Genomic DNA, 57,671 nt, shown 5'->3' with positions numbered 1-57,671 from the left:
GTATAGATAGATAATTAAATAGATAAAAACCTCCGTATATACGGAGGTTTTTTTATACGCACTTATTTATAAGGGTATGTTCATAAGCCCCTATTGCTAAGCGCCTACTGATAAAAGATTAACAGCTCAGTCTACTCGACAGTTCGAACCAAAAAGTGATCTAAAAGTATCTTCTCGCCCGTCGGTTCTAACGGCTTAAATTCAATCACCATCTGATCACCCTTTTGCTCAAAAGCATTCACTTTAAAGAATAAGCTCTCCTTATCCGCCTTAATGTTATGAGCAACCTGACGACCATTTACAAACACATCAAAAGCGGGCGCTTTTGGGTTTGCAGGAATGACAGTTTCAAAAGTGTACGTTTCACCTTCTTGCGCATAAGCGGTGTTGTAAATGCCGCCATCCTTCGTCCAATAAGTACCATTAAAGTCCATGCTTCCAGCTTTCCAGTAGCTGTAAAAGGCGTGAAGATCTTCGATACTATTCTGGGTCGATGGCGTCCATCGTACGTCACCAAGATTTACTGGCTTCGTGTAACTAAACCCATGCTCCCTCATATCCTTGTTTAAGGAATCTAATCTCCCCAAAACATCATCAAAGGTATCTTGCCAACCAAGCTCGCCATAATATTGAAGGCCTATCTCCCCAATAATGTAAAACTCGTCGTCTCGTTCAATCGTAATGCCTGAACCTGAGTCTCCATGGATGATCAACCACTGCAAATCACTTTGAGGCATGATCACCGGGTTATATTTATATTCAGCTAACCATTTCTTATCTGTGTCATTGTACTTAACAAATTTCTTCCCGCCATTACGGCCGTTATAGTTACCAAAGCCAACGCTATTTACTTCATAAAACTCTGAATGATCGAACATCCCTTTCTCTGGTAACTTCGCAGGCTTAATACCGGTTATTGGCGTGTCTAAACGCACCAGAGCGAAATCATAAATGCCATCGGTAAATTCATACTCCCCCCACTCACCATCAGGGTCAGTTGTCGCACGTGATGTATGAATAACGTTGAACTTACCGTTCTCATCTTTTTCATAAGAAGAACAAGTGACTGCATTTTCATACCCTTCACTTTTAGAGCCTGATACGTGATTTGCCGTTATCACCCAGTAAGGGTCAATTAAGGTCGCGGAACCCGCATTCATATGACAGGCAAAATCGAACTGAGTTTGTAGTGCGAACGTTTTGTGTTGAGTGACCGAACGATCCATTTTCCCGAGACCTGAGTGAGCAGAAAAAGTCGCTACAATAGCTGATGCTAGAATGATTCTTTTCATGTTACTCAACCTCTCTCAACTGGATAGCCTCAATAGCGTGATAGCCTTGTCTCGATTCAAAATCAAACTGCCTATATTGGCGTGAATATGAGATTTCTACGATGTCATCTGGCGATTGAGACTCGAAAACAATCGTATTTTTGACACTGGTCATGTGAAATGAAATGTCATTTTTAATTGTGATGCATTGCTTGTTAATACATGCCGTCACATCAGCAGAAGACAGCCAATTATGTGTATAAAGCTCTACAGAAAATCGCCCTTCTTTACTCGGCTGAACGTCAAAAGAGAAACCACTAGAACCAACAAGCAAACCTGAAAAAGCCAGCTCTTGGTTATAATCCGTAGAGTCGCCGTCTTGCCAGTAGTAACGATTGCCAACTGCATTTTTAGTCTCTGAATTAGCAACTTGTTTTAAATCACCAATAACCTTCACATCACCAATTAAGGCACTGTTGGGTTTATCTTTTCTTTGATGCTCTCCATAAAGAAAAGCCCAATCTAAGCCGTTTAAGTCAACCTCTCTTGCGTAACGATACTTTCCCTCATCAAGCTCATAGCCGATAAATTCACTGGTAATAGACAGTCTATTAGTACCAACTTCCGAAAAATTACTTAGTCGATTCAAATCAACATGGAGTTCGCTTGCTGAAGCATTGGTGGCTAACAAAGCCAATATGCACAGGTTTGTTTTTGTATATTTCATATCTCATAATCCCGCATCTCAATTAGTCATAACCAATTGTAATAAATGGGAAATTTAAACCTGTAAGGTACTGTAAGCCTTTACTCTGGTCACTTTTATCGCATAGCGACCAATAATTGGCGTGAATATATAACGGCGAAAGGTAGGCTCTGGTTATTTCCTAGCACAACCAATAAGCCAAGTTTTTGACTAAAGGTGATGCATATTCCAAATAATCACCATTTCTCGCTTACACAGACTTACAAAGCCTGTGGCATTAAAGTATGAGATAGCCTTCAGAGCTCAGGTTTAATGCCATCATTCAAAAGTTCAGGTCATTTAAAACGAAAAAGCCCTGCCAAATTCTGGCAGGGCTTAAAATAATTCGACTGGATAATCGGCTTAATCGACATCTTGGTCGATAGCGTATTTTATCGCGAGACCGCAGATTGCCATCATAACGAACGGGATAGCCGCTGTTGTATATTCAGCCCAAACCATATCAGCGAAGGCTTTTGCCAGCAATACGTGGCCGAGAATAAGCAGAAGCGCACACACAATCGCGACGATAATCAGCTTAACTTCATTTCCCATAGTCATTTTCAACATAACGGTATCTCCAATATTTGGTCTAACTGTATTGAATCACAACTCTTTGTTGTACAAGGCGTACAGTTGCACCAGAAACAATCCGTACAGTTGAAATCATGGTCTGTTTTATGAGTGACTTAAGATTTTACGAATGCGTAAGTTGATGTGCCAGTTTGCCAAGCAAGATTAGTGCTTGTTCTTTCTCTTCTGTGAGTTCATAAGAGAAGTTCAATCTGATCGCGTTATCTACTCTGCCCTGCTCACTAAACAGATCGCCTGAAGCGACGCTGATCCCCTGAGCAATCGCTAGTTGGTAAAATTGTTGACTGTCGAATTTGGCGGAAAGGCGAATCCATATGAAGTAGCCACCAGCCGGTTCTTCAATCTCGACGGAATGCGGGAAGTACTGCTTGATGACCTCAATGAATCGTTCTTTTCTCACTAGAAGATTTTTACGTAATTTACGAAGGTGATTGTCGTAGCTTTCATGTGTTAAGAAGTGTGCGACGCCAAGTTGCACAGGCGCACTACTCGACAGTGTAGAAAGAAGCTGCAGCTTTTGAATGGCATCATTGAAACGCGCGCTCACAACCCAGCCGACCCGATAACCCGGACACAGACTTTTTGAGTACGAACCACAAAGCAGAACAGAATCGGTCTTATCGAAGGCTTTTAGTGGCTTGGGTTTATGCCCTTCGAAGTAGAGGTCACCATATACGTCATCTTCAATAATGTAGGTTTCGTGTTGTTCTGCAATCTGAACTACACGGCGCTTCGCTTCTTCAGACAAACTTGTCCCTGTCGGGTTTTGAAACGTCGTCATCAGCCAACACGCTTTTACATCTTGGTTTTGTAGTACGCTTTCAAACTGCTCAATGTTCAATCCATTGATTGGACAAACATCCACTTCGATAGGATTGAGTCCTAATCTTTCTACGGCCTGTAAAGCACCATAGAAAGCGGGAGATTCAATCACAACATTATCACCCGACTTAGTAACCGTTTGCAGGCTTAAGTTAAGCGCTTCCATTGCGCCAGAGGTAATCACGATATCTTGATGGTTAACCGTAATGCCTTGTTGCAGGTAACGCTGCGCGATTTGTCTTCTTAAGGACTCACTGCCCGGTGGCAGATTATTGATCACACTAGCACCTGTCATCTTTCTACCAGCACTGGCAAGGTTTCGAGTCAAGGTAGGTAATGGGAAAAGGTCAGGATCGGGGAATGCTGAGCCAAAAGGAATCACACCCTCTGCTGAACTCGATTTCAAAAAGTCGAATAAGCGATCATTAATGGCTTTCTTTTTGTGTACTAACGGCAGTTCATAATCAACGCCGTCCACACGTGGTGCAACAAAGTAGCCCGACTGAGGCTTAGCGATGATCCACCCTTCGCTTTCTAACAATTGGTAGGCTTGTAAGACAGTACTATTGCTGACGTTGTAATTTCGACAACTCATGCGTACCGAAGGGATCTTCTCTCCGGATCGCCAAGTGTTATTAGCGATCTGAGTTCGAATATCCTTTGCAAGCTCTTCATAACGCGCCATCTAATTGTACTACCTAGATAAATTCTAATAAGCCGGGGATTTTATCACTAACGTTAACAACTATTGCCGCTATCCATATGATTGGACCTAATTTCTATAATAGTGTGAATTGGTTCACAGATAACTTTGTATGCTTTGCTAAGTTTGTAACCAAGGCGGGAGCCAAGTTCGTTCTACGCCTCTATAATTTGATGTAACCCAAAAAACATGCGAGATAACAATGAAAAAAATAGAAGCAGACCAATTAAGTTATAAAGGAGAGTCAAACGGTGTTCATAGTTGGACAACACCGAGTGGCCAGCCATATTACTGGCACCCAGATTGGCTACATATCGCTGAAGATGCAACAGGCTCACATCCAAAGCAGAAGATCGACGTCGATCAAGACCAAGCACCAACTGAGAAACACGCGGTGTCTGCTATTCTGAAACACCTTAACCAATGGGCATCAGACAAACTAGCGTCTCACCCTGAGATTGAAACAGGTTCTATCGAAGCTGAAATCAACCTGAAAAAGTAATTGTTTTAAAGTAGATAGCGAACTCAATCACTCGCGATTCCACTCAAGTATACCGACTGAATAGCCTCTAATCTCAACGAGGCTATTCAATTATCTTCATAGTAATGCTGCAATAACCCCCACCTAGCTAACAAATCACTAACACAAACCAGTTTCTTGTATCATTCAACGAAAGCTATCGATAGAATTTCCGGTCTTATTCACGTCAGCTATGCTAACCATACAAATTTCCAATATCGTGAATCAATGTGAAAATCGTAAATCAATGTGAAAATCGCGTATTCGTAAACTTAGGATTAGTTACGAAACCCTAAGATGAAAATCAACAAAGGCTTATCGATGGATACTTCAAATTACAATCAATCGCTAACGACTAAATTATATGTCATCGCTGGCGTGCTGTTTGGTACCTACGGCAGTCGGGTGTGCCCAATGCTCGAAAGCTTAACGACGTTAGAGATTTTCACACAAGTCAGTATTGTGTTTGTCTTATTATGGCTCGCGCGTCGTTACTTATTAGCGCAACACTCCTTAGTCAAACAAGGTCGATTCGCGCAGCTCGATACCCTGTTATTTTTTGCTGCAAGTGTGCCTTTCGCGCTCTACTACAACTTAAGCTATGAATTCACCATAGACAGTAATTTGAAAGTACTGTTTGGCATGAGCCTATTCGGCTTCTTTACCGGTACCATTCTTCAATTAAGCGCCCAACTCAACCAAATGGATAAAATGGAGGCGACTGGGCAATTTGACTTCCAACTGATTGGCGAAAGGAGTTCGCTGGTTAAGCAAATGATTGGTTTGGTTATCGTGCTTCTGGTAACACTAACCACCATGCTAACTATGATCGCCGTCAAAGACATCTTTTGGCTAGAACATAACCCTGACCGCTTATTAGATGGAACAGGCAAGATCAGCGTGATCAAAGAGTTCATTTATTTGGCAGTGGTGCTGGGTGGCTACGCAATCATCATCATGACACTTTGGAGCAAACTGATTAAACGCATTTTGCTTAGCCAAGAGTGTGCATTGAGCAAGGTCACCAATGGCGAACAAGGCGTTCGTTTACCTATTTTCGGTTACAACGAGCTTGGCTCAATGGCATCAATGACCAACACCATGCTTGATAGCCTCGAAACGGCACAAAACGAAGTCAAAACTACCCGTGACGTTGCGATCGTAAGTTTGTCTGCGTTGGCAGAATCTCGAGACAATGAAACCGGTGCTCACATTCTGAGAACCCAAGAATACGTAAAGGTACTCGCACAAGAGCTCAGTAAGTCGGAAATCCACGCAAACTTGTTAACACCAAACTACATAGAGCTGCTTTACAAATCTGCCCCACTTCATGACGTAGGCAAAGTAGGCGTTCCTGATAACGTGTTATTAAAGCCGGGCAAATTAACTGACGAAGAGTTTGAGATAATGAAAGGTCACCCCGCAATTGGTGCTGAAGCGTTATCTATTGCAGAAAAGCAGTTAGGAAGCAGCTCTTTCCTGAGAGTCGCGAAAGAGATATCTCTGACCCACCACGAAAAATGGAACGGCAGCGGTTATCCAAATCAGCTGTCTGGTGAGGACATTCCATTATCCGGTCGCTTGATGGCATTAGCCGATGTTTATGACGCGTTAATATCAAAACGAGTCTACAAGCCAGCCTTTACTCATGAACAAGCTAAGCAGATTATCTTGGAGGGCAATGGGACGCATTTTGATCCGCAAGTTGTCCAAGCTTTTCTGGCTGTCGAACAAGAGTTTGTTTCGATTGCCGCGACCTACAAAGATGGCAAAAATGTACCAAGTGAACTCGAGCGTGAAAGCTTTATTGCTCAACCAGCCTAATCTATATAAAAACCACTAACTTCTTGCACCCTATAGGTTAATCCGTAGGGTGTTTTGTTATCAAATACCCTCTTTAGTCAATAAATCTGATTGAAATGGATTTTTTTTGGCCTTTCTGTTCACTTCGTATTGTCTTAAAAATTCCATACAGGTATAACTACCCATAGATACTATCCCCTCTCAATTGACATGGATGAAGATTATGTTTGAAAAAGTGTTAGCTGCTCCCGCCGATCCTATCCTCGGCCTTACTGAAGAGTTTAAAAAAGACTCTCGTGCAGAGAAAATCAACCTTGGTGTTGGCATCTACAAAAATGAAGCTGGCCAAACGCCTGTACTTAAAACAGTAAAGAAAGCAGAAGCTGCACTTCTTGAAAGCGAAAAAACCAAATCTTACCTGACAATTGAAGGTACAGCTGAGTACGGCCTAGCGGTTCAGAAGCTTCTTTTCGGTTCAGACGCAGAGATCGTAACGTCTCAACGCGCGAAAACTGCACAAGCTCCTGGTGGTACTGGTGCACTTCGCGTTGCTGGCGAATTCATCAAGCGCCAACTAGGCGATGCTAAAATCTGGATCAGTAACCCAACTTGGGCAAACCACAACGGCGTTTTCGCTGCTGCGGGTATCGAGACAGCTCAATACAGCTACTACAACGCTGAAACAAAAGACAAAGACTTCGCAGGCATGGTTGCTGACCTAGAGAAAGCTTCTGAAGGCGATATCGTTCTTCTTCACGGCTGCTGTCACAACCCAACAGGTATCGACCCAACAACTGACGAGTGGGAAGTGCTGGCTAAACTGGTTGCTGAGAAGAAACTGCTTCCTTTATTCGATTTTGCTTACCAAGGTTTTGCAAAAGGCGTTGAAGAAGATGCAGCTGGTCTACGTATTTTTGCTCAATACAATAAAGAGATCCTTGTTGCTAGCTCATTCTCTAAGAACTTCGGCTTGTACAACGAGCGTGTGGGCGCATTCACTCTAGTTGCAGAATCTGCAGACGTCGCAACGACAGCGTTCTCTCAAGTTAAGAGCATCATCCGCTCTATCTACTCTAACCCACCAGCGCACGGTAGTGCTGTAGTAACTCACATCCTTGGTGATGCTGATCTACGTGCTGAATGGGAAGCGGAAGTGGCAGAAATGCGTGACCGTATCCAAGAGATGCGTGAGCTATTCGTAACAACACTGAAATCTGAAGGTGTTGATGCAGACTTCACATTCATCGAGCGCCAAAACGGCATGTTCTCTTTCTCTGGCCTAAGCAAAGAGCAAGTAACTCGCCTGAAAGACGAATTCGCTATCTACATTGTTGGTTCTGGCCGTATCAGTGTTGCTGGCATGACTAAGTCAAACATGGGTCCTCTATGTAAAGGTCTTGCTGCGGTTCTTTAATCGAAAAGCGAAACCTGTATCTGTCGACCTATAGATAGACAAAAGCCAGCGATTAAGCTGGCTTTTTTGTGTCTGTCTCTTTGTATATAAGAGCTATGTATATAAGAGCTATTAAGGCACTTAGCCTTTTCGTTACTAACACTTAGTCTCTGCGTAATAACGCTTAGCCTCTGCGTTGCTGGTTAATACTCTAGGAAAAATTCCACACCTAGCTCATTCGTCCTCTCGCTTCCACCTTTACTACCCTCACCATCTCTGTGTTGATAAGAGCCACCAATCGCAAACTTATTGGTCACGAGATAGCGCAAACCCACGTGGTAAATTTCTTCATCAAACAGGTCACTTAGGTTCACTTGCACACTGCCGTTAGCAATCCAACGTTTTGCAAAACCATAGTTGAGTTCGGCTTTTACACCTTGGACAAATTCAGTATCCGATTCGATGGTTTCGTTGCTGCCATTAAGCTCTACCTCACCTTTAGTAATGCCCAGCAAGTAAGAAGCGACAATATCCAAATCTTTCTTGATGCTGTAACGATACCCAGCCCCTGCCATTAAGGTATCAATTCGAGTGGTACTTTCATCTGGATGAATGAAGCGCGCACTATAGTCACCTAACAACAACCAATCATCGGTCATCGCGTAACTGACGCCTAATCCATACGACGAGGCATTGTTATTACTGCCCGCATCTTCATTTAAACTGCCCGAATGCGCGGTGGCATATATATGGTCATAATCAAGAATATCCACCGCGTTAGTGTCCGCCCACAAACTTGGAGAAAACATAAAAACCGCAGGTACCAAACTAAGCTTCCACTTCGACATTCCTATCATCCTTCCACTGTCACTCCATTAACTGAAAGATTAGTCTATCCATAAGACTTTAAAAAGGTTTTAGCTCACAGATTGATTTGTGCCGGAAAATTATTATCAAATGTTGTACCATGAAATCATACAAACCAATGGATGATCATTATGGATGCTGAGTTATTAGAGATTCAAAACTTTCTGGCACAATACCCCCCTTTCTCTGAACTTCCTGAAGAGATATTGGTGAAAGTGACCAGTAGTGTGGAAATTTCTTATTACCGCCAAGATACCCCTATCATTCACTTTGGTGATCAAATTCATGACCTCTATATCGTTCGAAGTGGCGAGGTTGAAGTCTATCGTCGTAAGGGCGAACTCTATAATCGCCTTGACGAAGGGCATGTGTTTGGACAAATGGGGTTGCTGACCAACAACAAAGTTCGCTTCCCAGTTAAAGCGACCGAAGATACCCTTCTCTATTGCATCCCTGAGCCGATTTTCCAAGAGCTCTACGACAACTATGATTCATTCGCCGACTTTGTCGAGGTAGAAGATAACGCGCGACTTCGCCAAGCAAACTCAGACAGCAACGACGCCAACGATTTATCGACATCTAAGGTCAAAACGCTATTGACCAGCGAAGCGCCGATGATCGAGAAAACGCGCACCATCCAACAAGCCGCAACCATGATGGCAGAAGACAATGTCTCTTCTCTACTGATCATCGACCCTGATATTGTTGAAGATGATGAAGACGATTCAACACCTGTTATCGGCATCATTACCGACCGAGACTTATGTACTCGCGTTCTAGCCGAAGGCCTTGACCCGTCGGATGAAGTATCCAGTGTGATGACACCAGAGGTTATCTCACTCGACCACAATGCCTATGTATATGAAGCAATGATGACCATGCTTCGCTACAACGTACACCACTTGCCAGTGCTTAAAGATAAGAAACCTATCGGTATTATCGAAGCGACCGATATTGTTCGCTACGAGTCTCAAAACTCGCTGTTATTGGTAAGCAGCATCTTCCAACAACAAAGCATTGAAGATCTCAAAGTACTTTCTGAACAAGTAAAAGACAGCTTTGTGCGCTTGGTTAACGAAGATGCCAACGCACACATGGTGGGTACCGCAATGTCGGTAATCGGCCGTAGCTTTAAGCAACGTATTATCGAGCTAGGCGAAGAGAAATTAGGTAAAGCGCCCATTCCTTATTGTTTCCTTGCACTCGGCTCGATGGGTCGTGATGAGCAGCTGCTCGTTACTGACCAAGATAATGCCATTATTCTTGATGACACCTACGACGAGAAAAAACACGGTAAATACTTTGAAGAGCTATCGACCTTCATTTGTGATGGCTTAGATCAGTGTGGCTATGTGTACTGTACCGGTGACATCATGGCCACTAATCCAACGTGGCGCATGACTCGTCGCCAATGGGAAGAGTGCTTTGCCGATTGGATTGATGATCCAAACCCGAAAGCGCTATTGAACGCTTCTATCTTCTTTGATTTAGACGGTGTCTACGGTCGCTTAAAATGGGCGGAACAACTGAACAGCTTTATTGTTCGCCGTGCACGTAAGAACAACCGTTTCTTAGCATGTCTTGCTCGTAATGCGCTTAACCGCACACCGCCACTCGGGTTCTTCAAAGATTTCGTTATGGAAAAAGATGGTCGTCACAACAACTCGATCAACCTTAAGCGTCGTGGTACCGCACCACTTGCCGATCTAATTCGTGTTCACTCGTTGGCGGTAGCCTCTCGTTCTAAGAACTCATTCGAACGTTTAGATGACATTATCGACGCAGGTATTCTGCCAAAAGGCCGAGCTCAAGATTTGAAAGATGCGATGGAGTTTATATCTCTGGTTCGTATTCGCCACCAAGCACACGATGTCGACAACAACATAGAACCGGATAACAACATTGAGCCAGAGAACCTATCTGACTTCGAGCGACGCAACTTAAAGGACGCATTCCAAATATTAAGTAATGCGCAGAACTTCCTTAAGTTCCGTTATCAAGCCAGCAATAAGTTTAAGTAGGGCCTATGAACAAACTATTCAGATCACCTGCGGTCGATTGGCCATTTAAGTTTGCTCAAAAGCTGGAACGAGCGAGAGACGAACGCTTAAAGCAATTTTATAGCCAACCTCTTCCTGCGCCTGATACGCCATTATCAGAAGTAACCTTCTTAGCTGTCGACTTTGAGACTACGGGTTTAAACCCAAACAAAGATGGCATCATTACCATTGGCCTGGTCCCGTTTACGCTAAATCGTATTTACTTACGACAAGCCAAACACTGGACACTGAGACCAAAGCAGAAATTAGAAGAAGACTCTGTGGTTATTCATGGTATCACTCACAACGACATCATTGACGCGCCAGACCTTAGCGAGGTGTTAGATGAGATATTAGAATCACTGGCGGGTCACATCCCAGTGGTTCATTACCGTCGTATCGAGCGTGATTTCTTGGATAACGCACTGAAAGTGAGATTAGGTGAAGGGATCGAATTTCCAGTCCTCGACACGCTCGATATTGAATCTCAAATCCAGAACAAACTGGCTGGCGGCCTATGGAATAAGCTCAAAGGCAAGAAGCCTGCGTCAGTGAGATTAGGGCAGAGCCGCCGTCGATATCACTTGCCTGACTACACGCCGCATCATGCATTAACGGATGCAATTGCAACCGCAGAGTTACTACAAGCGCAGATTGCACATCATTTTAGCCCTGACATGCCGGTTAAAGATTTCTGGTTATAGCTAGATTTAAATACTGTTTAAATCGTACGTGAAGCGACTAGCCGTTAGCCGTTTGACACCTTAATACTCATAACGCTCACATTATCTAAATAGTGAGCGTTTTGTTTTTGCGTATTAGGAAAAGCTTACTCCGCTGTCGGACCAACTAATCGCATTTCCCAATCTTCGACTTTGCCAGTTTCAAGGCGACGCTCTATGAGTGCTCCCCAAGATTCGACTAAAGGTAGCTCCGCCAGTTCTTTAAGCTCTTGTTTATCCAAACAACCTGTGAACACCGCTCCCATGATGCGAGTTAACGGCCATTCTGGATAAGGTCTTTCACATAGAATGATCTCATCTCCAGCACCGATATCCCCCTCTTCCAATACACGGAAATACCAGCCAGTTCTTAGCGTATCTTGCAGCCTTCTTGCCATATCATTTTGATCGAATCTCACGTTCAGCTTCCAGCACGGCATACGACCTTGCGAGACTTCCAACAATGTTGAACCAATACGAATCTTATCTTTCAAGCAAATGGAGTGCTCCGTGATGCCGCTTGAGCTTAGGTTCTCGCCAAATGCGCCTGCAGATTGAAAGATGATTTTGTCACCTAACTCTTCCTGCCAAACTGGGTAGTGCTCGCTTGGGTAGATATGAAGGGCTTTTTGAATACCACCGTGAAAGCGAGGGTCGCCTTGTTCGTCATTGGTAAAACCAAGTTCTGTGGCATGCTGACGCTCAGGTAAAACCTGCTTGTTGATGGCACTGTTTGCACCGTGTGCAAAGGCAACAGTTTTGCCTACCAATACGCTATTTACTAAGCCTAACTTCTTCATATCTCTTCCTTCTTACCTGAAACTTATTTGCTGTTTTATACGAGCTAAAGCCAACTTATTGCTCGCCCAGTGATTTAAATACCGGAACCGCTGCTAATACTTCAATGTGGTTTTCTGTGCTCTTTAGGTAACGCGTTTCGCTGTTCGAAAGCAATAGATGGCGCTGATAACCTTCTGTTTTCGGAAACTTAGCCAAGACCGTTTCGAGCGATGTTTCACACTTATTTTGGTTAATACCTTCAATATCAACTTTGAATAGTAGTTGGTTTTCTTTCGATATTTCAACTTGATATCGCATACGCGTGCCCTCTCTACTTCATTCACTCTGCCGGGCATGATAGCCTAGTCTCGCCACGTCAGAATAGGGACATAGAGCCAGTTAACCATGCCAACCCGCCAAATAGATTCTCACTCCGGAATCATCACCTCAAATGAGATGATGGTCGCCAATCCTAATTCACCAGCGTTAGTGAAGACCATCGATATGCCCAAGGGCTACGTCGATGCAATGCACCAACATACGTGGCATCAAGTGATCTTCCCACTCAAAGGCCTATTGCAAACGAAAACCGAGCACTTCCAGCATCTTGTGCCCCATACTTCTGCTTTGTTTGTGCCTGCAGGTATTCAACACGAATCTATCGCATTGAGCCATACAACATTTGTCGGCATCTACCTTAATCCTACATTTGGAAATGAATATAAGCCTCAAGTACGAACCATTACCCTTACACCGTTTTTAAATGAGTTATTACAGGAAATTCGCAGACAGTGCGAAGGATTTGTGAGTGATGAAGAGGTATCGCGATTGCTTTCGGTATTGCACGATCAGATCATGAAAGACAACGTTCAGACCTATCAATTGTTGCTACCCGAAGACAGGCGCTTGAAGCTTATATTTGAAGCGCTGACAGAAACGCCAACGTTGGATTTGTCGCTAAAGAGATGGGGAGAGAAAGTCGGTGCATCAGAGCGAACCTTGTCGCGCTTATTCTCAAAAGAGTTCAACACATCATTTCAGTTGTGGCGACAACAAATCCGGATGATTTATTCGCTGTCTTTGTTGGATGAAGAACTCTCAATCCAAAGCATTGCCGACCAAATCGGTTATCAAAACGACTCGTCCTACATCAAAGCATTCAAGGCTTCCTTCAATGTCACCCCGCAGCAGTTTCGCTTAAATGGTCGAAGAAGGTAGTAAGAGCCTATCTTTAGGCCCTGATTCTAATTTACAAGGTGACTTACGCTATTTTGCTACTTCAGCTAGATCTTGATAATAACGACGCTTTTGGCGGTACATATCTTCATCCGCTTGAGAAAACAGTAGCTCGACTTCTGTCGATTCCGTTGACGCGACGCCAATCGAGAATCTAACCGGTATGCTAACGCCGACTTGCGTTTCGATAGCCTGATCGATTTGATCCGCATACAGCTGTTCAGCGAGTTGGTGAGGGTCTTGCGCGTGTTGCTCAGCAGACTTCAAAGTAAGAATAGCAAACTCATCACCACCTAATCGATACAGATTACTGGTATGGCTTAACCGATTGCGAATCACATCCGTACAGCCTTTGATCAACTCATCACCAACCGCATGTCCATACTGATCGTTAGCGGTCTTTAGTCCATTAATATCAATGATCAGCAAAGACAAACTGTCTTTATACTCTGTAGCACGCTGCTTAGAGAAATCCAGATCTTCATCGAAGGCTTTACGGTTGTAGCACCCTGTTGGCATGTTGATACGAGTAATGTTCTCAAGCTCTATCCAACCAGCTAACTGTTTTTGGTATAGGTCGAAAATCAATAAGTCTTCCTCGCTCAGCAAACCAAAACCCTGAGACGAGAAGTAACCAATCGTGGTGCCTTTTGAATCTTTTAAATCTTTGTTGCGACTAGTCATATCGCTATCAGCAATGTCGCCATCAGAAACAGAGTTAAAGCTGAATTGGATTAAGCTATCAGGAAGCAACGATTCCAGTTGTTGATCCACCAGCTCAGGAATCAAGCGATACTCGACACTTTGTCTCATAGAAGCAAACTTAACGATCTTAAGAATACGGTTTTTCTGTGACTCTTCGCGGGCTAATGAATGCGTTAATTTACTCGTTTTCTCTTCAACCGTTTGCTCTAGCTGTGTGTTAAAACTTTCAAGCTTGTGGTTGTTCTCTTTTATCTGTTGATAGGCGGATCTCAACTGATTATTACGTATCGTCAGTTCACTCAATTGACTCTGTATTCGAGACCACATCTTTTCCAATAAACGGCTGAATACAGTGAACTCAGTAAAACGATGCTTATCTGGATTGTGCTCAGGGGGCTGGTTGTTTGAGTAGGACTCCACCGAACCTGTGAGCAAATTAAGTTGTCTCGAAAAGGCGCGATTCAATACTAACGCAAAGACAATTGCGACGGCTAATGTCGCAAATAATATTCGAACAAACACTACCTGAGATTGCTGCATCTCTTCTAAACGAGCACTGTCCGATACATGGTGTTTCACCGCTAATGTTAATGCTTCTGAAAACAACTTATTGTCGTTAGAGATTAACTGGGTGCCTGTTTGTTCAGTTTTATCGCTAACCGAAGCCAAGTAATCAAACTCCACTGACTCATTGTCATACAGGAAAGGCGCCATTTTAGACTCTAATCGGCCGTAACCCATCAGCACGACGAGATAGCCTTGCGGCGTATAACTTGAGCCCTCTATCAACCGATACGGCAAAATTGGCGCGACAAAAACGATACCTGAATCCGCGTTATCTGCGATCTCTGGCTCTATAAACTCAGCGTGAAACAACTTGCCTTGCTTGTACGCAGACTGAGGAAGCTTCAAATCCTCAAGTAACTGACTTTGTTCAAAATGATACAAGCTACCTTTGCTGTCATAAATGGGCTTCCAGTTACTATCCAATATATAGGTTGCGGACACGCTATCGGCTAGTGCGTTAAAGCTCTCCATCTTGTCCCACACAACGCTAGAGAAAAAGATATTCCCACCCGCTTTAATCAATGAACGATCTTGCGAATACCACTGCGTGAGACTGGCTGTAAGGTTTAGTTGCTCTTGCACCGTTTGATGAATACCTACCGTTGAGTTGGCTAGCTTGATCTCTTTTTGTTCAAGAGAGCTTTCATTCTGCTTATTCAGTATCAGTTGACCGGCTAGATAAACTGGGAATAACGAACACGCCAACAACACCAAACCCATGGAGTATTTCAATGAAAGTTTCAATCGCCAGCCCCCATGTTCGCTGAGTAGTAGCTTACAAAGTCATCGTAAAACTTGTTCAGCTCTGGCTTCGGCATTCCCGACTTATATCGCTCATACGCTCGTGCTGAAGCTTCCCATACGATCGCCATTTTATAGTCGCTCGACATCATTTGCGAAGATTGAAATTCATCGTACATGTTAGAGAAAGTCTTGTTTCCTTCTTCAACACGGCGTTGGTTCACCTCACGAAATGGCGAGATCATCGCGTTTGAATGCGCTAAATAAGTAAAACTGTTCGATTGTAAGTACTGAACAACTTCTTTTAATGCTTCTCTTTTCTCCGGGTTGTTCATCCCTTTCTTTGTGATCGCAAAAATCTTGGCACCACTAAATGAAGACATCGCCTTGTCGCGATAGGTAGGTAAAGAGTTCACATGTAAGTGCTCGCCATACGCCTGATCTAGTTCGCTAAAAGCCCAATCACCATCAATCAAAAACTCGACTTCACCAGCAATGAAACGTTGCCTCGCACATGTCTCATTGCAAGACGCTTCAATGGTTTTGGCTTTCTCAAGCTTATCGACGAACTCAAAAATTGACACCAAACCTTCCCCATCAATGTTTATCGATGAAAGCATATCTTGAGAAAACAGTTGGAAAAAAGCCAAATAGAAGTACATGTTTGGATTTGGGAACAAAATAGTGGCACGGTTCGAATCAGATGAGCGTTGAATCAACTCTTCCCAAGTAATGGCATGGTCTTGCGGCTTGTTCGAATACAGAACTAATTGGTTACCGATTCCTACTGGTAACGCCTTAAGTTCATCATTAATCACTACGGCATCAAGAGCTTTTTTCTCATAGCGTGAAGTATCGACCCAAGCGGAAGGTAACGTTGAGAGCTCAATATACTCAGTAAGCCCCAAGAAATCAGAAGGCACCCAAATAACATCAGGAAAGGTATTGTCTCGAGGATCTGCGACAAGCAGCTCTGATCGGATACTGTTGATATCAAATGGTCGTATTTCAACACGATGATCAGTCATCGATTCGATGTGTTCTTTAACGTAGTCAGCGGTTTCATAATTGATACCTGCCCATATTTCGAGCGTAGAGGCGCAAGTAACCACGGGGAACAACGCCGCTAATATACTCAAAAATCTCACACCTAATTCCTCATGGCGAAAAGTATCATGTCTCGAATGGCACCAGAAATCATCAAGAATGGTGATGACATGGGCTGTTGGGGTTTGTCGTTATTTTGGGGCAAGACGTTATATAGAAAAAGGTCAGTAATAAACAGAAAAACCAAGCTATCTGTTCATTTTTTCGATCGATACAAGTTGCTCTCCCCCGATAACAACCAAACCTTTTTGTTCAACTTAACTCTGAACAAAAAGTGCAACATATCATACCCTTTATGCTTTTTTAGGCAAAAAAAAATGCCGCAAAAGCGGCATTCATCTCGTTTAGTACATCTGACACAATCAAAAGCAAGGATGCTATTTATTGTTCAAGCTTCTGTTATTGATTAAGCGTATTTCTCTTCAAAATCTTTCATGAAGCTGACTAATACTTGCACGCCTTCCAAAGACATCGCGTTGTAAAGTGAAGCTCTCATTCCGCCTACCGCTCTGTGGCCTTTGAGTGATTTCAGACCTGCAGTATCAGCCAGCTCTAAGAACTTGCTGTCTAGCTCAGGTTTTGCCAATTGGAAAGGTACGTTCATTCTTGAACGGTTTGCGGTGTGAACATCGTTTTTGTAGAAAGCAGAGCTATCAATCGCATTATATAGCAACGCCGCTTTCTCTTTGTTCACAAGCTCCATCGCTTCAACGCCACCTTGAGCTTTCAGCCACTTGAATACAAGGCCTGATAGGTACCAAGCGTACGTTGGTGGTGTGTTGAACATTGAGTCTTTTTCAGCAAGTACTTTGTAGTTAAGAATACTCGGCAATACTTCGTTTGCTAGTTCTAGTAGATCATCACGTACGATAGCAATGCAGATACCAGCTGGGCCGATATTCTTTTGAGCACCCGCGTAGATAACACCATACTGAGAAACATCGATCTTACGAGACAGAATGTTAGATGACATATCCGCGACGATTGGCTTATCCGTTTGAGGAAGCTCACTGATTTCAATGCCATCTATGGTTTCGTTTGGACAGAAATGTACGTACGCCGCTTCTGGATCGATTTTCCAATCTTTAGCCGGAACAACCGCCGCTTTGCCATCAATAGATGTCTTCGCGTTAAATACATCGATTTCGCAATATTTGCTCGCTTCAGTCACTGCGCTTTCTGCCCAGTAACCCGCATCAATGTAAGTTGCTTTCGTCGCGTCACCTAGAAGGTTTAGAGGAACAGCAGCGAATTGAGCACGAGCGCCCCCCTGACAGAAAAGAACTTTATAGTTGTCTGGGATGTTCAGAAGATCACGTAGGTCTTGCTCAGACTCATCGGCAACTTGAATAAATTCTTTGCTGCGATGGCTGATTTCCATAACGGAAGTGCCTAAACCATTCCAATCAATGAAGTCTGCTTGCGCTTGTTTCATTACCGGTTTAGGCAGTGCCGCTGGGCCAGCACTAAAGTTGAATACGTTATCTAATGTAAGTTCCATGGGGATAATTGCTCCTGCTAAATAATAACTATGCAAGTAATACCATGTTTTACCCAACATAAAAACAACAAAAGAGGTCTTAAGACCTCTTTTGTTTCGTACCGTACAAAATGTTTAACTTAACCCGTTAGATCGCCCTATCAGTATTAAGCCCGACTCTTTTTATTGAACAAAAGCCGGCATAAGCAGTGCAATTAATGGAATTTCTTGTCCATTTTCAAACACTAGATTTCCATTCTCTAGGTCAGCCGTGATTTCATAACCACTTTCTGTTTGCTTGATCATTTCCATCACGATCAATTCATCTATACCTTCACGGATAAAAGGGTATTCTTCAACAAGCTCATTTGAGAAGCTAGATTGAACATTACCTGTTAATGCAGGAACAATCATTGAAGGGTTACTGCTGATGTTTTCTGTGCCTTCCGGTACGCTCACCAACCATTTAGATTCAAACTGCCCTTTACCTAATTCTAACGACATATTGTTCATTGAAAGGTCGAAGCCTTTAGCAAACAATACGTCGATGAACGGAATGATCTCAGCTACATCTTCTTGTGTCAGAACAGGATTCGCCTGGTAAATTTCAAAGATTTTCTCAAACGATTGGCTGTCCAGTTTCGACATTTCAAAATCGACGTTTAGATTGTTCAACTGGCCTTCGTTGGTCTCAATGTTGGCGATATCCAACTTAAGACTGCTGCTCAAGCGCTTAGTCGCTTCATCTAGATGCGATTCAAAATCGTACTTAGAGTTTTCGATGGTCATGAAAGGCTGCATTGCAGAATCTGAAATCAAGAAGCTATCAATAGTAAAATTCTGCGTGCCTAACCAGTAACCTTTCGCTTGCTGGCCTGAGCCAATGCCTTTTAGGTTAGAGAGTGTGACCTCTTCACCCGTTTCAAAATCAATTTGAACCGATGGGATAGAAAGCTGGTAATCAACCTGCCCTAATACAGTGGCATGGCCAGACAGATTCGACTTCGTGATAGATACCGAGGTACCATTTTCTTCTGAGCCTTGGTGATTGAACTGGCTTAACTCGAAGTTGAAATCCGTGTTGCCGTTTAGCTCAGTGCTGGTAGTCAGAGTAAGAGGCAGAATGTCAGTGTTCTCAAACGTCGACAGCGCGTTTAAGCTCACTAAGCCATGGCTCACCGCACTATTAATGACAAACTCACTCGGTAAGCCATCGAGCGCGAGTTGCTCTTTCAAGCTCTCATCCGTCACAGTTACGCGAGTGGTTACAGTAGAAGAAAGATAACCTCTATCGTATTCCACGATCTCAGCTTGAATGCTTGAATTGTTAAGCTTTGCAACGCCATCAGTAATCGCATTTTGTCCAATTTGCCCAACCGCTAATGGCCAACAAAGTGCCAATGAGATTGCTCCGCCAATTGCACCAATTTTTCTTAACTGTTCCATGAGTTCTCTTTCTACACTAGTCTGTTTTTTTTAGTCTAACCCATCAGTAGCAAACAAGAAACATTGAGTTAAATCAGTCTATTGCTCGATACTTCGATTGCCTCAATAAATTAACGGCTAGCTCTCATCCTTATTCAGCGGTTCTTGCTAGGCTAGAGACGTCGCTACTATTAAGGTTGAGCTGTGAATCAATACGCTGTTATCTGTTTGGACAATAATCCGGTTAGCATTGAAAGAATACGTTCGGAGCTGGCTCCGTTAGCATCTGTATTCGATATTTATACTGCCGAGAACATAGAAGACGCGCATCACGCATTAGAAGATATCCATGATCACCACCAAACCGTTGCTTTAGTGATCACTCATCATCATTCTGGATTTAATGGTGTGCAATTTCTTATTGAACTGGAACAGCTGCCCCATAGTAATACCGCAAGAACGATATTAGTCAGCGCTTCGTCAGACATTCAATCCATTCTGACCGCGGTGAATGAAGGCCGGCTCAATCACTGCCTAACCAAACCCGTTCAAGATCAAGTTCTATTCAAATCGGCGCAAAAAGAGCTGACCTCTTTTGTTATCCAATACGACTCAGAAAACCTGTTATCTTACAGTGATGCGTTGGATCAACAGCGCTTATTCAGAGCACACATCGAGCAAAAGATTCATTCTTTTCAATCGGGTTTCATTCACGACTACCACCAGCTTTCTGACAATGCCCTTGCAGAGCGTGTCGTCAGTGCATTACAAGATGTGTTTTCAAAAGATGACAAAACCAAGGCCATTCGAGACTACTCACCCGAACATCTCCTCACTGTAGAAGGTGAAGACAATCGCTTTTTATGGCTGATCATTGAGGGTGAAGCCGCGCTCTATAAAAAAGATGAGTTGGGACAACAGCGGGAAGTGGTACGACACTCTAAGGGCAATATTGTCGGCGGGATGTCATTTGTGACGGGTGAACCTTCATTCTCAACCGCGATAACCCTAACGCAAACACGAGTCATCAAGCTGGATAAAGATAGCTTTGCTCAAGTGATGCACTCAAACAATACCCTGCTGCCGTTATTCACCAATCTATTGCTCCGTCACTTTAACCGCCGCTTGCAAAGAAGTATCACTAATAAAATCAAGCTGCAACAAACGTTGGAGTCACTAGAGTCTGCACATCAACAATTGATCGAGAAAGAGAAGATGGCGATGCTTGGGCAACTTGTCGCGGGCGTTGCTCATGAGTTGAACAACCCTATTGCCGCGATCTTACGAAGTATTGAAACCTTGTCTGAACATCTCGACCAGATACTCGAAAACTCGTCATTCCCAGAATCGAATAAAGGGACTGACGTGCTGGCGCATTCAAAGTTAGCCAAGCCACTATCAACGGCTCAAGAAAGACAACTCGTAAAGCATCTTACGTCGACTATCGATGATCGTGCGCTAGCCAAGAAAGCTGTGAGACTAAACCTAAGCCAAGACTCGGCGGTTCTAGACACCTTGAAAGACTCACCTGTCGCAGGCAAAGAGCTGCTCAATGACTTAGAGCATTACCACTATGTTGGAAACTCTATCCGCTCAATTCAAGTATGCAGCAAGCGTATTGCCGATATGGTTAAAAGCCTAAAAAGCTATGCCCGAGAAGATGAAGAGGTTCGCCACTACGCAGACATTCACGAAGGGCTTGAAGATACCTTAGTGATCTTTGAAAACAGACTCAAACATCACCAACTCGTAAAGCATTACGACACTGACTTACCACCTTTATTGTGCCAGTCGCTCTCGTTGCAACAAGTGTGGACCAACCTGATCTCTAACGCACTCGATGCCCTTTCTGAACGAGGAAAAGTGTCAATCACTACCTCTCAACAGACGCAAGGTGACGACACGTTTTTAGTAGTGGAAATTTCCGACACTGGCCATGGCATTGCGAAAGAAGACATCAGCACCATTTTCAACCCAAATTTCACGACCAAAAAAGAAGGTAACTTTGGTTTAGGAATTGGTTTATCTATTTCTCAACAAATCGTTTCGGCTCATCAAGGGTTTATTTTGGTGAAGTCTGAGGTAGGCAGCCATACACACATGCAAGTGTGGCTTCCATTCAAACAAGAAGGAGCACCTCATGAATAAGTACCTAATTTTATGTGTCGATGATGAGCCTGAAGTTCTTAACAGTGTCCTTCAGGACTTGGCGATATTTGAAGAGAACTTTCTGGTTGAAGGTGCTGAGTCTGTCGATGAAGCCAAACAAGTAATAAAAGAAATGGGACAAGATGGTATAAAGCTCGCGTTAATCTTGTGCGACCACATCATGCCTGACAAAACCGGTATCGACTTTCTCATAGAACTCAATCAGAACGATTACACTAAGCCGACACGCAAACTACTGCTCACAGGGCAAGCTGGCCTGGAAGATACGGTTACCGCGATTAATAACGCAGCGCTTGATTTCTATATTTCTAAGCCTTGGCAAGGTGATCAGCTCAAAGACACAATTACTCAACAACTGACCGACTATGTGATTGCAAACGACAAGCAATTGCTAAACTGGACTTCCATTTTAGATACCGAGCGCATCCTCACGTCAATGGCAAACAAGCGAACAAGCTTTGGTGAATAAGCTAATGCATTGTAAATCGACCTTAAGTTTTGGTGAATCGAACTTAGATTTTGGTGAATAGCCCCATAAACATGAGATCTCAGTTGCAGAGCAGCGCTTAAATTGTATATTTTTTAGCTAAATGGCAAAGGATTGGCATTTTTATGGATTACTTTTCCACGAGTTAGATTAAACTGTCTCAATGTTTATGGTTTGCCTGATTTTTCTCAAGCCAAAGGAATTAACACTAAATAAAGGTTTATGGTCGTTATGCGCAAAATTCTACTTACTACCGCTATGCTATTGGCTTCTGGCCAAGCACTAGCTGTTGATGAACAACCACAAGTAATGAGCAACTTTAACTACGATTACTTTGAAGCACGTATCGGTGCTAGCCCAGTAACATTTGGTGGCGCGTTCAGTAAGTCAATTCACCCGAATGCTCACGCTATAGCACGTATCGATTCAGAATTTGAAGGCGATTACGACTCAGCTGTAGGTCTTGGTTTCCACGCTCCATTAAACAACTGGGCAGACCTAACAGGTGAAATGCTAGCTCGTATCGTTCAGCCTGAAAACTCAAGCTCTACTGATATCGGTATGGAAATCAACGTTGGTGTTCGCCAATGGCTTGGTCCACAACTAGAAGTTGGTGGTAAAGGTGGTTACGTTTCTATCGATGACAACGATGATTGGACGGGTTCTGTTTACGCGCGTTTCCACTCTACAGAGCTTTTCTCTTTAGGTGCTGAAGCTCGTATTAACGACTTCTACGGTGACCAGCTAATGTTCACGGCTCGTTTCAAGTACTAATACTTAACGCTCAAGCCCTAACAAATAAGCTCTCCATGAGCACTTAGCCTTTTGATACTTAGTCTTTTAAGAAGTCCGGCTAGACAGAAACAAAAAAACCGAGGACATTCCTCGGTTTTTATTTATTAGTAATAATCTTAAGCATATAAGGCAAACTTCTTTAGTGGCAGCCCTTTAATAATTGCTGCTTGCGTGGCTCTTGTAATAGTTTCCAGTGAATACCATCAATTGCACCCGCAAATTTCCAAAGTAGTTTTAGGTCAACATCGTTTCCGTACGCTTTGCGAACCTTATTAAACACTTCAGGCGCGCCCAACTGCATAAACATTGAAACATCGTCCACACCCGCCTTTTTAACCATGCGCTCTAACGTAAGTTGCATGTTTGGTAGATCTCTCAATCGACGGCTAGCGGATGATTTCTTAAAGCTACGTTGCTGAATTGAATTATCGATTGAAGTACGAATAATACTATCCAATTCAGGATGTTCGCATGTAAACAGGTCAGTAATATCGTAATAATTTACGGTAGCTGTTGTCTGTTTTTTTACATGACGATACTTTTCACAGTCAAGATCCGTCAGTTTTTTATCTAATGACTTTCCACCTCTGATGAATAAACAACCTTCACTCAATAAAGCGAACATAGCGTCATTTTGAAAGAGGCCGATACCTCCAAACATAGAACGTTTTTGATGCTCACCAAATTGATTCACGTAATTAATAAATGCTGTCTCGGTCATGTCCGTTGATCCTTAATCAAATTACCCCGATTAGGTTCATTACCAGACAAGCAGCTTTTTATGCGAAAAATTTTTAATCTATTTTTTATTCTTTAGGTGAATATTATGATTTCGTTTTCCACCTTTAAATAAATGATACTTCGAAAAGAAAAATAAGTCTGGACTTAGTTCACATCAATCAATTGAGTATTATGATTTTTCATGATTGATATCACAGTAAACTATCAAACCATGCTTAAATTTCGACATCCAGTGATACACCCGTTCAAATTATTCAAGGTTATGTCGTCGGATGAGTATTGCTTCACAGCATCGCGGCTTGTAAAATGGCGGAACATACATGTTGTTACTTTTTTTATGAATCATTTATCGTTTTTCTGGCTACCACAAAATAAGGCTCTTCTCTTAAAGGGTCTAGAATCAGAGTTTGCCCAACTTGTTGGCCATTCTATTTCAGCGGGAAAAATAACACTTCCTCCTATCCCTAACGTTGTGCTGAAAATTCAAAAGCTTTGCACCCTCGAATCAACCGGGATTGCCGAAGTTGCCGAATGCTTACTTGAAGACCCAGGCCTCACTGCTGTCGTCATTCGAGTGGCTAACTCTGTCGTATTCAACAGACGCAACATTACTTGTGTCGATATGATGACGGCTGTGTCGCGCCTTGGCATATTAAGAGTGCGTGATATCGTTACGGCTCAGGCTATTGAACAACTCAAGCATTCAGTCAACCTGAGCAAAGAGTGTAATGAGTTACTGGTTCAGAGCGCTTCTGTCTCCAAAGAACTCGGCGCCACTATGGTATTGGTGACCAACGGCTTCAAAGAACTATCCCCTATTGAATACCGCTACCTTGAACATGAAAAATCACTGCTTGTCGGATTACTGGCTGACATTGGTTTGTTCTGTTTGGTTAGCGAATACCACCTCTACCTCGAAAATGGCAATTACCTAGACCACGATATCGCCCTACAAATATTCCAAGGCCAATGTTCTGCAACCAGTAAACTGGTGCTTAATCGTTGGGGCTTCGACAGCGACTTTATTGATGTGTGCAGTAATACCATTAATAGCCACGAAGAACGCGAAGTGTCTTACTTGGATATTGCACGAATCGCTAATCACCTGCTGATGTTCAGAAACAAGGATGAGAACATCGATGATCACGAAGTTGAACTTAACGTGACAGGTGCAGAGGTGCTTTATAAATTAAGCAACTTGAGCAAACATGATTTTAATGCAAAGCTAAGCGACGTGATCAATACTAGTGGCTTCTAAGTCACTGTTAAGTGACAAGTAAATGTAATATGAAGTAAATGCAGTGGGGAAAGCATGTTTACAGGGATGATCTTTATATTTGCACCACTCGTCGTGGGGTATCTTTTTTCTATTTCGAACGATCAGACGCTAGAATTTATCAACCGCTCGACATCGCGGTTGATCTACGTGATTCTCGCGTTAATGGGGCTAAGCTTAGCCGCCCTCGATAACCTAGGCAGTAATCTGCAGACAATCCTTCTTTACACCGTCACTTTCTTTGTCTGCTTAAGTGTTTGTAACCTAATGGCACTGCCCGCTATTGATAAGTTATTGCCACTCAAAACCGATAGTAGCAAGAAGAAGCTTCCCCTCTCTTCGATGGCAATGGAGTCTGCCAAACTGATCCTAGTTGTGGGTTCAGGCCTTATCGCTGGCTTAGTCTTGCCTATCAGTCTTGATTGGGTTGATACCGCCAGTGAATGGATTTTGTTTGTACTTCTCTTCTTTATTGGCATTCAACTGCGTAATAGCGGTTTAACACTTCGACAAATCTTGCTGAACAAACACGGCATGGTCATCGCAATCACGATTATCGTCACCTCAATGCTAGGTGGCGTTATCGCGGCTTACATTCTGGATATCCCTCTGTTCAAAGCCTTGGCTATGTCTTCTGGATTTGGTTGGTATTCTCTGGCTGGTATCTTGATGGGTGACGCCTTTGGCCCTGTTTATGGCGGTGCTTCTTTCATGCTTGAGCTGTTAAGAGAGTTAGTTGCCTTAGTACTGATTCCAGTGCTGATTCGCAGCTATCCGTGTGCCTCTATAGGCTATGCAGGTGCTACGGCGATGGACTTCACTCTACCTGTCATTCAAACAACAGGCGGTGTTCGATGTGTGCCTATCGCTATCGTCAGTGGCTTTATCCTAAGCTTGCTTGTCCCGATTTTGATGTTGTTCTTTGTATCTCTTGCTAACTAGATCGCAGGAATAGCGTTTGTTTTAGATTAGAATGCAACTCGAATACCTATGCCCAAGACACCGATACAGTTACCGAAATAAAAAGACACTAAGTGTCATTGCTCAACAAATAACGATCACGGTAACCTGTAACGACAAAGTTATAAAAAGAATAAACTTACAAAAGGAACCACTATGAAACGCCTTTGCGTCGCATTACTGCTAGCTTCAACTTCTACTTTCTCTTTTGCAGCAGATTCAATGTCTGAAACAAACCAGTGCCAAGCAAAAAAATATGATGCGTACATCGACGCCTCTTTGAATTGGTATGCCGACCTTGCTGCATTGACCTCTGAGCAATACCCAGAGCTAACAGAAGTCAGTGAGTGGTTCCTAGAAGGTCGTAAGCACCACTTTGAGCTTAATCGTGCTGCAGTAAACTACTACCTTGTGAATGACTCTAGCAAAGTGGCTACAGAACAACCTGTCGAAGGTTGGCTACAACTAGAGCAACACGACATTAAAACGCTATCAACACGTGATGATGAGCTAGGTAAAATCGCGAAAACAACGTTCGACGACCGCCAATCAACGCCTCATGCTCAAAACTACGAGCTACGTTCAGCGTTTGCAGAATTGCTTAGCCACCCTAAGCAAATCGATACGGCACTGCAACGCTACAACCAGTCAATTACTAAACTTGAAGCGATTAAGTGTAAATAACCCCTCATTTAATATGCTTTTTTGAGAAGTTGGATTTCATAATTAAGACGGGACATTGTTCCCGTTTTCGTTTAGATTGTCCCGCTCGCGTCAATATAAAAAAAAATAAATCGCTTGCTATGGTTACGGAACAAAAAACAGCAGATGTTAGCTTCGACAGTCTTTTACGTATCTTCACGGTACCTGAAGGCCCAGATTCAACACTCACTCAAATTGAAGACAAACTTTCACGAAACCTGAATCAATTCTTACGTGAACACATTGTGGCTGAAGAAAAGCCGCTGCGTGAAATTGAGAAAGATTTTTCAAATGCTCATATCCCTGAGCAGCCTGAGTTTGTTTCTGAACATACTGAGCATCTCCTCGATTCTCTCGTGTCTCACTCGGTTCATACGTCTTCGCCAAGTTTTATTGGCCACATGACGTCTGCTCTGCCGTACTTTCTGATGCCGCTTTCTAAGATCATGATTGCGTTGAATCAGAATCTAGTAAAAATTGAGACCTCCAAAGCTTTCACGCCCCTAGAGCGTCAAGTTCTGGGTATGCTACATCGCTTGATCTACCAAGATGACGATCAGTTTTATTCACGCTGGATGCACAGTGCGAACCACTCTTTGGGTGCGTTTTGTTCTGGTGGTACCATCGCGAACATTACTGCGCTTTGGGTTGCGCGCAACAATGCGTTGAAGGCACAAGGCTCGTTCAAAGGTGTAGAAAAAGAAGGCTTGTTTAAAGCCATGAAGCACTACGACTACGAAGGCCTAGCCATCTTAGTTTCTGAACGTGGTCACTACTCTCTGAAAAAAGCCGCAGATGTCCTTGGTATTGGTCAAGAAGGTCTAGTGTCTGTTAAGACGGATAACGACAACCGCATTTGCACTGACGATCTAAGACTCAAGATCGAGCAACTTAAGCAGAACAAGATCAAACCTTTCGCCGTCATTGGTGTGGCTGGTACAACCGAAACTGGTAATATCGACCCGCTAAGAGACATTGCTGAGGTATGTGCCGAAACAGATTGTCACTTCCACGTAGATGCAGCTTGGGGAGGTGCGACTCTGATGTCGAACAATCATCGTCACCTGCTTGATGGCATCGAGCTAGCAGATTCAGTCACGATTGACGCACATAAACAGCTTTATATCCCTATGGGTGCGGGTATGGTGCTGTTTAAGAAACCAGATGCGATGACAGCGATCGAACATCATGCTCAATACATATTGCGTAAGGGTTCGAAAGATCTTGGTAGTCATACGTTAGAAGGCTCTCGTTCCGGTATGGCAATGCTTGTTTATGCGTCGATGCACATCATCAGCCGACCTGGCTATGAACTGCTAATCGACCAAAGCATCAACAAAGCGCGCTACTTTGCCGACCTGATTAAAGATCAAAGCGATTTCGAACTGGTTTCAGAGCCTGAGCTGTGCCTACTGACTTACCGCTATGTGCCTGAGCCAGTTAAAGCGGCGCTGCTTAAAGCTGACGCAATAAAACGCGTTGAACTGAATGAGCTACTGAATGAACTGACCAAGTTTATTCAAAAGAAGCAGCGTGAAACAGGTAAGTCTTTCGTATCGCGAACGCGCTTAAATCCCGAAGCATGGGCGCATCAACCAATCATCGTTTTCCGGGTGGTGTTAGCAAATCCACTGACAGGTAATGATATTCTTTCTTCAGTGCTTGAAGAACAGCGTGAAATCTCTAAACTAGCACCTAACTTGATGAGTAAAATCACTAAACTGGTTACGCAAATCAACGCATAGTCATTCAATTTTAGTTGCATCAAATTGAAAATTTCTTTCTTTTTGATGTAACTAAGCTGTCAGTTCATACTCAATTTGCATTCTTTTTGCTCAAACTCTCTTCCAATTCTGTAGTTTTCTAAAATTTTGTTGAGGTTTGTCATATTCTTAAGCATTCATGCCGTGTTTTTGTATTAGTAAATAGTATGTTGGGTTTATACTGACTCTATGGTGCTAGTTAGCTTGATATCTATTTGATGCATCAGTATTTACAATACCGAATATAGTTTTGGCTTTGTGCTTACTGATATTTGCTTCAGCCATACCCCCTGGTAAAAGATATTAACTAGCAAGTTGTTCTCTATACCCTTGTGAACACTATGAATACATTAGAAAAAATACAAAAAAACCTGGAAAATTTCAGCAAGTCTGAGCGTAAGGTAGCCGAAGTAATCATGGCTTCCCCTCAAACTGCAATTCATTCTAGCATTGCTACCTTAGCTAAAATGGCTGACGTGAGTGAGCCTACAGTTAACCGCTTCTGTCGTCGTTTAGACACAAAGGGCTTTCCTGACTTCAAACTTCACCTAGCTCAAAGCTTGGCGAACGGTACACCTTACGTGAACCGTAATGTTGAAGAAGATGATGGCCCAGATGCTTACACGCATAAGATTTTCGAATCAACTATGGCTTGTCTAGACGTTGCTAAAAACAGTCTAGACGCGATGCAAGTTAACCGTGCGGTTGACCTGCTGACTCAAGCAAAACGCATTTCATTCTTCGGACTGGGTGCCTCTTCTGCTGTAGCCAAAGATGCTCAAAACAAGTTCATTCGTTTCAATATCCCAATCACTTGTTTCGAAGACATCGTGATGCAACGCATGAGCTGCATTAACTGCAGTGACAACGACGTTATTGTTCTTATCTCTCACACTGGCCGCACAAAAAGCCAAGTTGAGATTGCGAACTTAGCTCGCGAGAACGGCGCAACCGTTATCGCTATCACAGCGAAAGACTCTCCATTAGATAAAGCGAGCTCGCTGTCTATCTCATTGGATGTACCGGAAGACACTGACGTTTACATGCCAATGGCAAGTCGCGTTGTTCAGATGACGGTTATCGATGTGCTAGCAACAGGCTTTACACTTCGTCGTGGCTCTGGTTTCAGAGAGAACCTAAAGCGCGTGAAAGAGTCACTTCGTGATTCACGTTACGAGAAGTATTCTCAGTTCTAATCTGTTAAGGCATGACCTGAAAACACATGAACTGAGAACAAGTTGAATTAAAAAACGGAGCCTAGTGCTCCGTTTTTATTTATCTGTTTACAATGGTTTATGTAGTGAACTGTTCGAAGAACGTTAGATCGTCCAGCTATTGCCTTTCTCTACAACATTATTCTCAGACGCATAAGAGTTAATAATGGTAAAACTCGACTCGGCAGCCTGTTCTGGGGCAAGTTGATTAGCCTGATTCATTGAGGCTGTCTCATGATACCCCTTTCCACAACTGCACTCCTCGCAAACCTGCTTCAGAATATGTACAAGCCTCTCTTGATTCAACGGTAAAGGGTTTCCTTTAATCGCCACTGATTTGAGCGCATCGGCAGACACCTCATCAAACTGAGCTTCGCAGACACCAAATTCAAGTAAGCTTGGTAGCTTGAGTGTATCCAACACTTCAGATAACCAAGCAATCGCCTCTTCTTCTTTTGCTTCTACGTTACCCGTCACTATCTGAGCGATTCGCTGATAACGCGCTAATATGTCGTTTCTTTGCTGCTCTTTCGCTACTGCTATGTTTTCTAACATCACAAATGGTGCCAAGCGCGCTGTAATCACACTGTGCGGCGCAGAAATCTTACCTCCTAACGCAGAAGCTAGCCCGTGCGCAGCGCCGAGCTTAGCATTGGTTATCGCCATTCCTCCGAGCATAGAAGCGAAGGCAAGAGCAGAACGCGCTTGAGGTTCATCATAGATACACGCCTGAATGACAGAACAACTCAGCTTACGCAATCCTTCTTCACAGATCATATCGGTTAACGGATTCGGTTCACCACACACATAGGCTTCCATTAAATGGGTAAATGCATCCATAGCACCGCGGCCAGATAAATACGGATTAGTGCCATGGGTTAATGCAGGGTCAACAATCGCGACGTCAGCTAGCATGTCTGGGCTTCTAAGGCTTATCTTGACTTGGTCTTGGCCTGATTTAAGTACCGCATTTTTAGTGACCTCAGCGCCGGTACTCGCTGTGGTTGGAATAGCGATAAACGGAAGCGGTTTAGTTTTAAGAGGAACATTACGCCCAACCACTTCAACATAGTCGTATAAATTACCTTGATTAGGTAAAACCGCAGCTAACGCTTTTCCCATATCAATGGCACTGCCGCCACCCATTGCCACCACCATATCAGGTTTAAACCGCCGAGCAGACGTGGCAGCCTCTTCAACCATTTTGATATTGGGTTCACCCGAAACGGCAATGTGCTGGTAACGCATACTCTGCGCATCTAGATAGTCAGTAACAAGTGAGGTGCGTTCTAATGTATTACCAGTAACCAATAACACGCTATAGCCGTATTGATTAAAGAGAGACAATGAAGCGGGAAGTGCCCCATCACCAAAGATGATCTTTGTAGATGTCATAAATTGAAACATGGAGCCTCCTGCGCCTATGACGAAACAAAACTACGAACTCTTGGTTTTTTTGAAATTCTTGGTTTTTGGCATTTAATCTTCGGAATACAACCTTCGAAATGTAACCTTTGTACTTACAACACAATGCCTGCACCTTAAATACAAGCACACTAAAATGGGGTTACATCTGGCTGCTTACCGAATATGGTTCCATACCCAATAATAAGATGCCTCGTTCTGTGTTTGATTTTTTTGACGAGGTGCAACTTGTCACACTAAAGATGGATTAAAGTCGCAATCTTAGGGGTAATTCACACTCTAATATTGAGGGTACTTAACAATGGTAGAGGCCAGTGAACGCGACCCTGCGTTTTTATGATTAATATTTGCGCTGATAGGCAAAACCTATCGTATTAAGAGGCAATTCCATCTTTATTTCCCCATGGCATTGAGGCATAGTTGGTTTTAAGAAATTTTGAGTGGCATTCATTAAAGAATAGTTAACATAATTGAGTTAACGAGCCTCATCCCGTATTTAGGAGAAATTAAATGTTTGTAGTTATTTTTGGTCGCCCTGCTTGCCCATTCTGTGTTCGTGCAAAAGAGCATGCTGAAACTCTTAAAGCTAAACGCGATGACTTCAACTACCGTTACGTTGACATCCACGCTGAAGGCATCAGCAAAGCTGACCTAGAGAAGACTGTTGGTAAGCCTGTAGACACAGTGCCACAAATCTTCATCGACCAAGACCACATCGGCGGCTGCACAGAATTTGAAGCATACGCAAAAGAAAACCTAGGTCTTTTCGACTAAGCTAGGATTTCTCATACGAGAATCGAGGCTACGGCCTTAAACAGCTGACTAATTTAAGCGTTAGACTGTACGATTTATATCAAGCCCGCTCACTGTAGCGGGCTTTTTTATGACCAGTTTTCGTACGGAATAATAATAAAGTCAAAATCAAGTAAAATAGCAAAATATCGCTTATATTTTATTTATATTTAGATACAATTCACCTCTCAAACTTACCCTGTGTTTCACGCCAATTATTGAGCGACCACTGTGAATATCGACGTTGTTTTTCTGTTAGAGCAAAACCCCATCCTCCTCATCTTTGTTGTTTTATCGATTGGATTAGCCATTGGTAAAATTCGTTTCGGTAGCCTCCAACTCGGCAATTCAATCGGTGTTCTGATTACTTCCCTTATCATGGGACATCTTGGTTTTTCATTTAACGCTGATGCGCTCACGATTGGCTTCATGCTTTTCATCTACTGTGTTGGTATTGAAGCTGGACCGAACTTCTTCGGTATCTTCTTCAGAGACGGTAAGCATTATCTCATTCTGAGCCTTGTGGTTCTCTCTACCGCAATTGCTTTAACGTATTTCAGTAGCCACTACCTTGGGTTAGGCTTTGGTTTATCCGCAGGCATGATGGCGGGGGCCTTAACAGCAACGCCTATATTAGTAGGTGCTCAAGATGCTCTGAATTCTGGGCTTGCAGAATTACCAAGAAACATGGATATAGGCCTGATCATCGAAAACCTCTCCGTTGGTTATGCGATGGCTTACCTAGTTGGCTTAATCAGTATGATTATGTTTGCTCGCCTTATTCCAAAGCTTCAGAAAGTTAACCTACACGATTCAGCTGAGCAAATCGCCCAAGAGCGTGGCTTAGGTGCTTCAGGGCAACGTAAGGTTTACCTTCCAATCATACGAGCTTACCGCGTAGGACAAGAGCTTATATCTTGGACAGACGGTAAGAACCTTCGTGAACTGGGTATCTATCGCCAAACGGGCTGTTACATCGAGCGTATTCGCCGTAATGGTATTCTTGCCCATCCAGATGGTGATGCGATCCTGCAAGAAGGTGATGAAATCGCATTGGTAGGCTTCCCTGATAGCCACGCGCGTCTCGACCCAAGCTTCCGTAATGGTAAAGAGGTTTTCGACCGTAACCTTCTCGATCTACGTATCGTGGAAGAAGAGATTGTCGTTAAAAGTGACAGCATCGCAGGTAAGCGCCTGTCAGACTTAAACCTGTCTGAATACGGTTGTTTCCTTAACCGCGTAGTACGTGCTCAAATTGAAATGCCGATGGACTTAAACATCGTGCTTTCTAAAGGCGATGTCCTGCAGGTCAGTGGTGAAAAGAGTCGCGTTCACGGTCTAGCTGAGAAAATTGGTTTCATCTCGATCCACAGCCAAATGGCGGATTTGATGGCCTTCTGTAGCTTCTTCATTCTGGGAATTTTGTTTGGTTTGATCACCATGACATTCGGTCAGGTTTCATTTGGCTTAGGTAATGCGGTTGGCCTACTTCTATCGGGCATCATGCTTGGCTTCTTACGAGCGAACCACCCTACCTTTGGTTACGTGCCTCAAGGGGCGTTAAACATGGTCAAAGACCTAGGTTTGATGTTCTTCATGGTTGGTATCGGCTTAAGCGCCGGCGGTAAGATGTTTGAACACTTAACGCAAGTAGGCCCTCAGGTCATCGGTATTGCTCTAGTAGTGAGTGTGCTACCGGTATTCTTCGCTTACTTGGTGGGTGCTTACGTATTGAAGATGAACCGAGCTCTACTATTTGGAGCCATCATTGGCGCGCGAACCTGTGCTCCGGCGATGGACATCGTAAATGACCACGCTCGCTCAACTATCCCTGCACTGGGTTACGCGGGTACGTACGCGATTGCCAATATATTGATGACCTTAGCGGGTACTTTCATCATCATAATTAGCTAGCGTCTGCTACTTTAAAAGCAGCCAAGCTTAGATATTTCGAATGCACTAATTCATCTTTGGGTTAGTGCATTTTTATTACTTCTTCTCAGCTTTTAGCGCATCCCAATTCTGCTCTTAGAGCTTTTGCATCCTGCTATTCGCATCTGCTCTTAAATCTTTTCGCATCTCGCCACTCGTATCCCGCATCTGCTTTTATTTTTCCATGTCTGCTTTTAATCTCTTTCCTCAAACGACAGACAAAAAAATAGGCGCTCAATGAGCGCCTATTTCGTTTTGATTCGATTGTTTGAATTAGATGTCAGCTACATCAAATTCAACAGCAGTATCAACGTCAGCTTCGTAATCAACGCCTTCAACACCAAAACCGAACAGCTTCAAGAACTCTTCTTTGTACTCAACGTAGTCAGTCAGTTCTTTCAGGTTTTCAGTTGTGATTTGAGGCCATAGGTTACGACAATGCTCTTGAATGTCGTCACGAAGTTCTAGGTCGTCTAGACGTAGACGGTTCACTTCATCAACTTCTGCTGCGCTGCCATCTGCTTTGTATAGACGTTGGCTGAACATGCGGAAGATCTGTTCCATACAACCTTCGTGAATACCTTCTTCACGCATCTTCTTGAACACCATCGCGATGTAAAGAGGCATAACAGGAATCGCAGAGCTTGCTTGAGTCACAACAGACTTAAGAACAGCAACGTTTGCAGTACCGCCAGTTTGGCCTAGTTTTTCGTTTAGCGCTGATGCTGCACGATCAAGATCCATCTTAGCTTTACCTAGCGCGCCATCCCAGTAGATTGGCCACGTTAATTCAGTACCGATGTAGCTGTAAGCAACAGTCTTACAACCGTCAGCTAGAACACCCGCTTCAGAAAGTGCGTTGATCCAAAGTTCCCAATCTTCACCGCCCATTACAGTAACAGTGTCTTTGATCTCTTCTTCAGTAGCAGGCTCAACGCTTGCTTCGATGATCGCATCTTTGTTCGTATCTACCGCTGTAGATGTGTACGTTTCGCCGATAGGCTTAAGAGCTGAACGAATTACTTCGCCAGTCTCAGGCATTTTACGCACTGGAGACGCCAGTGAGTACACAACCATATCGATTTGGCCTAGATCTTCTTTGATCAGGTCAATTGTTTTCTGTTTCGCTTCGTTAGAGAAAGCATCGCCGTTAAGGCTTTTTGAATACAGGCCTTCTTCTTTAGCTAACTTGTCGAACGCTGCTGAGTTGTAAAAGCCAGCTGTGCCCGGCTTTTTCTCAGTACCGGCTTTCTCGAAGAAAACACCGATAGTTGAAGCACCGCCACCAAATGCAGCCGCAATACGTGAAGACAAGCCGTAGCCACTTGAAGAGCCAACAACGAGTACACGTTTAGGTGCGTTTGCGATTGGGCCTTGAGCTTTTGTGTAAGCAATTTGTTCTTTTACATTAGCTTCACAACCGACTGGATGTGTTGTAGTACAGATGAATCCGCGAATTCGAGGTTTGATGATCATATTCAACTTCCTTAAAAAATCAGGGTAAGGATAAAAGTTTCGTACGCAAATGGCATCTAATTTCTGTAAAAATGTGGTGAAAATGCAAGTGGTTGGAGCACTCAGCGGATATTTGCTGACTAAGTCACCATTTGTTAACGCATCTATTGCGACTTCTACGACAAAAACAAAAAAAGGCACCTTATTAGGTGCCTTTTATCATTTCTTTATCTAAGCAACGCTATTTAGCTTAGGTTTTAACTCTTTTCGCGTCAAAGTTTCACTAAAGTCATGACTGAAGTGGTCAACTTGAATCGCTGTGTAGCGTAGTTTATCAGCAGCAACAATTTGGTCGACTTCTTCTTGTGTCAGAACATCAGCTGCAAGTGCTTGAGCCAGTTTATCCGAAAGCAAGCCTTTACGAGCCACTTTGCCCTCTTTCACTGCTTTGAAGATCTTACGCTCCAGAGGCTTGATGCTGTACATCGCATTGAAAGCATTCTCCATAAGGCCAACACTATCATCTTCCTCTTTGCCAATGTAACAAAGGTGCGTCAGACGTTCACGGTGTGCTCCCGGAGTCATCAAGCTTTCTGCTAGTTGAACGGTTAGGTTATCACTCGGTTTTTCGAAGTGGTTACCAACAGGGAAAACTAGACCTTTAAGTACTTTACCCACCATCTTGTTCGGGAAGTTTCTGTACGCTTCCTGCAGCGACTTAGCCGCATTGTGGAAACAGTGTTGAACCGCGTAATGTACGTAGTCTAGGTCAGCTTGTTGACGACCTTCGTCTTCATACTTCTTAAGCGCAGCCGACGCCATGTATAGGTAACTTAGACCATCACCCAAACGTGCAGAGATAAGCTCTTTACGTTTCAGTTCGCCACCTAGCGTCAGCATTGCGAAATCCGCACTGACTGCAAGCGCACGGCTCAAACGAGTCAAATCTTGGTAGTAAGGCTTAGTTGGACCGCTCATGTCGGCTTTAATGAACTTAGAACCAGTCAGTGCTGCACCAAATGCGCCAAACGTGTTTTTAGTTGCGTGTGAGATGTGCTTGAACAACAAGCTATCAAAGTCTTTTGCACCTTGCTTCTCATCTGGGTTCGCTGCCGCTTCCATTTCGCTCAATACGTATGGGTGACAACGTGTCGCACCTTGACCGAAGATCATCAGGTTACGAGTTAGGATGTTCGCACCTTCTACTGTGATAGCAACTGGAATACCTAGGTAAGGCGCAGCCAAGTAGTTCATTGGGCCATCTTGAATTGCACGACCTGAATGGATATCCATTGAGTCATTCAGAATAGTACGTGCCATCTCTGTCATGTGATACTTCGCAATAGCCGTTACGATACCCGGCTTCTCTTTCATATCAAGTGAAGTAGTTGTCAGTGTACGAGTCGCTTCTAGTAGATACGTTAAACCACCAATACGGCCTAAGCTCTCAGCAACACCTTCAAATTTACCGATCGACATGCCGAACTGCTTACGAACGTAAGCGTACGCACCAGTGGTTTTCGCCGTTAGGTGGCCCATCGCCGTGCCAAGTGCCGGTAACGAGATACCACGACCTGCAGACAGACATTCCACCAACATACGCCAGCCTTTACCTGCGTAATCTGCTCCACCGATTAGCCATTCCATTGGAATAAACACATCGTGACCGCGTGTTGGGCCGTTCATAAACGCAAGACCAAGTGGATCATGACGCTCACCAATCACAACACCTTCGTGGTCTGCCGGGATAAGCGCACACGTGATGCCAATGTCTTCTTTGTCACCCAGTAGCTTTTCTGGATCGTGCAATTTGAAAGCCAGACCAAGTACCGTCGCCACTGGTGCTAGCGTAATGTAGCGCTTGTTCCAGTTAAGCTTGATGCCTAGTGTCTCTTTGCCTTCGTGCATGCCCATACAAACGGTACCGACATCAGGGATACCACCCGCATCAGAACCTGCTTCAGGGCCTGTTAATGCGAAACAAGGGATATCTGTACCGTCAGCAAGACGAGGTAACCAGTAATCTTTTTGATCTTGAGTACCGTAGTGAGACAGTAGCTCACCAGGGCCAAGAGAGTTTGGAACCATTACCGAAACCGCAGTACTAATACTACGAGTCGCAATTTTGGTTACGATGGTAGAGTTTGCGTGCGCTGAAAATTCACGACCGCCGTACCCTTTCGCGATAATTAGCGAGAAGAAACGCTCTTTGCGTAAAAAGTTCCAAACTTCCTCTGGAAGGTCTCGGTCTTCTTTCACAATTTTGTGGTCATCAAGCATAGCGAGCAAAGTTTCAAGTTCATTATCCATGAACGATTGCTCTTCTGCTGTCAGCTGAGGTTTTGGGTACTGGTGAAGCTTAGTGAAATCTGGTTTACCAGAAAACAGCTCTCCGTCCCACCACACGCTACCCGCTTCCATCGCTTCTTTCTCGGTGCTAGATAGTGGTGGTAGTACTTTTTTAAAGAGTTTAAAAGCTGGGTCACTTACCCATTTTTGTCTTAGAGAGCTCATAGTTCAGATCCTTTTGTTCACTATATTGTTTGTGAATATTTTGCTTTTTATTGTTTTATTCTTTTGCTGACATGCCAGCGGCCAAAAATGGAATGAGAATATCGACCACTGCCTTCGCATCTATCTTTGTGTCGTAGTCATTCTCTGCAATTTCTATTAGAGCTTGGCTAGACGCCATGGTGAAAACACAAGTCCCAAGGGTGAAGTGTAAACGCCAAAATAACTGCTCTTGAGTGAGGTTCGGATTCGCTTTCATTACTGACGTCGTAAACAGAGTCAGTACTTCGCTGTAGCGAGTTGTAATGAACCAACGCAAGTGACCTTGCACATCCGTATAACCTCGACCGATGAGTAACATAAATCGGCTGGTACCGTTTGGCCTTACATCATTCAGTGCTCTTAGCGGCTGTCTTAAAGACTCAAACACATCACTCATAGAATACGTTTCGTTCAAGTTTAAGTTCACTAAAGCGTCTTGCAATGCAGGCATAAATGCTTCTAAGTATCGATTGAGTACCGCACGAACCAGAGTCTTCTTATCGCCAAAGTGGTAGTTCACTGAAGCAAGATTGACATTGGCTTTACCCGTAATGGTGCGTAAAGAGGTGTCATTAAAACCGTGCTCAGCAAATAAGCCTTCAGCCACATCTAAGATTTTGTCTTTGGTTGTACTTCTTGGTGCCATTTCAATCACTCGTATTAAACAACTGTTTGAAATATACGCTTAGTACATTTATTTAACAAGCAAGCAACATCACATTTTCACCAATTGGTCGTACCAGTTAGCAAGAATCTGCTCTAACCGATTGAATCGATGTACGTTTAATAAAAAAGGAAAAATTATTGAATTTTCTGGGAACTGAATTAGAAATGGAGGGTCATAAATTAGGTAGAAAACAGAGTATTTAGAAGTTTAACAGGCCGTCAAACTTGTTTCTCTCCCTGCTTTCTTAATTACTGCATTTTCCTTATTAACTCCTATACTTGTATCCGCCCAAACCGCATTGGTTTGGGCTTTTTTTTGTTTGTTGTTTGTTGTTTGGTACGAGAGTGAGCCTTACTTACCCCTCTTCACAACTACTAACTACAACCTGAACAGCGCGACCGTCTCTTTATATGCTGTCATTTTCTCCTAAGAATCGAACTACCATGCTTGGCACATTGTTATCACTGGAACTCGTATTTCAAACAACCTACTAGCCAACGTTTACCTATCTGAGCCCAAACCTAATACTACGTTTCCTCTATTTACAGTGCATCCATTCGAAGCTTGCCACTTGCTACTATTGGCAAATTAATCAATAAGGATAGGGACTTACATTCGAAATAAAGCCAACAAACTTAGCAATTTCTTGCAGATGTCCTAAGCTTCGTTTAATACCCTTTTCAATTAAGTAGTTAAACGCTTGTTGGGAAGCGGCGGGAGCTTTTAAAAGTAGAAGGAGACCTACTTTGAGACTGTTGAAATTACCCATTATGTGTTGCTTGGTTATTGCAGCTCCACTCTCTGCTCAAACTTTAGAACAGGCCGTCGCCATTACCTTGGCTACTAACCCTGAGATAAAGAGTATCTTTAATGAGTTTGTGAGTGTACGGAAACGAAATGACGCCGCTGGCGGTGCTTATAGACCTAGTATCGACCTCGATGCTGGTATTGGTTATGAAGGCATTAACCCTGCGCCAAACAATGGTCCTGATACGGATCTCACACGAAAGGAAGCCACGATATCCCTCACTCAGTTGCTGTGGGATGGTTCATCGACTCTCAATGATATTGATCGTACTGCCGCAGAAGCAGAATCGGTTCGTTTGCAATTGCTCGCGGATGCCGAAGACAAAGCGCTAGAGGTCACACAGATCTACTTAGACGCAGTGAAAGCAACTGAAGTTTTAGCCCTTTCGGAAAGCAACCTCGCTATCCACAAGAAAATCTATAAAGACATCAAAAAGCGTGCAGTCTCAGGCATAGGCTCAACCGCAGATGTGTCTCAAGTAGAAGCAAGGATTGCAAAAGCGCACGGCAACTTATTAGCCGCGCAGAACAACCTAATTGATACACACACCCAATTTAGAAGAATAGTGGGTCAAGAACCGCTTGGCTTAGTCTACCCAAGAGCCGATATTTCTATGATTCCTCTGTCATTATCAGACGCCCTTGTTGATGCTCTGGACCAACACCCAGTCATCAAAGTCGCGACTGCAGATGTCGATTCAGCGCACTTCCAGTACAAACAATCAAAAGGGGTTAACTACCCGACGTTCTCTATCGAGGCATCTCAATCATGGCGAGATGATGCGGGAGGCGATGAAGGCTCAAGTCAAGAAACGCTCGCGATGCTAAGAATGCGATATAACTTGTACAACGGCGGAACAGACAGTGCTAATTCTGAAGCTGCTGCTTACCAATTGAACAAAGCAAAAGATTTGAGAGATCGTGCTTATCGCCAAGTGGAAGAAGGCCTTCGCCTCTCTTGGAGTGCATTGGATCTGACGTTGCAACAAAAGAATTTCTTGTCTGATCACGTGGATTCGGCATCAGAAACCGTTATCGCATATGAAAAACAATATCGAATCGGTAAGCGTACACTCCTTGATCTGCTTAACACTGAAAACGAATTGTTTGAAGCCCGTAAAGATTATCTAGATGCGCATTACTCTGAACAGTACGCTAAATACCGTGTAATGAACGCGACAGGCTCTCTATTGAACGCTCTACTGGTCGACATTCCAGACGAGTGGACAACGGCTGTGGAGTATTAATGATGAAGAGACCTTATTTATTACTTTCTGCATTAACGATAACGCTATGTGCTTGCTCTAGCCAAAATGAAGAGCCCTACATAGAAACCCCAGAAGCGGAGCAAATTTCTGATCTGCAAGATGATGATAACGATGGTGTGGTCAATGCACGAGACACCTGTCCTGGCACACCAGCGTCGTCTCTGGTAGACAACGAAGGCTGTGGAGAGACGGTTAGCTCGCAAGAAGTCAGACAGCTGAACATCCTTTTCGCCAATGACTCCTATGAAGTTAACCCTATCTTCTCAGATCAAATCACTACCATGGCTGAGTTCTTAGAAACCTACCAAAGTGCATCGATAGAGATTCAAGGTTACGCGAGTAAAGTGGGTTCCAACGAATACAACTTAGATTTATCAAAAAGACGAGCAAACAATGTTCAAGACGAGTTACTGTCGAATGGTATAGAGCCAGAGCGAGTGAGAATTGTCGGTTATGGTGAAGAACGCCTGGAAAACGAGGGTGATGATGCTACTTCTCATGCACTAAACCGTAAGGTCACGGCAACCGTGGTTGGGTTAAGTGAACAAATCGTTGAAGAGTGGACCATTTTTACCACGCTAGAAAAATAGCGTGACATTGTCACTGAAATGTAAGACGGGTTATCTTACAAAGACAGCTTAACAGTAAGATCAAGAAAGCCGTGATAGGGTTGCCCATCACGGCTTTTTTGTTCTTTGTTGTCACATGAGTCGAGGGATGACTCTGTGACTCTTCTTGCTACTCAAGAGTTGGCTTGTTACTCAGTGAGTAGGCTCGCTATCAAGCGAACCTACTACCGAATATAGTTTTACTTACCAACTATGCTTTTACTTACCAATTATAGCTTTACTTCTTGTTGCTTAGTCTTCGGTAGAGAAATACTTAGCAGGAAGTAACCTAAGATAGCTGCAGTCGTTGATCCCATCAGGATGCCTAGTCGAGCGAGCGTATCAAAGTCTGCGTTAGTTGGACCAAATGCTAGTGATGAAATAAAGATAGACATCGTAAAGCCAATACCACACAACACAGATACCGCGAAGATGTTCATGAAATTCACACCTTCAGGAAGTTTAGCTACACCCGTTTTCACAGCGCCCCAGCTGAATAGGAAGATACCCAGTGGCTTACCAACCAATAGACCCATAGCGATACCAAGCGGTAACATGCCTGTAAGGTTTGAAATTGAGATGCCTTCCAGTGAGATACCTGCGTTTGCAAATGCGAAGATTGGCAAAATTGCAAAAGCGACGTATGGGTGCAGAGCATGCTCTAGGTGTTTCAGCGGAGAACGCTCCCCTTTATTGCCTTTCAGTGGGATAGCAAAACCAATAACTACACCAGCCAATGTTGCATGAACACCAGACTTCAATACTGCGAACCACAGAATTGCACCGACAATGAGATAAATACTCAGCTTAGTCACATGCTTGTTGTTTAGCATGAACAGCACACCCGTTGCGATGAAGCCAACCGTTAGTGCAAGCGTAGATAGATCGCCTGAGTAGAACAGTGCAATGATAACAACAACACCTAGGTCATCGATAATTGCCAATGCTAGTAGGAACACCTTCAAGCTGACCGGTACTCGGTTACCAAGAAGAGCCATGATACCCAATGCGAATGCGATATCTGTTGCTGCTGGAATAGCCCAGCCCTGAAGCGCTTCAGGGTTACTTGAATTGAATAGCACGTAAATAAGTGCAGGAGCTAGCATACCACCCACAGCTGCAATAGCTGGGAAGATTGCTGTCTCTTTAGACTTTAATGCGCCTTCTAAAAGTTCGCGCTTAACTTCTAAGCCGATTAGAAGGAAGAAGACAGCCATTAAGCCATCGTTAATCCAGTGAGACACAGACATACCAAGAACGTAACTGTGCAATACGCCTTGGTACATTTCGTTCAGTGGTGAGTTTGCTACAAACATTGCGATCGCCGCAGCGATGACTAGTATGATGCCGCCAGCAGATTCCATTTTAAAGAAGTCACGGATGACGTCGGTCATGATTTCGCCCTTATATTTATTATTTAAATAAACGAATAACAAAGAATAACCATGAGTTTATATCCAAGCGTAATCGATAGATAATCACTTCTTCGGATGTTTAACTTCGGTTTTTCCTACAAATACTAAACAATACGTCGTATATTCCATAATGTTGTTATGCACCATAAAATAAGTATAGATGAGATCACAAAGGCTGTATGCACAATTAATCAGGGGCTGACCAAAATCACGAGCACAAAAAAGGCTATCAAATGATAGCCTTAGGTGTTTTTAGTAACCGGTTAATTGCATAAAGCCTGTCGCTTCATGGCTTCCGCTCGCCATAATTGGCCCTTCCCAATATGGTATGACAAATGGCAACCACATATCTCGGCGTTTGATGCGTGTCGTGAGGTTGATATTGTGCTGTGGCACGTTAATAATCCATTGGAGCGGCATTCTTCTACCATTCTGTAGCGTCGTATTCTGTAAAGGCTTGATAGAAATATCGGAGTCCGTTAACTGGTACACCTTGCCCGAACGAGTGGCCAATGTTCCAAAAACATAAGGCAGCTGTTGATTATGGCGGTAGCGGTTAATGCTCAGCGCTGTACCATCATCGAGATTAAACACGAACCAATCCCAGCCTTGTTGACCCACTCCGAGTAAGCCACTGCCCCACTCTTTATGTACCCAAGCTGTGCCTTCTACTTCCTTGGTAACGCCGTCCAGATTCAATACACCGCTTAGAGATAAAAATGGAGCGCTGAAGTTATAAGACGCGACAGGCAATAAATCGTGCTTTTTCTGGTAACCATTATCGCCGTTGAGCACATAGGGCCCTTTCGCAATGGTGTCGAGTTCAAGACCAAACGTATCCGTTTTCACTTGAAGGCGACCAGGAAATGGTGTGTTGCCAAGGGCCCGCCAGTTCCAGTTATCAATCCAAATTCTAAACGGACGACTGGTCATTCCCGCTTGGCCAATACCACCACGCGCTAAGCGTTGCTCTTTCCAAACCTTAGAATCAGAAGAGATCACGACATTTGAAATATAGACCTGTGGGCTTTGCCACCCCGGCGTCTCGCGTTCGTCAGTCGCTATTCGGAAGAAGCTCCATTGAACCGAGTACTTTTTGCCATCATCCCCTTTTAGAGAAGCAAAGTAATGCCACCACTCGTGTTGAAATTCTGGGTGGAATTGGAAGTCTCGAGGTAACGAAACGCTGCGGTCAGGTAACACAGGCTCGAATACATTAAAGTGCTCGCTTACAAGCACTGAGTTGACCTCGTTCACACCTTTCTCGCCAACATCAACAAAGTAAGAGTAGTATGCCCAGACACCTAAAATCGTGCCAAAGAAACCGATCAATAATAGAGAAGAGACAAATCGGTGTCTGAATTTCGTTGAGCCATTTCGTTGAAGCATATTAAAGCGCATCCCTCAGTGATTTCATCGGAGTGTTCCGAATCATTCTCATCACTGGCAAAGCACCAGCTAACATCAATGCTGCCATAGCCCACGCAAATGTCTGTAAATAGTCCCAGGGAATCACTTGCAACTCGAGTGACCACCCAAAAGACTGCTTGATCACGATATCGACGATCAAACTAGCCAACGCTAAGCCGAGCGGAATCGCAATTAAGGAGGAAATAAGCCCGAACACAAACAGTTGTAAGCTACCGGTCAGAATCAGTTCTTTGGCTGAGACACCTAAACAGCGCTGTAAAGATATATGCCTTTGTCGAGACACTTCACCCGCAACAGTTGCGAAGAAGATACCGAAGACTGCGATGACCAATGTGATGTTACCCAATGTATCTGCAATCGCGAACGTTCTATCGAACACACGCATCGCTTGACTGTGAATATTGTTGTTATCGAAAACACGCTCAGAGCCAAGCCTGAATACGCTTTCTAAGCGGCTTCGAAGCCCTACTGAATTCACATCATCTTTGAGTATTACGCCAAGGCCCACATTGCCCCGCCCTGCAAATCCATACAGCCAGTTTCGATGCGACATCATGACTTGATGGTAAGGGTTACCGTAATCGTAATACACACCGACAACCTGCCAACCAGAGCCAAGATTGTCATAGAGATCGATGTAGTCACCTGGGCGAATACCCAACTTGAGAGACATCGACTCGCTGATCAACACACCTTTAGAGTGATGTAAGTGGTACCAGTAATTAGGAATACCTAACTTGATCGTCAGCGCTTCTAGCTCACCTTCAGAAGGCCCAGTACTGACCACTTGAATACTACCAACAGGAGATGCAACATCTTTCTCCCAACGCCACCAAACAGAATCCACTTCAGGTTGTTCTGACAGCCAGTTACTCATACGAGCAGCACCATTGTTGGTTGGGTAGATGTAAAGATCTGCCGCCAAGCGCTGTGTTAACCATTTATCTGTGGTATCTCTAAAGCTGCCGACCATGGTTTCTACACCAATATTCGCGGTTAGCGCCAACATAAACGCCATTGTCGCCACACCACGGTAACTCATGCTTGAAGCGGCATCCGCGAAGAACCAACGAGCACGAACCCAACGTAATGAATAAGACAGGCTGTTAAATAGCTTCCACATCAAGAACGGCGTAAACAGAGCCACACTAACAAGCATCAGCGCGATAATCGCAAAACCCGTTTCTTGAGTCTGAGGCGCTTGATACACAGCGACAGCTGCAACCAAGAAACCACAACCAATCAAAGCCTGCCAAGTGAATTCAGTACCAGCAAAGCGCATCAAAGATAAACGAGAGGTCAAACGGATCGGTTGTGAACGAAGCAGACGAACCAATGGCCAAGCACACGCTAGGAATGCACCAAGCAATGCCATTAATAAGCTGTAACCGCTCCATCGCCAATTCCAGTCGATAGTTAAACCAACGTTGGCGTCATATAAATCACCTAAACTTGAAGATACCGCTGGTAACAGTTGGTTTGCCAACATGACACCGAATACATTGCCGCAGATCCAGCTCAATACCACCAATAACAGTAACTCTAAACAAAGCGCTTTAGCCAGTTGCCAACCCGACACACCCGTCTGTCTTAAGATTCCAACTAACGGTTGGCGCTGAATAAACGACAGCGACATCGCTTGATAGAAAATGAATAAGCCAACCACAAACGACAGCATACCCATCGCTTTTAGATTTAAGTGGAACGCGCTGGTCAACGACTCAAGCTCAGCTTTAGAACTGCGAGAGATCGTCAAACCATTAGGCAGCATGTTTTTAAGACGCTCAAATTTCTCAGGCGACATATCTGAACACGCAATCACAGACAACCCGGCACTGCGTTTAAGCATTCTGAGCAAAGAGATATCTGCAATCAGCCTTGTGCCATCAATCAGGTTTTTTTGGTCAACAGCGATAGGACCAAGCTCAGAACCATCCATCAGAGGAATGTAATCCCCGTTATTCCATTCCATGTGTTCTGCGAGATCATCACTCACAAGGATTGGGTATGGCGGTTTCATGAGGTTTAACGTAGTGAGATCTTTTAATGCAACACCCGGCTGAAGCTGAAGCATAGACACAGGGTCGATGCCAATAAGCATGAAGTTCGCGCCATTTTCATCAGTGATACGATGGTGGTCAAAAGGAGAACACTGTTGAAAGCCTTCACGGCGAAGCTGGATATAAAAACCTTGCGGGATTTTATTGGCGTTGTGTTTTGGTCGAATACGATAAGGAAGAGGATTCGAAAAGAGTTTTTCGCCATGCGCATAGCTTTGCTTGGCGTGTTGGTTGATAGCAGTAACACCAACCAAAAGTGATACGCCAAGGGTTAAACCAAGCCATACCAAAATAATCTGCAGTGGGTAGCGTCGATAGTGACCGAGTAGTGCCTTAACTACGGGCCATAACATGCAGTTGCCCTCCTTGTAGACGGATTCTGCCGTCCATGTGCTGTGCTACTTTTTCACTGTGTGTCACCAACAACAAAGTGCATTCTAATTGGCGAGCCAAAGAGGTCAGCAAACGCATTACCGCTTCTGCATTACGCTCATCTAAACTTCCCGTCGGTTCATCGGCTAACAGAATTTTAGGTTCCATGTACAGAGCACGAGCAATCGCAGCGCGTTGTTGTTGACCACCAGACGCTTCTTCAGGGTAACGCCCAAGTAAAGGCATAAGGTCTAAAGCAGAAAGAATCTGTCTCCAGAGGCCTTTGTCTTCAGGCAAGCCTTTTAACTGGCGACAAAAACGAATATTGTCAGCAATATTAAGCGTTGGAAGTAGGTTGAATTGCTGGAAGATGTGACCAATATTATTTCGGCGATATGCGGTGCGATTACGTTCTGTCGAATCGTGCATATTGAAGTTTGGGAAAGCAATTTCGCCAGAGTCTACTAGGTCTAAACCCGCGATAAGATTCAGTAATGTACTTTTACCTGAGCCACTTTCGCCCATTAGTGCAAGCTGGTCACCTTGGTTTAATGTTAGTTCAGCACCTTGTAAAACGGGGTGAAATTCCCCCCCGTCGACATAGCCTTTACATAGGTCTGACAGCTTTAACATTAAACAGCTCACATTAGTTAGAATTTGGAAGGAGAATCTACACTAATTCCCTGTTAGGAGGAAGTATTTTGAAAGATAGATCACACACCAACGATAAAGTGATGTGATCGATGCGCCCTACTTCAACTTCCTATCAAGTTTTTGATCCATTTTCTTGTTTTCATGCGATAGAGCGACCCACCCCACTTAATCACTTCTTCGGTGAGGAAAAGCAGATACACCCACTCCGGTGGAAACTTTAAATAGATAGCCGCAATCGCAGCCAGTGGAATACCAATCACCCATTGAGCAATCAAATCTTGATAGAGACAGAACTTCACATCACCACCCGCTCTCAACACACCAACGATCACAGTCAGCGGTACCGAGCGAATAATAATACCCACGCTGAGAATGAGAATGAATTTCTCAGAGAGGGCTCTGGTTTCTTCAGTCAACGCACTGAACGCATTCAATATTGGCATTTGGACGAAATAGAGAAAAATCGCCACAACAATACTGGTTAAGAAACACAGAATCGTTAAACCTAGTGCTTGATAATAAACCGCTTCATTGTTCTTCGCGCCAAGTTGGTTACCCACCAGAACCGCTGCTGCATTCGAAAGGCCAATCAATAAACTCAATGAGATAGATTCAACCGGCGTCATGACTGAAAGCGCAGCCAAACCTTGAACACCCGATTGTCCCATGATCGCGTGGTAAGCAAACAAGCCACCCGCCCACGCTAAGAAGTTAAACGTGGTTGGCAAAGACAACTTCAAGAAGCGAACGACTTTCTCAACGGTTGCAGCCGCTTTGATATCACAAAGTTTAAAAGCTAATAGGTGTTTAGAGAAATAGAGGTAGCCATATAAGGTCGCCACTTCAATGGCCCCGCTCAATACCGTCGCAATCGCTGCGCCTTTGATTCCAAGCGATGGAAAGCCTAAGTTACCGAAGATCAGCACCCAGTTTAAGAACACATTAGACAGAATGCCGATACCGCTGAAGAAAGTGCTTAACCCAGGTTTGTGCATCGCTCTCAAACCTACCGCCATACTGCTGACGCACGACACCGCCAGCATGCTGAATGAGGTGATGACGATGTATTCAACGCCGAGGCTGACGACTTCTTGAGAGTCGGTCGTCACGCCCATGATTTGCGCAGGAAAAGAAACAAAGAAAACAATGGTCAGCAACGCAAACAGGGTCGAAACTAGCCACGTCAGTGCGGTACTTTCTCTGACACCTTGTTTGTTACCCGCGCCCCAATATTGAGCCGTTAGCAAAGCGCCGCCCGTAGTGACACCCACTAGCATAATGGTCGTCACAAACATTGCACGGCTCGCAACCCCCACTGCCGCAATGTCTGCTTCCCCAAGCTGACCTAACATCAACACATCGACTAAGCCTCGGCTTGAAAACATAATGCTCTGCAAAGCAATAGGCAAAGCAATCGCAATAAGCCTACGAACAAAATCACCTCGAGTGTGATGAATAATTGAAGAGAGCAACATAGAGATACCTAAACGGAACGTATTGATGAATAAAGATAAATATCGCGCTATTATATCAATGTTCGGTTTTTAACCACAGATATAAATGGAGTAACAATGAAGAAAGTACTGGTTTTAGGCGCTTCTGGATATGTTGGTTCGCAGCTCCTCCCACTCTTGCTTGAGCAAGGCTATCAAGTCACTGCCGCAGCAAGGCATATCGACTATTTAAAGGCACGAACCGAACCTCATGACAACTTGTCACTAGAGTATCTTGATCTTGGAGATCAAGCCGCAACACAAGCATTAGTCCCCGACTTTGATCTTGTCTTCTTTCTCGTCCATGGGATGGCAGAAGGCCACGACTTTATTGATTATGAACTGAATTTGGCACGTAACTTTGTTTCAGCTCTTGGGCCAAAGAATCAACACGTCATCTACCTGAGTTCGCTTCAACCGCAAACGGGTGATTCAGAACACCTTCAAGCGAGAAAGAAAACCGGAGAGCTGCTTCGTAAAGGACCAGTTCCAGTTACCGAGCTTCAAGCAGGCGTGATCATTGGTCCAGGATCTGCAGCGTTCGAGATCATGCGAGACTTCGTGTACAACTTACCTATCATGATTGCGCCCAAATGGGTCGACTCTAAAGCCAACCCTATTGCCTTGCAGAACCTGAACCACTACCTGCTAAAACTCGCACAGGACACGCCTAGCGAAAGCCAAACCTTCGAAGTTGGTGGGCCAGACATTGTCTCTTATCGAAATCAATTTGCTCACATTGCCAAAACAGCCGATCGCCCACTCAGGCTTTGGGCGACGTCACTCCTCACGCCCTCAATTGCGTCATATTGGCTAGGTGTTGTGACTTCTGTTCCGTCTAACATAGGCAGAGCGCTTCTCGCGGGCTTAAAACATGACTTTATTGCCAGTTCGACCATCATTAGAGAAAAGTACCCTCAGAAGCTTATCTCGTTCGAAAATATGGTTGAGCAAGCGATTCACGCTGAAGGAAACTTCGTGAAAAGTAATGTTTGGGGCTTTGATAAGACCGCCTTCAAACGCTGGCAAGCTGGGTACGGCTATTACCCTAAGAAAACAGGCGCAAGTATCACCTCAAGCGCATCTTTAGAATCCCTTTGGCAGGTCGCTCAGCAAATAGGAAGCCCGAAGCAAGGTTACTTCTTTGCTAATGCTCTTTGGCGCACACGCGAATGGTTAGATCTTCTCTTTGGCGGTGGTGTGCCGGTTCGACAAATGCCTGAAGGGCCGACCCTAAAAGTCGGTGACAAAATCGATTCGTGGAAAGTCATTCGTTGTGAAGAAAACCAGTTTTTATCTCTACTTTTCGGTATGAAAGGCCCGGGGTTGGGGCGACTCGAGATTACCGTCTCTGACCACGGTGATTCACGTGAACTGAACATATCAGCTTGGTGGCATCCAAAAGGCTTTCTAGGGTTACTGTATTGGTTTGCGATGATGCCAGCCCACCTGTTTATCTTTAAAGGCATGGTTAAAGCGATTGAGAAGCAGGCTAAAGAGCAGATGCGAGATTCGAGTGTCGAGATGCGAAAAGATTAAAAGCGGATATGGGATTAGAGCAACGAGACGCGAAAAGATTAAAAGCGGATTCGGGATTCGGGTAACGGGATGCGAAAAGACTAAAAGCAAATTAGCGACACACGCTATGAGAGGCAAAAAAAGAGCGGATAATTCCGCTCTTCGTATCTCTCATCTCGTATCCCGAATCCGCTATTAGCCAATAACGCTAATTGGGATCTCTGCAAGTTGGTTGCCTTGGTTAGCAGGGTAAACAATGTATTCACCGTGATACTTCACCGCAGACTTGTAGTCCGTTACTTTGTGAAGCATGAAACCGGCTTCCATCGCTGCTTGAATGAACTCGGCGTGGTTACCACGAACAAACCAGTTCATTGGCTTAACCATCAACTCACCGTCGAAAGAGTCGTCACACTGTTTGCCACACAAAGCAAAAGAGTGCTCACCATCGGTGAAGAATTGAATCTTGCCGCCAGTCGTTAGCTCATCTTCACTCGATACGCTCCAACCCATCTCGTACATTTTGTCCATGAATGCTTCAACGTCACTGTCTTTTAGCACTTTAGGATCTTCGCCTTCAGGGAAAAAACGCCCGTAAAACGCAGAAATACGTTTAAAGGTAAAAGTTAAATCAGAGTTATTACCTTTTGAGCGACCCTGTTTCTGCCAGCGAACCAAGTCAGGCACAATCACGCGATCATAAGCTTGGGATTTAATTGCCTTTGTTACCCAGCGAACAAGGTAAAGGTTGTTCGCGATAGGTGCGTCAATGGCCTTGCCAGACTTATGTAGAGCATATAGCTCGCCTAGCGCATCATTCACTAACTTCTGAATTTCAATATAGTATTTTGACATTATGCCTTCTTTCCTAATGTCCAATATAGTAATGCTGACATTACTGCACACGCAGCCATTACCATAGCCATAGACCCAGCACTGTCACTTGGCAGCATCGCAACGATAGCCCCAACAACAGAACCAGTACCAAATCTTAATGTTCCCGCAAGCGATGAAGCCGTGCCTGCCATGTTTGGATAACCACTGAGCAATAGACCCATAGAGTTACTGCCAATAGTAGAGATGGTGCCAATAAATAGCATGACAAACGGCACGATTCCCCAAAGCCCGAGATCCAATGCCCAACCGACAAGTAAACCTACGCCAGCCAGTAATTGGATGACCAGTGCTGCCCTCAACATTGTATGAGAACCGACCTTCTTAACGATTCGACCATTGATTGTCGTCATCAAAATCATCGCAACAATGTTCAGACCAAATAGGTAACCAAACAGGTCAGGACGTACGCCATAGACATCAATGTAGACAAAAGAGCCTGCGGTTAAGAATGCAAACATCCCAGAGAACGAGAATGCACCAGAAAAAATCAAGCCCATAGCGGTCGGGTTTTTACATAAACGAGCGTAATTACGAATCGTGGTTTTAAAGCGCAATGGTTGACGATTATCGACAGGCAGTGTCTCAGGAATTTTGATTATCACCGCGAGAATGACAATCACCGCAAAAATAGCCAATACCCAAAAGATTGAACGCCAACCGAACCACAATGCTAAGTAACCACCAATCATCGGCGCGATAAGTGGTGCAACCGTCATCACCAAGGTAACGAACGACATGGTTCTCGCGAAATCTTCACGGTCGAACATATCACGCACAACGGCTTGGATTATTACCGCCGCCGCCGCACCTGCGAAACCTTGCGCGGTACGAACTAACGTTAGCGCTTCAATGCCATGAGTCGTCGCACTCACAACAGACGCGACCGCAAAAAAGAATACACCAATCAGTAGAACAGGCTTGCGACCATAACTGTCGGCTAACGGACCATGTAATAACTGACCCAATGCAAAACCTGCGGTGTACGCTGTGAGTGTGATTTGTACTTCACCCGCTGTCACACCTAAATCTTTGGCAATCGTTGGCATAGCAGGCAGGTACATATCGATGGCGAGTGGTGTCAGTGCACCAATCGCACCCAGAACCAAAAACAGCATCCAACCTAACTGAGGAGTTTGTGGTTGTGAGCTTGGGGTCTGTTGGGTAGACGTTTGCATAACTCTCCGACTAAGTACTAGGTTTTATGTAAGCATGAACATGCGCACATAAATATACGAATATGCACATAGCAATATACGAATACGCACAGTGATACACGAATATGCGCACACATACATGAACATATAGTAATAATGGCTGAAACTGTCCTAGTACCAGTCAAAATAATCAGCCGACGCTATCCTTGGTCGGCCACATCTACGGCAGAAAAGATTACTTCCAGATAGAGTCGACTTCTTCTTGTGTTAGGTAACGGTATTCACCCAACTCCAAAGATTCATCCATCTCGATTTCACCGATACGCTCACGGTGTAACCCTTCAACTTTATTACCAAGTGCCGCAAACATACGTTTTACTTGGTGGTATTTGCCTTCGTGAATCGTTAACAGTACTTCACGCTCAGCACGAACTTCTAGGTGTGCTGGAAGTGTTAGGCCATCTTCGCTCTTAAGCTGGATGCCCTCTTTGAATTTTTCAACGTAATCGTCTTCAACAGGTTCAACCAACCACACACGGTACGTCTTCTCGCACTTGTGCTTTGGTGATGTGATGCGGTGAGACCACTTACCATCATCGGTAATCAACACAAGACCCGTCGTATCAATATCTAGACGACCAGCAAAGTGCAGCTTGTCCATTTTGATTTCATCGAGTAATTCAAAGGCGATACGATTTGCGCCATCTTCATGCGAACAAACAAAGCCTTCTGGCTTATAAAGCATGATGTAACGTGGGCCGTGAACATTCAGTTCATTGCCTTGCCATTCCACAACGCACTCTTCAGTTACCTTGAGTGAACCGCTTTTTTGAATGACATCATTTACTGTCACTGCCTTGGATTTTAATAAGTGTGTTGCTTCTCTTCGAGTGACGCCTAACGCATCGCACAGAAATTTATCTAAACGCATGAATACCTCAACTAATCTAAGTCGGGTATTATAGTCACCTTTGCTCAATTAGTTGAGCTATTTCACACTATTTGTTTTCTACCCTACAAGACGCGATATGTATACACTCCGCCCGTACCAAGCTGATTCTGTAAAATCAGTGATTCATTACTTCAGAAAACACCAAACACCGGCTGTTCTTGTGTTGCCTACAGGCGCTGGAAAAAGCCTTGTGATTGCAGAGCTAGCAAGGCTTGCGAAAGGTCGAGTTCTGGTACTCGCTCACGTTAAAGAGTTGGTCGAACAAAACCATGAAAAGTATGAAGGTTATGGGCTAAAAGGCTCAATTTTCTCTGCGGGTTTAGGGCGAAAAGAGACAGACCAACAAGTGGTGTTTGCTTCGGTTCAATCTGTGGTTCGCAACCTCGATTCATTCTCAAACCAATTTTCACTGTTGGTTATCGACGAATGCCACCGTGTTCCCGATGAAAAGACCAGTAGCTACCAAAAAGTGATCACTCACTTGCGCGAGAATAATTCGGGCATCAAGGTGCTTGGACTGACCGCGACCCCCTATCGTCTTGGTATGGGTTGGCTTTATCAGTATCACACGCGTGGACAAGTACGCTCTGAAGAGCCTAGGTTTTTCAGAGATTGTATTTTCGAGTTGCCGATTCGCTACTTGTTGGACGAAGGCTTTCTAACACCAGCACGCATGATCGATGCGCCAGTATTGAGTTATGACTTCTCACAGCTAAAACCCGCAAGTACAGGCCGCTACAAAGAAGCCGAACTCGATATGGTGATTGAGCAATCTAAACGTGCGACCCCACAAATTGTCGACCAGATCATTGAACTGGCCAAAGACAAGTTAGGGATCATGGTATTTGCTGCCACTGTTAGACACGCACAAGAGATCCTTGGCTTACTGCCTGAAGGTGAATCGTCAATCGTAATCGGCGACACACCAACTCTCGAACGTGACCAAATCATCAGTGACTTCAAAGAACGTAAAATCAAGTTCTTGGTTAACGTATCGGTATTAACCACAGGTTTTGATGCCCCTCATGTCGATTTAATCGCGATTTTACGCCCGACAGAGTCCATCAGTTTGTATCAACAAATCGTTGGCCGTGGCTTACGCTTATCGCCGGGTAAAAAAGAGTGTTTGGTGCTCGACTATGCTGGCAACAGTTACGATCTTTACCAACCTGAAGTGGGCGACCCTAAACCCGACTCAGACAGTGAAATCATCACCATCCCCTGCCCTGCATGCGGCTTCAACAATAACTTCTGGGGCAAGCTAGACAGCAACGGTTTCTTGCTCGAGCACTTTGGCCGTAAATGCCAAGGCTACTTTACCGATGAAGACACGGGCGAACGCGAACACTGTAATTATCGCTTCCGAGCCAAATACTGCGGTGAATGCGGCGCTGACAACGACATTGCCGCGCGCATTTGTCATGAGTGTGATGCCACCTTGGTCGACCCAGATAAAAAGCTTAAGGAAGCGTTAAACCTAAAAGATGCGTTGGTGTTTGAGTGTTTAGAGATGGATCTTAACGTTCTCAAGGACGACAAAGGTAAGTCGCAACTTAAAGTCACTTACCGTGGCGAAAACCAAGCACAAGTGCATGAATTTTGGTCATTAACCACCAAGAAACAGAAGCAGAACTTTAAGGATCAGTTTGTTCGCCCTCACCTTGCCGACAGACACCGCCCTTTTGAGGAAGCCTCACCAACGAAAGTGGTTGCTCACCAACATAGATTCCGCCCACCTCAATTCGTGATTGCACGTAAAGTCGGGCGCTTTTGGAAAATGAGAGACAAAATATTCGAAGACGAGCTTCAGCAACGTTAACATCTCATTTTTTGAGAACCTAAATCTCATTATTCATCAGGTTCACTTTCTGTTCAGAATTACTTTTTTATACTGAACGCTATCAACCTTCTCTAGGATTCGCTATGTTTAGTAAAGTTATGATTTCTATGTTTTCTTTAAGCTTAGGCTTATGTGTCGCCGCTAGTGCGTGGGCTGACTCAGATCATAACGGTCATGATCTTGTACAAGATGTCCATAAAGCGGGAACCCGTATCGAATTTGAAGAAGATCAAGACGAAGTCTACGAAGCTGTACGCGAAGGCTATATTCGCCCTTTCTCAGAAATGTATGCGGCCGTTGAGAACGATCTTCATGGCAGAATCATTAAAGTAGAGCTAGAAGAAGATGACGACATTTGGGTGTATGAACTAAAAATCAATTACCAAAACAACATCATCAAAGTCGAATACAACGCCGAGACGTTAGAGATGCTCATGATTAAAGGCCGAAACTTTAAAGACGCAATTAAACACGGCGAATAATTCAGAGCCGCAACTTTACATTAATCACGACGAGCAATTAAGCACAACGAACAGTCATTACAAGAATTAAGAAGAACAATTATGAAAATTTTAGTCGTTGAAGACGAACCTCGCTTGGGCCAACAAATTCTAGAAACCCTTGAGGGAGCCGACTGGGTTCCAGAACTTTCTCAAGACGGTATCGACGCACTCTACCGTGCAACATCAGAAGAGTGGGATGCTATCGTTCTCGATTTAGGTCTACCTAAGCTGGATGGCCTAACCGTATTAAAAGGCATTCGAGACGAAAACATTAACACGCCAGTGATTATCTTAAGTGCGCGTGACACGCTTACGCAGCGTGTAGAAGGCTTGAATGCAGGCGCTGATGACTACCTAACTAAACCATTCGAAATGGTCGAGCTGATAGCCCGCATTCGTGCTCAACTGCGCCGAGCGTCAGGCAGTGCTGCTCCTATACTTCAAATTGGTGATTTAAGCCTAGACACACGCAGCTCTAAAGTGTTGTGGCAAGGTCAAGCGGTTAGCCTCACGGCGCTAGAATATAAAGTTGTCGCGTACTTCATGCATAACCAAAACAAGGTTATCTCGCGCACAGAGTTAGTTGAGCACATCTACAAGCAAGACTTCGACCGCGACTCAAACACGGTTGAAGTGTTCATCGGTCGTATTCGTAAGAAGATCGCACCAAAGATCATCAAAACCGTTCGTGGCCTTGGCTACCAACTGAATGCTGAATAATGCTGTATTTAATTAAGCTAAGAGCAATCTCCAATTAGTGGACAGCCTGTGCTGATCATAGTTGTTCTCATAGCAAGATGAGCAAAGACAGGCTGGTAACGTATGAATCAAAAAAAACGAACACTTAAAAACGTCAGTCTAAAAAGCCGCTTGCTCCTCGCCGCGGCTTTTTGGCTAGGTGCGATGATATTAGCGGCAGGCGTCGGAATACCTAAGTTGGTTAACGATTACTTGGTCGATGACGTCAAGCAACAGCTCAGCCTAACCATGGACGAGTTAACCGCCAACATAGAAACCAACGACAGTGGTAACCTCATCATGGCAGAGCGTCTGTCTGACCCTAGGTTTAACCAACCCTACAGTGGTATTTATTGGCGAGCTGCTACCCAAGACCAGATTATTCGATCTCGATCTCTATGGGACAAAGACCTCACCATCAAGCGTTCGCCGATTCATACTTCAATCAAAGGGCCTGAGAAAGAAAAGCTGATTTACATCGAGCAGGATATCTATCTGCCTGAACTGAACGATCCTGTCACGATCACCATTGGTATTGATGAAGACCCATTAGAATCCACACTGACCGAACTTACAGGTCAAGTCTGGTTGATTCTGATGCTACTGTTTGTGGGCGTGCTGATGTTGATTGGTATTCAAGTCAGCTGGTCACTATTGCCACTCAGTAAGATGCAGCGTGAACTGGTAATGTTAAGAAACGGCGAGCAACAAGGATTAAGCGACAACTACCCGAAAGAGGTTTCTCCATTGGTTTCTGACCTCAATGCCCTACTCTTCCACTATCAAGAGTTATTGGAGCGAGCTCGTAACCACGCGGGTAACTTATCTCACGCGTTGAAAACACCGCTGTCGGTTTTGAAAAATGAGATAGAGCGACTTCCAGATGATGATAAGACCTTGTTACAACAACCCATTCATCAGATTCAGAACCAAATAGATTATCATCTTGGCCGTGCACGCATGGCAGGTGCAATGAACATTCTTTCGGTGAAGTCATCACCTTGTGAGCGTGTTGAAGCTATCTCAATGGCGTTTGATAAAGTGTATGCCGCCAACGAAGTCACCATGATTAACGAGCTAGACTCTGAGATTGAAGTGGCGGTAGAAAAAACCGACCTTGATGAAATGGTCGGCAACCTACTCGAGAACAGTTACAAATGGGCGAGCAGTATTATCCGAGTCCATTCGAATGAACTCGACGATGGCAACATTGAATTGGTGATTGAAGATGATGGCCAAGGCATTCCTGAAGAGAAACTTGAGCAAGTCACCAAACGTGGCGTTCGACTTGATGAAACCACACCAGGAACAGGCTTAGGGCTTAATATCGTGAATGAAATGGCACACAGCTACCGAGGAAAGCTCAACTTAGAAAAAAGCTCTATGGGCGGATTAAAAGCCACGCTTCTTTTAAAGCTGGCCCAAAGCTAGCCTTCATCAAATTTGAGTTGATAACATTGTATTTTGAATAGGCATACCAGCGTATTGATATGCCTATTCATCTGAAATG

Annotated in this window: 47 protein-coding genes; 23 read left to right on the top strand and 24 right to left on the bottom strand. The window is 44.1% G+C overall.

The annotated features are described in order from the left end of the window. Positions 1-131: 131 nt before the first annotated feature. The 4 genes from L3V36_RS01305 to L3V36_RS01290 form a co-directional block, all read right to left on the bottom strand. Positions 132-1,292, bottom strand: coding sequence for a trypsin-like serine protease (locus L3V36_RS01305; protein ID WP_208774072.1), 1,161 nt, complete (start codon positions 1,290-1,292; stop codon positions 132-134). 1 nt (position 1,293) lies between these two features. Then, complete coding sequence (locus L3V36_RS01300) at positions 1,294-1,971, bottom strand: hypothetical protein (RefSeq protein ID WP_102511490.1); 678 nt, start codon at positions 1,969-1,971, stop codon at positions 1,294-1,296. A gap of 408 nt (positions 1,972-2,379) precedes the next feature. After that, positions 2,380-2,586: a hypothetical protein gene (locus L3V36_RS01295; RefSeq protein ID WP_208774070.1), complete on the bottom strand. Its 207-nt coding sequence runs from the start codon at positions 2,584-2,586 to the stop codon at positions 2,380-2,382. A 127-nt stretch (positions 2,587-2,713) separates the two neighbouring features. Continuing rightward, on the bottom strand, positions 2,714-4,117 hold the full coding sequence (locus tag L3V36_RS01290; protein ID WP_208774068.1) for a PLP-dependent aminotransferase family protein: 1,404 nt from the start codon (positions 4,115-4,117) through the stop codon (positions 2,714-2,716). 220 nt (positions 4,118-4,337) lie between these two features. On the opposite strand from L3V36_RS01290, the gene L3V36_RS01285 reads away from it, so the two are divergent. The 3 genes from L3V36_RS01285 (at position 4,338) to L3V36_RS01275 (ending at position 7,872) form a co-directional block, all read left to right on the top strand. Next, entirely contained in the window at positions 4,338-4,637 is a 300-nt protein-coding gene (locus L3V36_RS01285; protein WP_004734705.1) for a hypothetical protein, read from the top strand. Between the two features lie 315 nt (positions 4,638-4,952). After that, on the top strand, positions 4,953-6,479 hold the full coding sequence (locus L3V36_RS01280) for an HD domain-containing phosphohydrolase (protein WP_102537017.1): 1,527 nt from the start codon (positions 4,953-4,955) through the stop codon (positions 6,477-6,479). Positions 6,480-6,681: 202 nt separating this feature from the next. Beyond that, on the top strand, positions 6,682-7,872 hold the full coding sequence (locus L3V36_RS01275; protein WP_017086475.1) for an aromatic amino acid transaminase: 1,191 nt from the start codon (positions 6,682-6,684) through the stop codon (positions 7,870-7,872). 182 nt (positions 7,873-8,054) lie between these two features. Here L3V36_RS01275 and L3V36_RS01270 read toward each other — a convergent pair whose 3' ends face one another. Next, positions 8,055-8,699, bottom strand: a complete 645-nt coding sequence (locus L3V36_RS01270; protein WP_102446897.1) for an outer membrane beta-barrel protein — start codon at positions 8,697-8,699, stop codon at positions 8,055-8,057. 150 nt (positions 8,700-8,849) lie between these two features. Here L3V36_RS01270 and L3V36_RS01265 point away from each other — a divergent pair, with 150 nt between their 5' ends. After that, on the top strand, positions 8,850-10,739 hold the full coding sequence (locus tag L3V36_RS01265) for a DUF294 nucleotidyltransferase-like domain-containing protein (RefSeq protein WP_004734701.1): 1,890 nt from the start codon (positions 8,850-8,852) through the stop codon (positions 10,737-10,739). A gap of 5 nt (positions 10,740-10,744) precedes the next feature. Beyond that, positions 10,745-11,461, top strand: coding sequence for a 3'-5' exonuclease (locus tag L3V36_RS01260; RefSeq protein WP_102446898.1), 717 nt, complete (start codon positions 10,745-10,747; stop codon positions 11,459-11,461). Positions 11,462-11,586: 125 nt separating this feature from the next. Here L3V36_RS01260 and L3V36_RS01255 read toward each other — a convergent pair whose 3' ends face one another. Then, positions 11,587-12,279 carry an MOSC domain-containing protein gene (locus L3V36_RS01255; protein ID WP_017094359.1) on the bottom strand — a complete coding sequence of 231 codons (693 nt, stop codon included), beginning with the start codon at positions 12,277-12,279 and terminating at the stop codon, positions 11,587-11,589. Between the two features lie 55 nt (positions 12,280-12,334). Then, positions 12,335-12,577 (bottom strand): hypothetical protein, encoded by a 243-nt coding sequence (locus tag L3V36_RS01250; RefSeq protein ID WP_004734698.1) that lies wholly within the window; start codon positions 12,575-12,577, stop codon positions 12,335-12,337. An 87-nt stretch (positions 12,578-12,664) separates the two neighbouring features. Here L3V36_RS01250 and L3V36_RS01245 point away from each other — a divergent pair, with 87 nt between their 5' ends. Continuing rightward, entirely contained in the window at positions 12,665-13,477 is an 813-nt protein-coding gene (locus L3V36_RS01245) for a helix-turn-helix transcriptional regulator (RefSeq protein WP_102446899.1), read from the top strand. Positions 13,478-13,525: 48 nt separating this feature from the next. On the opposite strand, the gene L3V36_RS01240 is transcribed toward L3V36_RS01245, so the two are convergent. From L3V36_RS01240 to L3V36_RS01225, 4 genes are all read right to left on the bottom strand, one after another. Next, complete coding sequence (locus tag L3V36_RS01240; RefSeq protein WP_102446900.1) at positions 13,526-15,487, bottom strand: diguanylate cyclase; 1,962 nt, start codon at positions 15,485-15,487, stop codon at positions 13,526-13,528. A gap of 20 nt (positions 15,488-15,507) precedes the next feature. Continuing rightward, on the bottom strand, positions 15,508-16,656 hold the full coding sequence (locus L3V36_RS01235; protein ID WP_076646725.1) for an extracellular solute-binding protein: 1,149 nt from the start codon (positions 16,654-16,656) through the stop codon (positions 15,508-15,510). Between the two features lie 365 nt (positions 16,657-17,021). Then, positions 17,022-18,116, bottom strand: coding sequence for a 3-phosphoserine/phosphohydroxythreonine transaminase (serC, locus tag L3V36_RS01230; RefSeq protein WP_029404986.1), 1,095 nt, complete (start codon positions 18,114-18,116; stop codon positions 17,022-17,024). 162 nt (positions 18,117-18,278) lie between these two features. Continuing rightward, on the bottom strand, positions 18,279-19,541 hold the full coding sequence (locus tag L3V36_RS01225; RefSeq protein WP_017091692.1) for a DUF945 family protein: 1,263 nt from the start codon (positions 19,539-19,541) through the stop codon (positions 18,279-18,281). Positions 19,542-19,724: 183 nt separating this feature from the next. Between L3V36_RS01225 and L3V36_RS01220 the strand changes: the two genes are divergently transcribed. From L3V36_RS01220 to L3V36_RS01210, 3 genes are all read left to right on the top strand, one after another. Further along, positions 19,725-21,668 (top strand): ATP-binding protein, encoded by a 1,944-nt coding sequence (locus L3V36_RS01220; RefSeq protein WP_102446902.1) that lies wholly within the window; start codon positions 19,725-19,727, stop codon positions 21,666-21,668. Next, complete coding sequence (locus L3V36_RS01215) at positions 21,661-22,158, top strand: response regulator (protein ID WP_102446903.1); 498 nt, start codon at positions 21,661-21,663, stop codon at positions 22,156-22,158. Before L3V36_RS01220 ends, L3V36_RS01215 begins: the two co-directional genes overlap by 8 nt. A gap of 249 nt (positions 22,159-22,407) precedes the next feature. After that, complete coding sequence (locus L3V36_RS01210) at positions 22,408-22,950, top strand: hypothetical protein (protein ID WP_048609214.1); 543 nt, start codon at positions 22,408-22,410, stop codon at positions 22,948-22,950. Positions 22,951-23,110: 160 nt separating this feature from the next. Here the strand turns inward: L3V36_RS01210 and L3V36_RS01205 are convergent, their stop codons facing one another. After that, positions 23,111-23,692 carry a TfoX/Sxy family DNA transformation protein gene (locus tag L3V36_RS01205; protein ID WP_004734691.1) on the bottom strand — a complete coding sequence of 194 codons (582 nt, stop codon included), beginning with the start codon at positions 23,690-23,692 and terminating at the stop codon, positions 23,111-23,113. Positions 23,693-24,049: 357 nt separating this feature from the next. Here L3V36_RS01205 and L3V36_RS01200 point away from each other — a divergent pair, with 357 nt between their 5' ends. The 5 genes from L3V36_RS01200 (at position 24,050) to L3V36_RS01180 (ending at position 29,609) form a co-directional block, all read left to right on the top strand. Next, entirely contained in the window at positions 24,050-24,970 is a 921-nt protein-coding gene (locus L3V36_RS01200) for an HDOD domain-containing protein (RefSeq protein WP_004734690.1), read from the top strand. 54 nt (positions 24,971-25,024) lie between these two features. Further along, entirely contained in the window at positions 25,025-25,930 is a 906-nt protein-coding gene (locus L3V36_RS01195) for a lysine exporter LysO family protein (protein WP_102446904.1), read from the top strand. A gap of 174 nt (positions 25,931-26,104) precedes the next feature. Beyond that, positions 26,105-26,632 (top strand): hypothetical protein, encoded by a 528-nt coding sequence (locus L3V36_RS01190; RefSeq protein WP_004734688.1) that lies wholly within the window; start codon positions 26,105-26,107, stop codon positions 26,630-26,632. Between the two features lie 119 nt (positions 26,633-26,751). Then, on the top strand, positions 26,752-28,395 hold the full coding sequence (gene panP, locus L3V36_RS01185) for a pyridoxal-dependent aspartate 1-decarboxylase PanP (protein ID WP_017077843.1): 1,644 nt from the start codon (positions 26,752-26,754) through the stop codon (positions 28,393-28,395). Between the two features lie 359 nt (positions 28,396-28,754). Continuing rightward, complete coding sequence (locus L3V36_RS01180; protein ID WP_004734686.1) at positions 28,755-29,609, top strand: MurR/RpiR family transcriptional regulator; 855 nt, start codon at positions 28,755-28,757, stop codon at positions 29,607-29,609. Between the two features lie 123 nt (positions 29,610-29,732). Here the strand turns inward: L3V36_RS01180 and L3V36_RS01175 are convergent, their stop codons facing one another. Continuing rightward, a complete protein-coding gene (locus tag L3V36_RS01175) occupies positions 29,733-31,034 on the bottom strand; it encodes an iron-containing alcohol dehydrogenase (protein WP_017094366.1) in 1,302 nt (433 codons plus the stop codon). 528 nt (positions 31,035-31,562) lie between these two features. On the opposite strand from L3V36_RS01175, the gene L3V36_RS01170 reads away from it, so the two are divergent. Further along, a complete protein-coding gene (locus L3V36_RS01170) occupies positions 31,563-31,826 on the top strand; it encodes a GrxA family glutaredoxin (protein ID WP_009847069.1) in 264 nt (87 codons plus the stop codon). Positions 31,827-32,075: 249 nt separating this feature from the next. Further along, a complete protein-coding gene (locus L3V36_RS01165) occupies positions 32,076-33,758 on the top strand; it encodes an aspartate:alanine antiporter (protein ID WP_017077841.1) in 1,683 nt (560 codons plus the stop codon). Positions 33,759-34,049: 291 nt separating this feature from the next. Here L3V36_RS01165 and fabV read toward each other — a convergent pair whose 3' ends face one another. From fabV to L3V36_RS01150, 3 genes are all read right to left on the bottom strand, one after another. Beyond that, positions 34,050-35,252, bottom strand: a complete 1,203-nt coding sequence (fabV, locus tag L3V36_RS01160; protein ID WP_004734683.1) for an enoyl-ACP reductase FabV — start codon at positions 35,250-35,252, stop codon at positions 34,050-34,052. A 210-nt stretch (positions 35,253-35,462) separates the two neighbouring features. Further along, entirely contained in the window at positions 35,463-37,745 is a 2,283-nt protein-coding gene (locus tag L3V36_RS01155) for an acyl-CoA dehydrogenase (protein WP_065681252.1), read from the bottom strand. Positions 37,746-37,800: 55 nt separating this feature from the next. Further along, positions 37,801-38,430: a TetR/AcrR family transcriptional regulator gene (locus L3V36_RS01150; protein WP_029222147.1), complete on the bottom strand. Its 630-nt coding sequence runs from the start codon at positions 38,428-38,430 to the stop codon at positions 37,801-37,803. A 767-nt stretch (positions 38,431-39,197) separates the two neighbouring features. On the opposite strand from L3V36_RS01150, the gene L3V36_RS01145 reads away from it, so the two are divergent. Then, positions 39,198-40,505, top strand: coding sequence for a TolC family outer membrane protein (locus L3V36_RS01145; RefSeq protein WP_017095900.1), 1,308 nt, complete (start codon positions 39,198-39,200; stop codon positions 40,503-40,505). Beyond that, the gene (locus L3V36_RS01140; protein ID WP_029406074.1) at positions 40,505-41,116 is read left to right on the top strand and encodes an OmpA family protein; all 612 of its coding nucleotides are present in this window, start codon (positions 40,505-40,507) and stop codon (positions 41,114-41,116) included. The genes L3V36_RS01145 and L3V36_RS01140 overlap by 1 nt, the downstream gene beginning before the upstream one ends. Before the next feature lie 248 nt (positions 41,117-41,364). On the opposite strand, the gene nhaA is transcribed toward L3V36_RS01140, so the two are convergent. From nhaA to L3V36_RS01115, 5 genes are all read right to left on the bottom strand, one after another. Further along, positions 41,365-42,528 carry a Na+/H+ antiporter NhaA gene (gene nhaA / locus L3V36_RS01135; protein ID WP_004734677.1) on the bottom strand — a complete coding sequence of 388 codons (1,164 nt, stop codon included), beginning with the start codon at positions 42,526-42,528 and terminating at the stop codon, positions 41,365-41,367. Between the two features lie 273 nt (positions 42,529-42,801). After that, the gene (locus L3V36_RS01130; protein WP_017079058.1) at positions 42,802-43,950 is read right to left on the bottom strand and encodes a lipocalin-like domain-containing protein; all 1,149 of its coding nucleotides are present in this window, start codon (positions 43,948-43,950) and stop codon (positions 42,802-42,804) included. Further along, entirely contained in the window at positions 43,940-46,393 is a 2,454-nt protein-coding gene (locus tag L3V36_RS01125) for an ABC transporter permease (protein WP_029222149.1), read from the bottom strand. The genes L3V36_RS01130 and L3V36_RS01125 overlap by 11 nt, the downstream gene beginning before the upstream one ends. Beyond that, positions 46,374-47,045, bottom strand: coding sequence for an ABC transporter ATP-binding protein (locus L3V36_RS01120; RefSeq protein ID WP_004734674.1), 672 nt, complete (start codon positions 47,043-47,045; stop codon positions 46,374-46,376). The genes L3V36_RS01125 and L3V36_RS01120 overlap by 20 nt, the downstream gene beginning before the upstream one ends. Before the next feature lie 122 nt (positions 47,046-47,167). After that, positions 47,168-48,541: an MATE family efflux transporter gene (locus tag L3V36_RS01115; protein WP_208774065.1), complete on the bottom strand. Its 1,374-nt coding sequence runs from the start codon at positions 48,539-48,541 to the stop codon at positions 47,168-47,170. Positions 48,542-48,637: 96 nt separating this feature from the next. On the opposite strand from L3V36_RS01115, the gene L3V36_RS01110 reads away from it, so the two are divergent. Further along, positions 48,638-50,098, top strand: a complete 1,461-nt coding sequence (locus tag L3V36_RS01110) for a DUF2867 domain-containing protein (protein ID WP_208774063.1) — start codon at positions 48,638-48,640, stop codon at positions 50,096-50,098. Between the two features lie 174 nt (positions 50,099-50,272). On the opposite strand, the gene L3V36_RS01105 is transcribed toward L3V36_RS01110, so the two are convergent. The 3 genes from L3V36_RS01105 to rsuA form a co-directional block, all read right to left on the bottom strand. Further along, positions 50,273-50,932 (bottom strand): DUF2913 family protein, encoded by a 660-nt coding sequence (locus tag L3V36_RS01105; RefSeq protein WP_102450832.1) that lies wholly within the window; start codon positions 50,930-50,932, stop codon positions 50,273-50,275. Then, the gene (locus L3V36_RS01100; protein WP_017079054.1) at positions 50,932-52,149 is read right to left on the bottom strand and encodes a Bcr/CflA family multidrug efflux MFS transporter; all 1,218 of its coding nucleotides are present in this window, start codon (positions 52,147-52,149) and stop codon (positions 50,932-50,934) included. The genes L3V36_RS01105 and L3V36_RS01100 overlap by 1 nt, the downstream gene beginning before the upstream one ends. 214 nt (positions 52,150-52,363) lie before the next feature. After that, positions 52,364-53,059 (bottom strand): 16S rRNA pseudouridine(516) synthase RsuA, encoded by a 696-nt coding sequence (rsuA, locus tag L3V36_RS01095; protein ID WP_004734669.1) that lies wholly within the window; start codon positions 53,057-53,059, stop codon positions 52,364-52,366. 97 nt (positions 53,060-53,156) lie between these two features. Here rsuA and L3V36_RS01090 point away from each other — a divergent pair, with 97 nt between their 5' ends. From L3V36_RS01090 to L3V36_RS01075, 4 genes are all read left to right on the top strand, one after another. Then, entirely contained in the window at positions 53,157-54,899 is a 1,743-nt protein-coding gene (locus L3V36_RS01090; RefSeq protein ID WP_004734668.1) for a DEAD/DEAH box helicase, read from the top strand. A gap of 104 nt (positions 54,900-55,003) precedes the next feature. After that, positions 55,004-55,402: a membrane protein gene (locus tag L3V36_RS01085; protein WP_004734667.1), complete on the top strand. Its 399-nt coding sequence runs from the start codon at positions 55,004-55,006 to the stop codon at positions 55,400-55,402. Between the two features lie 81 nt (positions 55,403-55,483). Further along, positions 55,484-56,143 carry a response regulator transcription factor gene (locus L3V36_RS01080; RefSeq protein WP_004734666.1) on the top strand — a complete coding sequence of 220 codons (660 nt, stop codon included), beginning with the start codon at positions 55,484-55,486 and terminating at the stop codon, positions 56,141-56,143. A gap of 102 nt (positions 56,144-56,245) precedes the next feature. Further along, on the top strand, positions 56,246-57,592 hold the full coding sequence (locus L3V36_RS01075; RefSeq protein ID WP_208774061.1) for an ATP-binding protein: 1,347 nt from the start codon (positions 56,246-56,248) through the stop codon (positions 57,590-57,592). Positions 57,593-57,671: the final 79 nt, after the last annotated feature.

It is taken from the genome of Vibrio sp. G-C-1 (assembly GCF_021728015.1).
GTDB classification, from domain to species: Bacteria; Pseudomonadota; Gammaproteobacteria; order Enterobacterales; family Vibrionaceae; genus Vibrio; species Vibrio splendidus.
This window is presented reverse-complemented; position numbering and strand designations above follow the sequence as displayed.

What these genes read in the sequence shown, in the direction of transcription:
- L3V36_RS01295 (WP_208774070.1), bottom strand. Translation starts at nt 2,586, where the DNA reads ATGTTGAAAATGACTATGGGAAATGAAGTTAAGCTGATTATCGTCGCG.
- L3V36_RS01290 (WP_208774068.1), bottom strand. Translation starts at nt 4,117, where the DNA reads ATGGCGCGTTATGAAGAGCTTGCAAAGGATATTCGAACTCAGATCGCT.
- L3V36_RS01255 (WP_017094359.1), bottom strand. Translation starts at nt 12,279, where the DNA reads ATGAAGAAGTTAGGCTTAGTAAATAGCGTATTGGTAGGCAAAACTGTT.
- L3V36_RS01240 (WP_102446900.1), bottom strand. Translation starts at nt 15,487, where the DNA reads ATGGGTTTGGTGTTGTTGGCGTGTTCGTTATTCCCAGTTTATCTAGCC.
- L3V36_RS01125 (WP_029222149.1), bottom strand. Translation starts at nt 46,393, where the DNA reads ATGTTATGGCCCGTAGTTAAGGCACTACTCGGTCACTATCGACGCTAC.
- L3V36_RS01285 (WP_004734705.1), top strand. Translation starts at nt 4,338, where the DNA reads ATGAAAAAAATAGAAGCAGACCAATTAAGTTATAAAGGAGAGTCAAAC.
- L3V36_RS01120 (WP_004734674.1), bottom strand. Translation starts at nt 47,045, where the DNA reads ATGTTAAAGCTGTCAGACCTATGTAAAGGCTATGTCGACGGGGGGGAA.
- L3V36_RS01140 (WP_029406074.1), top strand. Translation starts at nt 40,505, where the DNA reads ATGATGAAGAGACCTTATTTATTACTTTCTGCATTAACGATAACGCTA.
- L3V36_RS01110 (WP_208774063.1), top strand. Translation starts at nt 48,638, where the DNA reads ATGAAGAAAGTACTGGTTTTAGGCGCTTCTGGATATGTTGGTTCGCAG.
- L3V36_RS01190 (WP_004734688.1), top strand. Translation starts at nt 26,105, where the DNA reads ATGAAACGCCTTTGCGTCGCATTACTGCTAGCTTCAACTTCTACTTTC.
- L3V36_RS01195 (WP_102446904.1), top strand. Translation starts at nt 25,025, where the DNA reads ATGTTTACAGGGATGATCTTTATATTTGCACCACTCGTCGTGGGGTAT.
- L3V36_RS01155 (WP_065681252.1), bottom strand. Translation starts at nt 37,745, where the DNA reads ATGAGCTCTCTAAGACAAAAATGGGTAAGTGACCCAGCTTTTAAACTC.
- L3V36_RS01265 (WP_004734701.1), top strand. Translation starts at nt 8,850, where the DNA reads ATGGATGCTGAGTTATTAGAGATTCAAAACTTTCTGGCACAATACCCC.
- L3V36_RS01080 (WP_004734666.1), top strand. Translation starts at nt 55,484, where the DNA reads ATGAAAATTTTAGTCGTTGAAGACGAACCTCGCTTGGGCCAACAAATT.
- L3V36_RS01245 (WP_102446899.1), top strand. Translation starts at nt 12,665, where the DNA reads ATGCCAACCCGCCAAATAGATTCTCACTCCGGAATCATCACCTCAAAT.
- L3V36_RS01100 (WP_017079054.1), bottom strand. Translation starts at nt 52,149, where the DNA reads ATGCAAACGTCTACCCAACAGACCCCAAGCTCACAACCACAAACTCCT.
- L3V36_RS01250 (WP_004734698.1), bottom strand. Translation starts at nt 12,577, where the DNA reads ATGCGATATCAAGTTGAAATATCGAAAGAAAACCAACTACTATTCAAA.
- L3V36_RS01180 (WP_004734686.1), top strand. Translation starts at nt 28,755, where the DNA reads ATGAATACATTAGAAAAAATACAAAAAAACCTGGAAAATTTCAGCAAG.
- rsuA (WP_004734669.1), bottom strand. Translation starts at nt 53,059, where the DNA reads ATGCGTTTAGATAAATTTCTGTGCGATGCGTTAGGCGTCACTCGAAGA.
- L3V36_RS01170 (WP_009847069.1), top strand. Translation starts at nt 31,563, where the DNA reads ATGTTTGTAGTTATTTTTGGTCGCCCTGCTTGCCCATTCTGTGTTCGT.
- L3V36_RS01260 (WP_102446898.1), top strand. Translation starts at nt 10,745, where the DNA reads ATGAACAAACTATTCAGATCACCTGCGGTCGATTGGCCATTTAAGTTT.
- nhaA (WP_004734677.1), bottom strand. Translation starts at nt 42,528, where the DNA reads ATGACCGACGTCATCCGTGACTTCTTTAAAATGGAATCTGCTGGCGGC.
- L3V36_RS01210 (WP_048609214.1), top strand. Translation starts at nt 22,408, where the DNA reads ATGCGCAAAATTCTACTTACTACCGCTATGCTATTGGCTTCTGGCCAA.
- L3V36_RS01150 (WP_029222147.1), bottom strand. Translation starts at nt 38,430, where the DNA reads ATGGCACCAAGAAGTACAACCAAAGACAAAATCTTAGATGTGGCTGAA.
- L3V36_RS01280 (WP_102537017.1), top strand. Translation starts at nt 4,953, where the DNA reads ATGAAAATCAACAAAGGCTTATCGATGGATACTTCAAATTACAATCAA.
- L3V36_RS01200 (WP_004734690.1), top strand. Translation starts at nt 24,050, where the DNA reads ATGAATCATTTATCGTTTTTCTGGCTACCACAAAATAAGGCTCTTCTC.
- fabV (WP_004734683.1), bottom strand. Translation starts at nt 35,252, where the DNA reads ATGATCATCAAACCTCGAATTCGCGGATTCATCTGTACTACAACACAT.
- L3V36_RS01105 (WP_102450832.1), bottom strand. Translation starts at nt 50,932, where the DNA reads ATGTCAAAATACTATATTGAAATTCAGAAGTTAGTGAATGATGCGCTA.
- L3V36_RS01090 (WP_004734668.1), top strand. Translation starts at nt 53,157, where the DNA reads ATGTATACACTCCGCCCGTACCAAGCTGATTCTGTAAAATCAGTGATT.
- panP (WP_017077843.1), top strand. Translation starts at nt 26,752, where the DNA reads ATGGTTACGGAACAAAAAACAGCAGATGTTAGCTTCGACAGTCTTTTA.
- L3V36_RS01225 (WP_017091692.1), bottom strand. Translation starts at nt 19,541, where the DNA reads ATGGAACAGTTAAGAAAAATTGGTGCAATTGGCGGAGCAATCTCATTG.
- L3V36_RS01270 (WP_102446897.1), bottom strand. Translation starts at nt 8,699, where the DNA reads ATGTCGAAGTGGAAGCTTAGTTTGGTACCTGCGGTTTTTATGTTTTCT.
- L3V36_RS01130 (WP_017079058.1), bottom strand. Translation starts at nt 43,950, where the DNA reads ATGCGCTTTAATATGCTTCAACGAAATGGCTCAACGAAATTCAGACAC.
- L3V36_RS01115 (WP_208774065.1), bottom strand. Translation starts at nt 48,541, where the DNA reads ATGTTGCTCTCTTCAATTATTCATCACACTCGAGGTGATTTTGTTCGT.
- serC (WP_029404986.1), bottom strand. Translation starts at nt 18,116, where the DNA reads ATGGAACTTACATTAGATAACGTATTCAACTTTAGTGCTGGCCCAGCG.
- L3V36_RS01075 (WP_208774061.1), top strand. Translation starts at nt 56,246, where the DNA reads ATGAATCAAAAAAAACGAACACTTAAAAACGTCAGTCTAAAAAGCCGC.
- L3V36_RS01205 (WP_004734691.1), bottom strand. Translation starts at nt 23,692, where the DNA reads ATGACCGAGACAGCATTTATTAATTACGTGAATCAATTTGGTGAGCAT.
- L3V36_RS01215 (WP_102446903.1), top strand. Translation starts at nt 21,661, where the DNA reads ATGAATAAGTACCTAATTTTATGTGTCGATGATGAGCCTGAAGTTCTT.
- L3V36_RS01175 (WP_017094366.1), bottom strand. Translation starts at nt 31,034, where the DNA reads ATGTTTCAATTTATGACATCTACAAAGATCATCTTTGGTGATGGGGCA.
- L3V36_RS01275 (WP_017086475.1), top strand. Translation starts at nt 6,682, where the DNA reads ATGTTTGAAAAAGTGTTAGCTGCTCCCGCCGATCCTATCCTCGGCCTT.
- L3V36_RS01305 (WP_208774072.1), bottom strand. Translation starts at nt 1,292, where the DNA reads ATGAAAAGAATCATTCTAGCATCAGCTATTGTAGCGACTTTTTCTGCT.
- L3V36_RS01085 (WP_004734667.1), top strand. Translation starts at nt 55,004, where the DNA reads ATGTTTAGTAAAGTTATGATTTCTATGTTTTCTTTAAGCTTAGGCTTA.